We start from the raw sequence: 55,350 nt of genomic DNA, 5'->3' as shown, positions 1-55,350 counted from the left end.
CACCAGCAACTGGTCGCCGGCGCTATGCCCGGACAGGTCGTTGATCAGCTTGAACTGGTCCAGGTCGATGTACATCAGCGCGAACGCCCCCTCGCCGGCGGCGTCGCGGTCGAGCAGCGCCTGGCGCAGGCAGCGCTCGAACTCGCGGCGGTTGCACAGCCCGGTGAGCTCGTCATGCGCGGCCTGGTAGCGCAGGCGCTCGGTCATCTCGCGCTGCGCGCTGGTATCGCCGGCCACCATGAGCAGGTGCGGCACGTGGTCGATCTCCAGCATGGCGAGCGAGGCATTCACCCACAGCGCGGCATCGGCACCGCGCACCACGAATGCCTCCTGGCTGCTCCATGCGCCGTGCGCGCGGGTCGCGGCGACCGCCTCGCGACCGTGCACGGCATCGGCGAACAGGCCCTCCAGCGGCGTGCCGGCGACGGCGCCGAGCTGGGCCCTGGCCGCGCGGTTGGCGTAGGTGATGCGCCCGTCGCGCGCGTCGGCCACCAGCACCAGCGCCGGCAGCATCTCGTTGAGGGCCTGGAACCGCGCCTCGCTTTCGCCGAAGCGCGCGCTCATCCGCCGCGCCAGCTCGAGCGCGCGTCGGTGCACGCTTGCCTGCGACCACAGGAACAGGGCCAGCAGCAGGCTGATCGAACTGCCGCCGATCACGATCAACCGCAGCTGCGCCCACTCGCCCATCGGTACGCGCGGCCACAGCCGCAGTTCCCACGTACGCCCGCCGAATTCCATGCGCCGCACCTGCAGCGCCGCCGGGTCGGCCGGCAACGGCGCGCTGGCGAACACCCGGGCATGCGCCGGCAATGCGCCCAGGTCGCGGATCTCCACGTCCATGTGGTCGAGGATGCGGCCATACAGCGCCTGGCGGACCATCGGCTCCAGGCGCACGCTGACCGCCAGCGCGCCCAGCTCGCGCGCGCGCCGTTCCGCGACCGTGGCCGGCATCGCGCCCGGGGTGTACGCGGGCAGGCGCACGGTGATGCCCATGTCGCCCGCCGCCCGCTGGCCGCGGAACTGCAGCAGCGGGAACGGCGCGGACAGGGCGGCCGCATCGGCGTCGCGCGCGCGCCGCAGCGCCTCCATGTTCTCCGGTTGCCGGGCGACATCGAAACCGACCAGCACCTCGTTGCCTTCCAGCGGCGCGACGTACTGGTAGCGGTAGGTGGCCTGGCCAGCGGCGTCCACCTGGCGCTGCGCGAAGGCGATCAGCACATAGCCATGGATCCACTCCTGAGAACGCAGGTTGCGCTGGTAGCTGTCGAAGGTGCCCTGGTCCAGCTGCGCGGTGCCCGCCAGCAGCACGGTCTGCATCGCCCGCAACCCCAGCGCGGCGCCGGCCAGCGGTTCACGCAGGCGCGCGGGCGCGGCATCGGCCAGCGAGCGCTGCAGCGACTGCACCCGCTCGCGCTCGCCGCGCCATTCGCCAAGCGCCACCCGCGCCGTCAGCGTCAGGCCGATGACCAGCACCAGCAGTGCCCACAGCGGCGTGGCGAACAGGGAGCGCGGCATGCCGCCGTCAGCTGCGGGCAGCGGGGCGTCATCGTGCATGGGCGGCCCTTGCCGGCACCGCCAGTGCGCTGCACCGGCCGCCGCTGGCCAGCGTACCGCCGTGGACTGTCATCGCCCCGCCATCGTCCATACCACCGCCCCTGCCCGGCCCGAACCCCAGTTCGCCGGCGCCAGCAACCGGCCCCGGCAACGCACCACGAACGGCCTTCCCGCCGTACCGCCGAGCGTCAATGCCACCGGCAGGATCCTGTACCACCCGGGCGATTCTACGCGCCGTCCGGGCCATGCGGCCGTCAGCGCACCGCTCCGTGCCGGCCCCACCCACCTTGAACACCATGCCCGCTCCCGTTGCCGGCGCACCCGCCGTATCGTCCCTTTCTCTTAACGCCAGTCCGGGTATATCTCGACACCGGACAACGCCTCCCCGCACCCGGCGCCCTGCCGCACAGGCACGCGCCGGGCCCTGCATCTGCCGCCGGTTCCGGCCCCCGCCGTGCGCACTTCCGGCCATCCGCACATGCATGGCGCCGCACGGGGCGGGCCTCCAGACAGACCCGATGCAAACCCTGTTCCCGCCAGCGGGAGCCGGGACCGTCGTCGCGCGCCCGCGCGACGGCCCACCCACCCCGTTGCCGCCGGCCCTGCCCGGCCGCGGCGGGGCAACGCCACCATGAGCCGGGGCCCGTCGCCCCCGCAGGAGAGTGCCCTTGAAAGATGTGAACATGTTCCTGCAGGGACCCGGGGCGGAGCGCCGCGCGGTCACCGTGCTGGCGACCGAGCGCGTGCCCCTTGAGACACTGCTGTGCCACGCTCCCAACGCCGGCGCCGGCGTCCTTGTCGACCTGCATGTGCTGGTCGATGCGCAGGGCAACCTGGCCCGGCAGATCGACCATGAGGGCCTGCGCTACCGGTTCAGCGGTTCGAATGCGACCTGGGTGCTGGTGGTCAGCTGACCGCCGCGGCGTGAAATCGCCCGCGCGCGCATCGACGCGGGGATAACGGCGGCCCCCGCTACCCTGACGCCGCGGTACCGGCCGCCCCCGCGATGGCGCCGCGCGGCGTCCGGACGGCGGCAGGGTCGGCGGCAGCCGGTGCGCCCTTGGCAGGCGGCCGGCATTGCCCCCGGCCGGGGTACCGCGCAGCCACAGGAGGAACCCGCCATGGTCAAAGCCGTCCCGAGCCGCCTTCCCCCGCCGTTCCACTGGGTCGAGGAACCCGATCGCAAACGCCTGTGCCTGGGCGGGGTCAAGGTGCTGGAAATCTGCCGGCGCAACCTCGGCTGGATCGTGGAGGTCTACCTGCACGAGCCGTCGCGCCCGTTGCCGATCATCGCCGTGCGTTCGGCCAGCGCCGGCATGCGCTGGGGCGCGCGCTGGGCCAAGCAGCACATGCGCATGCTCACCCAGCTGGCACGCGATCCCGGCGCGCCGGGGCATCCGGCGCACTGAGCGGCGCGGCGCCGCCGCGCGACCGTCTCCGGGCCGCGCAGCGAGCGCATGGCCGCGGCAACCGCCCGGGCCGGCCCATGCCCGGTGCCGGCCTGGGTGCGCTACCGCGCGCTCAGCACCTGACGGCGTTGCGGCCCTGGCGCTTGGCGCGGTACATCGCCAGATCCGCGCGCCGCAGCAGTTCCGATGCGCTCTCGCCCGTGGCCATCTCGGCGACGCCGGCCGAGATCGACAGCGAGAACAGGTCCAGCTCATTGACCCGCGTCGTGTTGACCTGCTGGCGCAGGCGCCCGGCCAGCTCCATGGCCTGCGCCAGGGTGACGCCGGGCAGGATGACCAGGAACTCCTCGCCGCCCCAGCGGATGGCGCGGTCGTCGGCGCGCACGCAGGATTTCAGCACCCGGCCCACGCACACCAGCGCGTCGTCGCCGGCCTTGTGCCCGTGCACGTCGTTGATGGCCTTGAAGTGGTCGATGTCGGCCATGATCACGCTCAGCGGCCGGGCCGACGCCTGCGCCTGCGCGACCAGCCCGTAGAGCTGTTCGGCGCCGGCATGCCGGTTCAACAGCCCGGTCAGCGAGTCGATGGTCGCCATCTCCATCAGCCGGCACTCGCGCTCGACGCGTTCGCTGACGTCCTTGCCGGTGCTGATGTAATGCGATATCCGGCCACGGCCGTCGCCGACCGGGGCGATGCTCTGCTCGACGTGGATCTGGCGGCCGCTCTTGTGGCGGTAGGTGAAGGTGGCGCGGAACGGCTTTCCCTCGCGCAGGCAGACCCGCAGGTTGCGGTAGAACAGCGGGTCCTGGTGCGACGGGTACAGCATCCGCGCCGACTGCCCGAGGATCTCCTCCGGCGCATAGCCGGTGAGCCGGGCAAAGGCTTCGTTGACGAACACGACGCCGGTGTCGCGCCCGGTGATCAGGATCGGGTCGATCGCGGCATCCAGCGCCTGCAGCAGCAGCCGGCGTTCCTGCTCGGCGGCAATCCGCGCGCTGATGTCGTTCTGCACCGACACGAAATACGCGATCGCACCGCTGGCGTCGCGCACCGGGGAAATGCTCCACTCCACCGTGTAGGCACGGCCGTCGGCGGCATAGTTGACCGTGCTGCCGGCGAACGGCAGCCCCTGCTGCAGGTGCCGGCGCAGCGAGGCCATCAGCGCCCGGTCGGTGAGTGGACCCTGCAACAGGCGCGGGCTGCGGCCGAGCAGCTGCTCCGGCCGGTAGCCGCTCATGCGGCAGAACGCCGGGTTGGCGTAGACGATCAGCGGGCCGCCGCCCTCCAGCCCGGCATCGGTGATGAGCACCGCGCTGGTGCTCTGGTCGACGGCGTGGGCAAGCACCGCGGGACTGGCGGCGCCAAGCAGGTCCAGCGCCTGCCCGTCATCACTCAGGTGACCCACGGTATGTCCGCCTCATGCGCGATGCGCTCGAACTGCGGGCGCCCGAACCAGTAGCCCTGCATCAAGCCGATGCCGAGGTCGGCCAGGCAGCGCGCCTCGTCCGCGGTCTCGATGCCTTCGGCGATCACCTCGATGCCCAGCTCCCGGCACATCGCGACCACACCGGCGACGATCGCGCGCCGCGGCGGGCTCTGGTCGATCACGCGGATCAGGGCCATGTCCAGCTTCACGATGTCCGGCTGGAAATCGGCCAGCAGGGTGAGCCCGGCGAAACCGGCGCCGAAGTCGTCGATCGCGGTCTTGAAGCCGATCCGCTTGTACTCGCTCAGGATCTCGGCCAGCCAGCTGCCATCGCTGACCTGCTCGCCCTCCACGGTCTCGAAAATGATCTGCTCGACCGGGAAGCCGTAGCGCCGCGCCGCGTGCAGCGTGGAGCGGATGCACAGCTCGGGCCGGTAGATGGCGTTGGGCAGGAAGTTGATCGACAGGTACGAACCCATCTGCAGCCGCGACGCGGTCTGGATCACCTTGTCGCGGCAGGCCTGGTCGAACGCATAGCGGTTGGACGCGGTGATCCGCGACAACACCGAAGCGGCCGGCTCGCCGGCGGTGCCGCGCACCAGGCCTTCATGCGCGAATATGCGGCGCGCGCGCACATCGACGATCGGCTGGAACGCATAGCTGAACTCGAAATCCAGCGGCTGCGCGTCGACGCACAGGGCGCAGCCGGCGCGCGTGTCGGTGGAGTTCATGCGGTGGGTTCTTTGCGCCGTGGGTGGGCGAAGGATAGCGGCTGCCACGCAACCCGGGCCAGCCACCCGCGCTGGCGGTCAACCGGCATGGGCGGCGATATCGGCGTTCTCGACGACTGCCGGCCACGGCCCGGGGGCGATCACCAGCCGCAGCAGGCAGCGACCGATCGCCTCGGTGGTGGTGAATACCCGTGGGCAGGCGCCGGCCAGCAGCGCCAGCAGCGGGTCGCCCAGCGCGTACAGGCCGCGGCGCAGCCGGTGCGGCGACACCGTGCCGTGCACCGGGCGGACCACGCCGGGGCGCACGCTGGTGTGGGCCAGCCCGCTCCGCGCCAGCACCTGCTCGGCTTCACCCTTGACCCGCAGCGGCATCAGCGCGCTGCCGGCATCGGCCCCCATGCCGGAGATGTACGCCACGAAGCCACCGGGGTTGGCGCCGGCGTACGCCGCCAGCACCCGTTCCAGCGTCGCCACGGTCGCCTCGCGGTACGCCGCCTCCGACAGGCCCAGCGGCATCGGGCCGGCGCAGTACAGGCAGGCGTCGTGGTCGCGTAGGTCGATCGCGGCCAGCGCCACGGCGGAGAACTCCGGCGCCAGCAGCACCTGCACGCGCGGATCGGGCGAGGCCAGCGGGCGCCGGACCAGCACGCTCACCGCCTCCACCTGGTCCGAGCCCAGCAGCACGCGCAGCACCCCCTGGCCGACCAGGCCGGTGGCGCCCACCAGCAGAATGCGCTTGCCCATGACGTCGTTCCTCAGTTGCGCCCACGGCAACGCCGCGAACAGTAGCGCACGCTTTCCCAGTCGCGCGCCCACTTGCGGCGCCACGCGAACGCACGCCCGCAGGCCGCGCAGATGCGCTGCGGCAGCTCGGCCTTCGCGCGCATGCGCGGCATCAGTGCCCCCCCGTCCGCAGGGTCCGCGGAGCCGGCGATGCGGGGGCGGGCGCAGGGGCAATGACGGTGCGACGGGTGGACATGGCGATGGCCCGGAGCGGCTGTGCAGTCACCGGCTTGTACGCAGGCGATGGGCACTTGGATGCATCCATGGCGGCCGTTGCTGCGTAAACCCCGGCATCTCCCCGATCACGGATGCACGCCATGCGCCTTGCCCGGCCCTTCCTCGTGCCGCTGCTGATGGCCACCCTGCTCAGCGGCTGCGCCCAGGCCAAGCACCCTCCGATCACGCCGGTGAGCTCGGTGGACCTGCCACGCTTCATGGGCCGCTGGTACGTGATCGGGATCATTCCCACCCGCCTGGAGCGCGGCAACCACAACCCGGTGGAAACCTACCGCCTGGACAGCAAGGGCCAGGTGTGTACCTGGTACCGCTACCGCCCCGGCGGGTTCCAGGCGCCGGTGAAGCTGCTGGCATCCACCGGGCTGGTGCAGCCCGGCACCGGCAATGCCGAATGGAAGGTGCGCTTCTTCGGGCTGTTCAAGGCGCAGTACCTGATCGGCTGGCTGGCGCCGGACTACAGCCAGGTCATGGTGGTGCGCGATGCCCGCGACTACCTGTGGTACATGGCGCGCACCCCCAGCGTGCCCGACGCCGACTACCAGGCCATGCTGCAGCGCGCGGCGGCGCTGGGCTACGACACCACGCGGATCGAGCGGGTTCCCCAGCACTGGCCTGAAACCGGCCAGGACAAGGACACCTTCGATGGAGCATGCCGATGAGATGGGCGGTACTGCTGCTGGCGCTGTCGATGCCGCTGGTCGGGTGGCTGTCCAACAGCGGCCTGTTCGGCCCGACCAACGGCGAGATCTCCGCGCGCTACCCGACCCTGATCGTCGCCGCCGGCTACGCGTTCGCGATCTGGGGTCCGATCTTCGCGCTGGACGTGGTGTTCGGCATCGGCCAGCTGGTTACCGGCGAGGACAGCTGGCGGCTGCGCCGCATCCGCCGGTTCACCGCCGCCGGCTTCGCCCTGACCTCGCTGTGGATGGTGGTGTTCACGCGGCAGTGGTTCTGGCTGGCGCTGGCGGTGATCTGGCTGAGCCTGGGCTGCCTGTTGGCGGCCGCGTGGCTGGCCTCGCATACCCGCCGCCACGCGCGCCAGCCGTGGTGGCAATGGCTGCCGCTGTCGCTGCACGCCGGCTGGGTGTCGCTGGCGGTGTTCCTCAATGTCGCCCAGGTGGTGGTGGCGTTCAAACTGCTGCCGGTCGATCACATGCTGCCGTGGACGCTGCCCCTGTGCGGCCTGGCGGCGATGCTGCTGCTCGGCATGCTGGCCATCCTGCGCGGCAACCCGTGGTACGCGCTGCCGGCGGTGTGGGGGCTGCTGGGCGTCTATGTGCGCCAGATCCAGTCACCGCTTGCCGGCGCCACCGTGGCGGCGCTGGTCGCGCTGGCACTGGCGGTGCTGCTGGTCGCGGTGGCCTTGAAATACGCGCTGTCCCCGGCGCTGCCGACGGACCCGCCGTGACCTGCGTGCGGCTGCTGCTGGGCGACCAGCTCGATCCGCGGCACCCGTGGTTCGACCACACCGATGCGGACGTGCTGTACGTGATGATGGAAGTCCGCCAGGAAACCGACTACGTACTACACCACGCGCAGAAGATCCTGGCGATCTTCGCGGCGATGCGGCGCTTCGCCGCGCACCTGCGCGCGACCGGCCACCGGGTCGACTACCTGGCGATCGACGATGCCGGCAACCGCCCGTCACTGGTGGACAACCTGGACCGGCTGCTGGCGCAGCACGCCGCCACCGCGCTGGAATACCAGGCGCCCGACGAATGGCGGCTGGACGCGCAGTTGCGCCGGTATGCGGCGCGGCAGGCGATCCCGGTGCGCTGCGTGGACAGCCACCACTTCCTGGCCGGACGCGGGGAGGCGGCCCGCTTCTTCGGCAGCCGCGGGCGCTGGACCATGGAGCCGTTCTACCGCCACATGCGCCGCCGCCACCACGTCCTGCTCGAACCCGACGGCCGGCCCCTGGGCGGGCGCTGGAACTTTGATGCGGACAACCGCAAGCCGTGGCGCGGCGATCCCCCGGAGCCGCCGGATACCCGCCCGCGGCATGACCTGCGCGCGCTCTGGCAGTGCATCCAGTCCGCCGGCGTCGCCAGCTTCGGCGATCCGCAGGCGCATGCGCTGCGCTGGCCACTGGACCGCGCCGAAGCCCTGCAGCAGCTGCAGGCCTTCCTCGACCACGGGCTGGCGCATTTCGGCGACTACCAGGACGCGATCAGCACGCGGGCGCCGCGGCTGTTCCACTCGCTGCTGTCGTTCGCGCTGAACGTGAAGATGCTCGATCCGGCCGAGGTCATCGCCCGCGCCGAGGCCGCCGCCCACGATGGCCGCGCGCCGCTGGCCGCGGTGGAGGGTTTCATCCGCCAGATCCTGGGCTGGCGCGAGTACGTGCGCGGGGTGTACTGGGCGCGGATGCCTGGCTATGACCAGTGCAATGCCTTCGGCCATGACCTGCCCCTGCCGGCCTGGTTCTGGACCGGCGACACCCACATGGCCTGCGTGCGCGGGGCGATCGGGCAATCGCTGGCCCACGCCCATGCCCACCATATCCAGCGGCTGATGGTGATCGGCAACTTCGCGCTGCTCGCCGGGCTCGACCCGCAGGCCCTGCACCGCTGGTACCTGGGCATCTACATCGATGCCTTCGAGTGGGTCGAGCTGCCCAACACCCTGGGCATGAGCCAGTTCGCCGACGGCGGGCTGCTGGCCACCAAGCCGTATGTATCGGCGGCCGCCTACCTGCACCGGATGGGCGACCACTGCGGCCAGTGCCGCTACCGGCGCGACCTGCGCACCGGCGCCCGCGCCTGCCCGTTCAATGCGCTGTACTGGGACTTCCTCGATCGGCATGCGCCGCGGCTGGCGCACAACCCGCGCCTGGCCCTGCCCTACCGGCAGCTGGCGCGGATGCCGGCCGGCGAGCGCCAGGCCCTGGCCCAGCAGGCCGCGCAGCTGCGGGCGCGGCTGGACGCGCTGTGACCCTGCGCACATCCAACGCCCCGATGCCCGCGTAAGCACGACCATGCCCCGGCCCTGCGGCGTCCGCCGGACCGGGCCTCCCCCGCCCCGCTACCGAGCGCTCTCCCATGTCCCAGCCACCGAACGACCCCACCCTGCTCGACACCCTGCTGCCGCTGCCGGTGTCCGAGCGCGTCCGCCAGCGCCTGCTGCGCGCGGGCCAGCGCTTCCATGCCAACGACAACATCGCCGGGCACCTGCATGCCGGCGAGCTGGCCGCGATCGAGGACGAGGTTGCCGCCCGCGCGCAGGAGCTGCTGCGCGCGCTGGTGATCGATACCGACAACGACCACAACACCCGCGACACCGGCCGCCGGCTGGCGAAGATGTTCGTCCGCGAGCTGTTCGCCGGCCGCTACCAGCCAGCGCCGGCGGTGACCGAATTCCCCAATGCCGAGCGCCTGAACGAACTGATGATCGTCGGCCCGCTGCGGGTGCGCAGCGCCTGCTCGCACCACCTGTGCCCGATCATCGGCCAGGTCTGGATCGGAGTGCTGCCCGACGCCAACTCCAACCTGATCGGCCTGTCCAAGTATGCGCGGCTGGTCGAGTGGATCATGAGCCGGCCGCAGATCCAGGAGGAGGCGGTGAGCCAGATCGCGCAGCTGCTCGAACAGCGGCTACGGCCCGACGGCCTGGCCGTGGTGATGGAAGCCGACCACTACTGCATGCACTGGCGCGGGGTGAAGGACGACGGCTCGAAGATGACCAACAGCGTGATGCGCGGCAAGTTCCTTAGCGACCCGGCGCTGCGCCGCGAATTCCTGTCGTTGCGCCACCGCGGCTGAGCCGGCCACGGTGGCGCGCTGCCGGGCCGGCAATGGCCCGGCACCGGTGTCCGGGTGTGCCCGGCTACAGGCCGACCATCGGCTGCATCTTGCGCGCCAGCCAGCCACGGAACTGCAGCGGGCCGTCCAGCGCCGCCACGCAGACGCATGGCACCCCCGGCGAGGTGATCGGCCGGTGCTCGATGTCGCTGTCCAGGTCGGCCATGTCGCCCGGGCCGAAATGGCCCAGCTCGTCGTCGTACGCGCCCTGCAGGATCTGCGTCAGCTCGCTGCCGTGGTGGCTGTGCAGGGGGATGCTCTTGCCCGGCGCGATCTTGAGCATGACCAGGGTGTCGCCACTGCCCGCCGCGGCACGCACCAGGTGCACGCCGGGGGCGACCCAGCGCCAGCGCAGCGCCTTCCAGGTGCGCCCGAAGTAGGGATGCAGCGCCCGCGGCAGCAGCTCGGCCGGCCGGTGCATCGGCGCTGGGGCCGGTTCGGCCGCGGCCGCCGGCAGCGGCTGCTGCAACCGGGCCAGGATGTCGCCGCGCAGCTGCGCCTCGCGCGCCGAGGCCACGGCCGGCTGCTGCTGCAGCAGCAGCGCGCCGCCGACGTGCTCGGCCGCGGCCAGCTGCCGCCGGCAGTGCGCGCACCCCTCCAGGTGGGTCGCCGCCACCGCCGCCATGGCCGCGGACAGGGCGCCGGCGGCGTGGCTGACCAGGGTTGCCGGATCCAGGTGATGGCGCGGGCTCATGCGGCCCCCTTCACGCTGGACTGCAGCTGCTGGAAGGCGCGGCGGATGTACGACTTGACCGTTCCCAGCGGCATGCCCAGCTCGTCGGAAATCTGCTGGTGCGACTTGGCTTCGAAGTAGGACATGCGGATCAGGCGTGCTTGGATGGCGGACAGGCGTTCGATGCGCTCGTTGAGGTCGGCATGCGCCGCATAGCTTTCGGCCGAGGAAAAATCCGGATCCTCGGTCTCCTGGCAGAACTCCAGGCCGTCATCGTCCTGGATCTCCACCGCGGTCCAGTGGGTCTCGCGGCGCAGCCGGTCGATGTGCAGGTTGCGCGCGACCCGGAACAGCCAGGTCGACAGCGTACTGCGCGCCGGATCGTAGCTGTCGGCACGCTGCCACAGCCGCAGCAGGGCTTCCTGCGCCAGCTCCTCGGCCACCACCTCCGGCGCACCGAGCCCGCGCAGGTACAGCCGCACGCGCGGCGCGAAGTGATCGTAGATGCGCATGAAGCAGCGCTGGTCGCGCTGCAGGGCGACGGCCTGCATCTGCGCGGACCAGTACCCGGCACTGCCCAGGCTTGTTTCGGCGATCGACATGACTCTGGCCGCCTCGAAGGGCGACAGGTCTCCAGGGTGGGCGTCCGGGCACATGGTAGGGCAGTTGGCAGGCGGTGCGGGCATCTGCCTGCTTGTACGCGGACGGCCCCGGTTTGGATGCAGGCCGGTGGCCACGGCGCCTGCATCCAACGGCGCGGCAATACCGTATAGAAAGGCGTACCCCGCGGACCACCGGCAATGCCCCTGCACCCAGCTCCTCCCCCTGCCCCGCCCGCCTCCCCGGCGCCCGCCCGTGTCCTGCGCAGCCTGCGCCTGTGGTTCGACAGCGCCGCCGCGGCGCCGGCCAACGATGCCGATGCCGACCGCGTCGACTGGCTGCGGGTGCTGCCGTTCGTGCTGCTGCACCTGGGCTGCGCCGGGGTGATCTGGGTCGGGGTCTCGCCGGTGGCATTGCTGGTGGCCGGGGTGCTGTACGTGGTGCGGATGTTCGCGATCACCGGCTTCTACCACCGCTACTTCTCGCACCGCAGCTTCCGGACCTCGCGCGGGCTGCAGTTCGTCTTCGCGCTGATCGGCGCGGCCAGCGTGCAGCGCGGCCCGTTGTGGTGGGCCGCCCACCACCGCCACCACCACCGCCATGCCGACCAGGCGCAGGACCTGCACTCGCCGCGGCACGGCTTCTGGCGCAGCCACATGGGCTGGTTCATGACCCCGCGCGCGTTCGCCACCGACCTGAGCCGGGTGCCGGACCTGGCCCGCTACCCGGAACTGCGCTGGCTGGACCGCTACGACGTGGCGGTACCCGTGGCCATGGCCATCGCCCTGTACGCCACCGGCGCGTTGCTGCAGCACCTGTGGCCGGCGCTGGACACCAGCGGCGCGCAGTTGCTGGTGTGGGGGTTCTTCATCTCCACCGTCGTGCTGTTCCATGCCACGGTGACGATCAATTCGCTCTCGCACCGCTTCGGCAGCCGCCGCTTCGAGACCGCCGACGACAGCCGCAACAATTTCCTGCTGGCGCTGCTCACCTTCGGCGAGGGCTGGCACAACAACCATCATTTCTACTCCAGCAGCGCCCGCCAGGGCTTTCGCTGGTGGGAGGTGGACCTGACCTGGTACGGCCTGCGCCTGCTCGCCCTGCTGGGCCTGGTGCGCGACCTCAAGCCGGTGCCCGCCTGGGTGCTGGAACGGGGGGAGCGCTGAGATGCGCATCGCCGTCGTCGGTTCCGGCATCGCCGGCCTGGCCAGCGCCTGGCTGCTGTCGCAGGCGCACGAGGTGGTGCTGTTCGAGGCCGCCGACTACCTGGGCGGGCACACCCACACCCACGACGTCAGCGTGGGCGGCCGCCCGTACGCGGTGGACACCGGCTTCATCGTCCACAACCCGGACCACTACCCGCTGCTGACCCGGCTGTTCCAGGCGCTGGAGGTGCAGACCCAGCCCACCACCATGAGCTTTTCGGTGCACAACGGGCGCAGCGGGCTGGAGTACAACGCCACCTCGCTGGATGCGCTGTTCTGCCAGCGCCGCAACCTGCTCTCGCCGCGCTTCCTGGGCATGGTGCGCGACCTGTTCCGCTTCTACCGGCAGGCGCCGGCGCTGCTCGAGGGCGACGGCCCGGGCCCCGGGCTGGGCGAGTGGCTGCAGGCCAATGGCTACGGTGCGGCCTTCCGCGACGAACACCTGGTGCCGATGGCCTCGGCGCTGTGGTCTTCGCCGCCGCGGCAGATCCTGCAGTTCCCGGCACGCTACCTGGTCCAGTTCATGGCCAACCACCAGATGCTGCAGGTCAGCGGGCGCCCGCAGTGGCGGGTGGTGCGCGGCGGCTCGGCGCGGTATGTCGACGCGCTGCGCGCGCGCTGGACGGTGCAGGAGCGGCTGGCGTGCCCAGTGCGGGCCATACACCGCCATGGCGACCGGGTGAGCGTGGACAGCGCCGCCGGCAGCGAGGTGTTCGACCAGGTCGTGCTGGCGTGCCACAGCGACCAGGCGCTGGCGCTGCTGGCCGACGCCAGCGACAACGAACAGGCGATCCTCGGCGCGATCGGCTACCAGCCCAACGAAGTGGTGCTGCACACCGACGCGTCGCTGCTGCCGCGCCGGCGCAAGGCATGGGCGGCCTGGAACGCGTTCGTCCCGGGCGATGCCGACGCGCCGTGCACCGTCAGCTACTGCATGAACCTGCTGCAGGGCCTGGATGCCCCCGAGCCGCTGGTGGTCACCCTGAACCGCAGCGAGGCGGTCGACCCGGCGCGGGTACTGCGGCGCCTCGCCTACCAGCACCCGGTGTACACCCCGCAATCGGTCGCCGCGCAGCAGCGCCGCGCCGTCATCCAGGGGCAGAACCGGACCTGGTTCGCCGGCGCCTACTGGGGCTGGGGCTTCCACGAGGACGGCATGCGCAGCGCGGTGGATGTCGCCGCCGGCCTGGGCGTGCGCTGGCCCACCTCATGAAGCCGCTCCTGCACAGCGCGGTCTACGAGGGCGTGGTGCACCATCGCCGCCATCACCCGCGCGCGCACGCCTTCAGCTATCGCCTGGCGCAGCTGTACCTGGACCTGGACGAACTGGACCAGGTGTTCGCCGGGCGCTGGCTGTGGTCGGTGGGCCGCCGCAACCTGGCCGCGTTCCACCGCGACGACTTCCTCGGCCCGGCCACGCGGCCACTCAAGGAGGCGGTCAAGGATCGGGTGCAGGCGGCCACCGGGCAGCGCCCGGAAGGGCCGGTACGGCTGCTCACCCACCTGCGCTACGGCGGGCTGAGCTTCAACCCGGTCAGCTTCTACTACTGCTTCCAGGCCGACGGCCTGACCCTGCACAGCATCGTGGCCGAGATCACCAACACCCCTTGGCGCGAGCGCCATGCCTACGTGCTGCCGCTGGCGCAGGCGCGGCAGTCCGGTCGGCTGGCGGCATGGACGTTCGACAAGACCTTCCACGTGTCCCCGTTCATGGGCATGCAGCGCGGCTACGACTGGCGCTTCAGCCTGCCGGAGTCGCAGCTGCTGGTGCGCATGAACGTGTCCGACGGCGACCGCCGCGAATTCGACGCCCACCTGTCGCTGCGCCGGCTGCCGCTGGACGGGCGCTCGCTCGCGCGGGTGCTGTGGCGTTACCCGCTGATGACCGCGCAGGTACTTGCCGCGATCTACTGGCAGGCCCTGCGCCTGTGGCTCAGGCGCACCCCCTTCCATCCCCACCCCCGTGTTTCCGGAGACTCCCCTTGAACAGCATCGTGCAGCGCGGCACCGCACCGGGCTTCGGCACCCTCGACCGCTTCCTGCGCCGGCACCTGCTGCGGCGGCTGGCAGGCTTCGCCCACGGCCAACTGCGGATCGAGGACCCGCTGGGCACGCTGCAGGCCGGCCCGGCCGACGCGGGCCCCACGGTCACCCTGCGGATCCACGACCCGGGCTTCTACCGCGCACTGGCCACCCACGGCAGCGTCGGCGCCGGCCAGGCCTACATGGACGGACTGTGGCAGTGCAGCGACCTGGTCGCGCTGATCCGCCTGCTGGTGCGCAACCGCGACCTGCTCGACGGCATGGAGACCGGCAGCGCGCGCCTGGGCGGGCTGGCGATGAAAGCGCTGCACGCACTGCGCCGCAATACGCGCGAAGGCAGCCGCCGCAACATCGCCGCCCATTACGACCTGGGCAACGCGTTCTTCGGGCTGTTCCTGTCGCCGGACCTGATGTACTCGTCGGCCTGCTGGCACGGGGCCGACGACACCCTGGAAGCGGCGTCCACGCGCAAGCTGGACCTGATCTGCCGCAAGCTCGCGCTCGGGCCCGATGACCACGTGCTGGAGATCGGCACCGGCTGGGGCGGGTTCGCGCTGCACGCGGCGCGCCACTACGGCTGCCGCGTCACCACCACCACCATTTCGCGCGAGCAGCACGACCTGGCCGCCGCGCGTATCGCCGAGGCCGGGCTGGGCGGGCGCATCACCCTGTTGCAGTCGGACTATCGCGACCTGCGCGGGCAATACGACAAGCTGGTCTCGATCGAAATGATCGAAGCGGTCGGCGCCGAGTTCCAGGACAGCTACTTCGGCCAGATCGGACGCCTGCTCAAGCCCGACGGGCTGGCGCTGGTGCAGGCGATCACCATCGAGGACCACCGTTACGCGCAGGCGCTGGAGTCGGTGGATTTCATCAAGCGCCACGTGTTCCCCGGCTGCTTCATCCCCTCGATCAGCGCGATGCTCGCCTCCAAGACCCGCAGCAGCGACCTGGCGCTGATCGCGCTGGAGGACTTCGGCCTGTCCTACGCGCGCACCCTGCAGGCGTGGCGCGAGCGCTTCCTGGCGCAGTTGCCGGCGGTGCGCGCGCAGGGCTTCGACGAACGCTTCATCCGCCTGTGGGAGTTCTACCTGGCCTATTGCGAAGGTGGCTTCCGCGAGCGCTCGATCGGCGTGGCCCACCTGGTCCTGGCCAAGCCCAGCTGGCGCCCGGCGGACGCGGAGCCGGCATGAACACGCTGGCGATCCTGCTGGCCTACCAGGCGACCTGGTTCGTGGCGGTGATCGGCGCCGGCCGCGGATCGTGGTGGCCGGGCGTGCTGGCGGGCGCGCTGTTCGCGCTGTGGCGGCTGGCGGTCTCGCCGGCGCGTGCGCTGGAGCTGCGCCTGCTGCTGGCGGCGCTGGGCATCGGCCTGCTGCTCGAATCCGTGTGGGTAGGCAGCGGGCTGCTGGACTACGCCGCCTGGCCGTGGGCCGGTCCGCCGGCGTGGATCCTGGCGCTGTGGTGCGCGTTCGCGCTGGTGGTGGTGCCGCTGCTCGGCTACCTGCACCGGCGCCCGTGGCTGGCCGCCGCGCTCGGCGCCGTCGGCGGGCCGCTGGCGTACCTGGGCGCGGCCAGCGGCTGGGATGCGCTGCGCTTCTCCGAACCCCGCTGGCACGCGCTGCTGGCACTCGGCGCCGGCTGGGCGCTGGCGATGCCGGCGCTGGCCGCTTTGGCCGCGCGGGGCCTGCAACGTGACATACCGCGAGGACACACGTCATGAACCTGGGCAGTCAACTGGTGGGGATCGGCGCGTTCGCCGGCGTGCTGATGCTGTGCGGCTGGCACTGGCAGCGCCGCCACGACAATGCCGGCATCGTCGATGTGCTGTGGGCCCTGGGCCTGGCCGGGGCGGCGCCATGGCTGGCACTGACCGGCAGCGGCGCCCCGGCGGCACGCATGCTGGTCGGCGTGCTCGGCGCGGCCTGGGCCCTGCGCCTGGCCCTGCACCTGTGGCGGCGCGTGCGCAGCGAGGCCGAGGACGGCCGCTACCGTGCGCTGCGCCGGCACTGGGACGGCGACCAGCGCAAATTCCTGGGCTTCTTCCTGTTCCAGGCCCTGCTGGTGGTGCTGTTCTCGCTGCCGCTGGCGGCGGTGGTCGCACACCCGCAACCTTCGCCATTGCAACTGGGTGCCGCCGCGCTGCTGTGGGTGGTATCGGTGCTGGGTGAAGCGCTGGCCGACGCGCAGCTGGCGCGCTTCCGCGCCGATCCGGGCAACCGTGGCCGTACCTGCGACCGCGGCCTGTGGCGCTATTCGCGCCACCCCAACTACTTCTTCGAATGGCTGCACTGGTGCGCCTGGGCCATTGCCGCGGTGGGCGCCCCGCACGCGTGGCTGGGCCTGCTCGGACCGGTGCTGATGTACCTGTTCCTGCGTTTCATCAGCGGCATTCCGTTCACCGAACAACAGGCCCTGCGCACGCGGGGCGACGACTACCGCGCGTACCAGCGGCGCACGCCGATGTTCTTCCCCTGGTTTCCCAAATCCTGATCGCATTGCCGAGGATCGCGTCATGACCACCACCGCCCTGGATCGCAACGAGTTGCCGCACGACGTGCCCGCCCCCGGCCTGCTGGGCCTGGCCGAACGCGGCTGGGTACCGGACGCCGTACTGCGCGCCGGCATCCGCCGCCTGTGCACCCAGCGCCTGCACGACGAGCTGGCCGGCGGCGTGGAGGCGCAGTCGCTGCGCCAGCGCGAGCGGTTGGCACAGCTGCGCCACAGCCCGCTGGCGATCGAAACCGAAGCCGCCAACCGCCAGCACTACGAACTGCCGCCGGCCTTCTTCGGCCACTGCCTCGGGCCGCGGCTGAAGTATTCATCCTGCTATTACCCGACCGGCAACGAGACCCTGGAGCAGGCCGAGGAGGCGATGCTGGCGCTGTACGGCGAACGCGCCGGGCTGGCCGACGGCCAGGACATCCTGGAACTGGGCTGCGGCTGGGGCTCGCTGACCCTGTGGATGGCCGCGCGCTATCCAAACGCGCGGATCACCGCCGTATCCAACTCCAACGGCCAGCGCGCCTTCATCGAAGAACGCTGCCGCGAACGCGGCCTGCACAACGTGCGCGTGCTCACCCGCGACGTGAACACCCTGGCGCTGCCCGCCGCGGCCTATGACCGCTGCGTCTCGATCGAAATGTTCGAGCACATGCGCAACTACGACAGCCTGCTCGCCCGCATCGGCACCTGGCTGCGCCCGGGTGGCCGGCTGTTCGTGCACATCTTCGTGCACCGCACCCTGCTGTACCCGTTCGAGACCCAGGGTGCCGACAACTGGATGGGCCGGCACTTCTTCACCGGCGGGTTGATGCCGGCCGCCGACACGCTGCTGCACTTCCAGGGCCCGCTGTCGATCACCCAGCAGTGGCTGGTGGACGGCACCCACTACCAGCGCACCGCCAACCACTGGCTGCAGCGCCAGGACGAACAGCGCGATGCGGTGATGGCGATACTGCGCCAGGCCTACGGCGACGCCGCCGGGCTGTGGTTCCAGCGCTGGCGGATGTTCTGGATGGCCTGCGCCGAACTGTTCGGGTACGCCGGCGGGCAACAGTGGATGGTGTCGCACTACCTGTTCGAACGACGCTGAGCCTGCTGCAGGGGTGACGCCACCGGCGCGGGCGTCATCCACGCGCGCACGGCGTGCCCGCGACACCTGCCTCCGTACCCGCGTGCCACGCGAGGACTTGGCCCCTTGCCGCGTGTCACCGCGCCGCGCGGTGCCACGCACGGTTGCTCGGCGCGCAGCGTCGGACCGACAACGCGAATCCCTCTTGCATGGGTCGGCGCCGCGCGCAGGCGTGCGCCCGCGGCGGCCATCGTGCCGGCCGCTGCCACGTTCGCGGAACCCTCCTGCGTGTACGCCGCGTCAACGCCGCAACGTCGTTTTCATCGGTTTTTCCAGGCGGTATCGCGATCGGCATGCATCCAAGCGCGGGCGTGCTGCGTATTGGAAAACGCATGACCCCGTGCGTTTCCCATTCAGCCTGGAGAGCCCCAATGAAGTCTGCTGCCCTTGTCGTTCTCGCCGCCGGTCTGGCTGCATCCGCTACCGCACACGCATCCGGCGTCGAAGCCGGAAAGTGGAGTTTCTCCGCCTTCGGTGGCGTGGACATGCCGACCAGTGGCGATGTCCACGGCGGCGCCGTCGCGCCGGTGCCGGACCTCGGCCCGCTCAACCCCGCGCTGGCCGGCGTCAATGCCGAGCTGCGCATCCAGTCGCGCAGCCATGACCGCATCTACGGCCTGGCCGATACCTATGGCGTGGAAATGGGTTATGGCCTGAGCGACCGCGCCGAAGTGTTCGGCCAGGTGCGCTACAGCCACGCCTCGCCCGGCCGCGTGCAGGTGGGCGGCGCGTTCGTGCCGGCACTGGACACCGAGCTGCCGGTGTACGGCCGCTTCAGCGCCTACAAGAGCTACGGCGCGGAGTTCGGCTACCGCCGCTTCTTCATGGAGCCGGGCGCGGTGCGTCCGTTCGTCGCCGCGCGCATCGGCGCGACGCATACCGACGCGATCAAGGCCTCCTTCGACATTCCGGCCGCGGCCATCTCCATTCCGGATGCGCGCTTCACCAAGAAGACCTGGTCGGCCTCCGGTGGCGTCGACGTGGGCGTGATCATCCCGGTGGGCAAGACCTTCAGCGTCACCGCGCAGGCCGGCGTGCGCTACGTGGACAAGCTCAGTGGCGACGACGCCGACATCGGCGGGCTCGGCCTGGGCGGCATCAACAACGATGCCAAGCGCATCTCGGTGCCGATGAGCGTCGCCGCGCGCTGGGATTTCTGAGCGGCACCGTGTTCCGACCGCCGTGCCAGCCACGCCGCCACGGTGGCGTGGCTGGCACGGCACTGATCGATGAAAACCGCAGCCGACACTGCGTTCACCCCTGCCTCCACGCGGAGGCGATACCCATGAGGACATGACCATGCGTACCCAGATCCAGCGTCTTGCCATTGCCGCCGGCCTCGCGCTTGCCAGTGCCGCCGCCTCTTCCGCCTTCGCCGCGGGCAATCCCGCGGTGGGCGGCGCCGCCATGGATGCGAAGAAGACCATCGTCGAGAATGCGTCGGCCGCCACCGACCTCAGCACCCTGGTCACCGCGCTGAAGGCCGCGGGGCTGGTGGACACGCTCGCCGGCAAGGGCCCCTTCACCGTGTTCGCCCCCACCAACCAGGCGTTCGCCAAGCTGCCCAAGGGTACGGTGGAGACGCTGCTCAAGCCGGAGAACAAGGCCACCCTGACCGGCATCCTGACCTATCACGTGGTCCCCGGCGCCCACCCCTCCAGCCAGCTGGTCGCGGCCGCGCGCGGCCATGGCGGCCACAGCACCCTGAAGACGGTGCAGGGTGAGGAGCTGACCGTCGAACTGAAGGACGGCAAGGTGTGGGTGGTCGACGCCAAGGGCGGCAAGTCCGCGGTCACCACCGCCGACGTCATGCAGTCCAACGGCGTGGTGCACGTGATCGACAGCGTGCTGATGCCCAAGTAAGGCCATAGGCGGCCGGGCCTGCGGCATCCGCAGGCCCGTGCCGTGGACCGCCGCGCGCACCCTGGCATGCGCACGCGCTTCTCGTCGTACCCACGGTCACGGCGAGCCCACGCCGCGAGCGCCGCCCATCCCTTTCCGGGTGCGCTTGGTCACCGGCGGATTGCGCGCGTCCGGATGCGAGCCGCAGCATGCCGGCAACGCGGACACCACGGCCAGCCCGCCGCCCCTCAATGCCCTGCCACCCCACCGCCCCCCATTCCGCACCTGCCACCAGACGATGAGGATTCTGGTCGTCGGTGCCAGCGGTGCTACCGGGCGCCGCGTGGTGAAGCTCCTGCTCGAACGCGGACATCACGTCGTGGCGATAGTGAGGCCGGGCGCGCGCCTGCCGCTGGAACGGTCCCATCCCCGGCTCACCGTGGAGTACGCAGACCTGCTTGCGCTCAGTGGGCCACAGCTCATCGGCTGCGTGCAGAGCTGCGATGCGGTGGTTTCCTGCCTGGGCCATACCCCCAGCCTCAGGGGTGTCTTCGGTCAACCACGGCGGCTGGTAACGACCGCCACGACGCGGTTGTGCGAGGCGATCCGGCGGAGCGGAAGCCGCCGGCACATCCGCTTCATACTGATGAACTCGGCGGGGACGCTCGACACGGGCGCACGCGAGACGCATTCGTTCATGGAGCGCTGTCTGGCAGGTGCGCTGCGACTGCTGCTCCCCCCGTACCGAGACAACGTCATGGCAGCGGCCTGCCTGCGCAACGATGCATCGAAGACCGGCGCCCGTATCCAATGGGCTGTGGTCAGGCCCGACAACCTCACCGATGCGGAGACGGCTGGTGGATATACCGTTCATGCATCACCCGTCCGCAGTGCGTTCTTCGGCCCGGGAAGAGTGAGCCGCGCGAACGTCGCGGACTTCATCTGCACCCTGGTCTGCGATACGCAGACATGGCGCCAATGGCAGGGAAAAATGCCGGTTGTCTATGACCGGTGATGCCTGGCAAGGGTAACAGCGTGTCGCCGCCCCGCGGTAACCACCACACGCAAACGCTGCGGGGCCCCATCACCGCCTTCCGCGCCGCTGCCGCCCCATCGACTCACCTCGCAGGCCTGGATTCCTTCCCGCGGCGGACGCTTTGCACACACTGGTTACACCGGCGTTCCAACCGTGAGACGCCAGCGCGCTGCTACGGTGACGCCAGACCGCATCCCATGCCTGCATGTGCGGCATCGGGCACCTCCCACCATCCGCAGATGAAGTGCGCGGGCGGCGCCACCGCCATTCCGCCCGTGCGCGGCATTGTGCGCACGCCGCAAGCACCGGCGCCCGCCCTTCCCGCCTGCCCGATCGCCCAGTAGTGGCCAGTGCCGCCCGGCCCGCGGCGATGCCGCACCCGGGACCGGGACGCGGCACCGCTGTCCACCGGCTCCAGCCTCCGTGCGGTTGATCACCGCGTCGGTGCGGTCCATCCCCATCGTCTTGAGCGGCGGTGACGCACGAACCGAAGATCGGGCACGCCCTGTCGTTCTATCACCGTTCCTGCCCCGCACCGGGCGAACCCGGAAGTTCCCCGTCAACAAGGAGTCCCCATGAAGTTCAAGCCCGTCCTGCTGGCCGCGTTGCTGGTCGTCCCGTTCACGCTCGCGGGCTGTTCCGCCGTGGCCAGCAAGACCAACACCCTGTCCGACGAGCGCATCCTCTCCGAGACCAGCGGTGTGCTGGGAATGTCGCCGTCCGACCTGACGCTGCTTGAGCGCCGTACCGAAGGCGTGAACACCTACGTGACACTCAAGGCCAAGAGCGGCAAGACCTACGCCTGCACCGTCAATGGCGGCAACCTGCTCTCCTTCGGCATGACCAATCCGCCGGTCTGCAACGCGCGTTGACGCGCCCCGCGGCGTCCGCCGGTGGTCGATGACGGGCGCCGCGCCCCGGCGACGGGACCGCGGCAACGGCCCCGGCCGGCAGCCACGTGCACGCGCGTCCCCGGCACGCAACAATGCAGGCCCGAGCGGTGACCGCGGAGCCGATGTACCCGATGCCGTATCGCGCCAGCACGCACCGATCCCCGTCGCCGCGCACACCGTGGCGGCGGCACCGCCGCGCCGCGCTGCTGGTGGCCGCCATCAGCGCCTGGTGGCTGCTGTACGGGCTGATGCTGGCGAGCCAGCTGGTGGACATGACGTCGGTGACCGGCGACCTGTTCACCTGGCGCCGCGCCCTGATCCACGCCGCCGGCAGCACGGCCCCCTGGATACCACTGACGCTGCTCGCGTACCGGGTGGTGTCGCGCTTCCCGGTGGGGCGCGCGCACGCCTGGCGGCACGCCGCGATCAACCTGGCGCTGATCGCCGGTTTCATCGTCTTCAAGGCCGTCTACGCACGGGTGACCAATCCGGTCTTCGACTGGTATCCACTACTGCCGCCACTGCGCGAAATCCTGGTCACCAGCGTCGGCAACAATCTGATCCTGGGGATCACCGTCGTGGCGATGCTCCACGGCATCGTCTACTTCGAGCAGAACGAGCAGCGCCAGCAGCAGCTGGATGCACTGGAGAAGAACCTGGCGATGGCTCGGCTGGAGGCCGTCAAGGCGCGGCTGAACCCGCATTTCCTGTTCAACGCGCTCAACTCCGTGGCCGAACTCATGCAGGTGGACGTCGAACAGGCCGAGCGCATGCTGATCGCCATCAGCGACATGCTGCGTGACGGCCTGCGTGCCGACCAGCATCATGAACGTCCCCTGCGCGACGAGCTCCGGCAGGTCGCGGACTACCTGATGATCGAAGGCATCCGCCTGGGCCGGCGGCTGCGCTCCCGCGTCGACGTCGACGACGCCTGCATGGATATCCCCGTGCCTACCCTCTCGCTGCAGCCACTGGTCGAGAACGCGATCGTCCACGCCATCGCGCGATCACGGGCACCGGGCTGGGTGGCCATCGGCGGATGGATGGATGGCCAGCACCTGCACCTGTCGATCGAGAATTCGCGTGCCACCGAAGGCGCGCGCGAGGACGGCAATGGCATGGGGCAGCGCTCGGTGAAGGAGCGCCTGCACCTGCTGTACGGCGACCGCGCCCGACTGCAGGTGCACGACGCCGGGGCGGATGTGTATCGCGTGCATCTGCGGGTACCGCTGCCCGGCAGCCGGGTCCTGCCCGCTGCGAACGCGGAGGGCGTCGGCACATGCCCTTGAATGCGGCCATCCTCGACGACGAGCCGCTGGCGCGGCAGCGCCTGCGGCGGCTGCTGGGCAAGGTCGCGGGCGCCGCGGTGCAGGTCGTGGCCGAATGTACCGACGTCGACGAGCTGATCCGCTTCGCCCGGCACCGCCGGGTGGACGTCCTGTTCCTGGACATCGAACTGCCCGGAGGCGATGGCTTCAGCGCGCTGCGGCGCTGGAACGGGCCACCGCCGCGCGTGGTGTTCGTCAGTGCCTACGACCAGCACGGCGTGCGCGCGTTCGAAGACCGCGCGGTCGACTACCTGCTCAAGCCGGTGTCCGCCGAACGCCTGCGTGAAACGCTCTCGCGCCTGCTGCCGCATGCGCCGCCCGCGACCGCACAGGGGGCCACTACCGATGTCCGCAGGTTGCCCCTGCCGCTGGGCCGTCGCACGGTGATGGTGGACGAGGCCGACATCCAGCTCATCCGCGCACGCGGGAACTACCTGGACATCGAAACGAAGCGGGGAACGTTCACCTTCCGGCGCACGCTCGGCGACTTCATCGATGAGCTGGACGCGAACACCTTCCTCCGCGTGCATCGTTCGTGCGTGGTCCGCATCGCCGCCACCATCGAAGTCATCACCCTGGGTTCGGGCCGATACCGCCTCACCCTGGATTGCGGGCGACAGGTGGTGACCGGGCGCCAGTACCGGGTGCATGTCCAGCGCAGCCTGATCGGCAGGCCATTCGGCCCGGCGTGTCCATGACGCCTGCATGGCCAGGCACATTCGCGTGTAGATGGACATCCCTCCCCGGGTTTCTGTCAGTGTGACCAGGTGCACGGGCGAGGGGACGAGCGTCATTCCCGCGACCGTCGCTTTCACCCACCATCCGCATGGAAGGTGACTCCACCAGTGCCAGCATGCGTCGGGGGATCGCCAAGGCGGGGAGAATCCAGAGCAGTGTGCGGACATGCCCGACGCCGGGCCCGGGAGGGCCTGTGCAATGCAGTTCCCGACGGGCGCGTCCGGAGACACACGTCTCCGCCCGTACCGGTGGAGACCAGGGCCACGTCGCAGCGTGCGCTGGATCCTCTGGTTGTAGATGACCCTACCCGACAGCGCGAAGGAGCCTGCATGAGCATCGCCCGAACCCTCATTGGCGCAAGCCTGCTGACCCTCACCGCCTGCGCTGGAACCGCAGGCTCCGGCTCGCGCGATGTATCGGCAGCCGAATGCCGCGCGTACTACGTGCATATCTACGAGATCAACGGCGAGGACATCACGGCCATGATGGGCGAGGCGCAGCTGGACAAGGACGCGGCCACCTGCGCGGAACATGGCAGCGTGACCCGGCGCCACCTGGACTGCGCGATGAAGGCCAGTTCCATGCAGCAGCTGCAGGAATGCGGCCTGCCCAATACCTGAGGGGTTCGCGGCTGCCGGGCGTTCCGGTGCCCAGAAACATCGCATGAGCGCCAGTGCCGGAACAGCAACTCGGCAGGGGATGCCACGTACCGTGGCAGTGGGGCCATAGCCCGTGCAGATCGCTTACCCCCGCATGCGCGGCATGCGCCAGGGCTTCGCGGTGGTGGGCCCACCAGGATTCGAACCTGGAACCAAAGGATTATGAGTCCTCTGCTCTAACCGTTGAGCTATAGGCCCGCTGCCGGTGCGCAAGTGTAGTGGAGGCCGCGGCAGGCGGCCACCGCCGGGTCCGCCGGCATGCGCGGCTCAGTGCGTGGACTGCGAGTACGGGCGGGCGTCGGGCCGGGTGCCCCACTCGCGGTTGGGCTCGGCCTGCAGGGTGAAGCGCAGCTCGCCGCCGGCCATGATCTCGTCGTGGTGCAGGAACGCGCGGTCCAGCGGCTTGCCATCGAGGGTGACGCGGCCGACGTAGGGATGGGCCTCGTCCAGGCCTTCGGCCACGATGGTGAAATGCTTGCCGTTGGGCAGGTTCAGGCGCGCACGCGGCAGGAACGGGCGGCCGATGATGTACTCGTTGCTGCCCGGCGTGACCGGGTAGAAGCCCAGCGCGGTGAACACATACCACGCCGACATCTGCCCGAGGTCGTCGTTGCCGGCCAGGCCATCCGGGCGCGGCGCGTACTGGGTGTCCATGATCCGCTTCAACCGGGCCTGGGTGCGCCACGGCTGGCCGGCGTAGGCGTAGAGGTAGGCGACGTGGTGGCTGGGCTCGTTGCCGTGCGCGTACCAGCCGATCAGGCCGGTGATGTCTTCCATGTGCTCGAACACCGCCGGGTCCACCTTCGCATCGAACACCGCGTCGAGCCGTTGCAGCAGCCTGTCCGCGCCGCCATGCGCGGCGGCCAGCCCGGCCACGTCCTGCGGCACGTACCACGAGTACTGCCAGGCGTTGCCTTCGGTGTAGTCGCTGCCGTAGCCGCTGGCGGCCGGGTCGAAGGGTTCGCGGAAGCGGCCGTCGCGCCTGCGCGCGCGCATGAAGCCGGTGGACGGATCGAAGGCGTGTTTCCAGTTGCCGGCGCGCTTGGCGAATTCCGCGGCGATATCGTCCCGCCCCATGGCCTTGGCCATGCGCGCGATGCTCCAGTCGTCGTAGGCGTATTCCAGGGTCTTGCTCGCCGCCTCGCCTTCTTCGTCGATCGGCACCCAGCCCAGTTCGCGGTACTGGGCGATGCCGTCATAGGGCCCGTAGTTGGCACTGGCGACCATCGCCTGCAGCGCCTCGTCGGCGTCGAAGCCACGGATGCCCTTCAGGTAGGCATCGGCGATCACCGGCACCGCGTGGTAGCCGATCATGCACCACGTCTCCAGGCCGTGGAACGACCACACCGGCAGGATCCCGTAGGGGCTTTCGCGGCGCGCGGCCAACAGCGAGTTGACCATGTCGCTGCTGCGCTGCGGCGGCTGCAGCAGGGTCATCAGCGGGTGCAGCGCGCGATAGGTGTCCCACAGCGAGAAGGTCGAATAGTTTGTCCAGCCCTGCGCCTGGTGCACGGCGTTGTCGGGGCCGCGGTAGCGGCCATCGCTGTCCATGAACAGGGTCGGCCCGAGCATGCTGTGGTACAGCGCGGTGTAGAACGCGGTGCGCTGCGCCGGCGCTGCGTCCACTTCCACCGCCGCCAGCGCCTGCGCCCACTGCGCGCGGGCGGCGGCGCGCATGCCGTCGAAGTCCCAGCCGCGCGCTTCGGCGTCGAGGTTGGCGATGGCGTTGTCCTCGCTGACCGGCGAGATCGACACCTTGACCAGCAGCGGCTCGCGTCCACCCGGGCCGAAATCGAAGCTGCCCACCAGCTGCCGGCCCTCGATCTGCGCACGCGCGCCCGGGTCCTTCTCCGCCGGCGGCGGGAAGCCGCGGTAGACCACATCACTTTCGGTGTCGTGGAAGGCGTGGCCGCGCAGCGGCCGCGAAAAGCGCATGGCGAAGTACAGCTGCCGTCCCGGCGCCCAGCCGCGGGTCTGGCGGTAACCGGTCACGGTGCCGTCCGCGCGCAACCGCAGGCGCGACCACAGGATCTTGCCCGGGTAGTCGTACATGCTGGTGCGCAGGTCGACCAGCACATGCGCCGGCCGGTCCGCGGGGAACGCATAGCGGTGCATGCCCACGCGCGCGCTGGCGGTGAGCTCGGCGCGCACCCCGGAGTCGTCCAGGGTGACGGCGTAGTAGCCCGGCTCGGCGCGCTCGCTGCGGTGGTCGAAGCGCGAGGTGTAGCCGCTGCCCGGCCGGGTGACGTCGCCGCGCTCGTATTTCACTTCGCCGCTGAGTGGCATCAGCAGCACGTCGCCCAGGTCGGAGTGGCCGGTACCGGAGAAGTGCGTGTGCGAGAAGCCGACGATGGTGGTGTCGTCGTGCCGGTAGCCGGCCGCCCAGCCGTAGCCGTCCCTGCGCGACCGGATCTGGGTGTCGGGGCTGAGCTGGACCATGCCGTGCGGCACCGTCGCGCCCGGGTAGGTGTGGCCTTCGCCGCCGGTGCCGATGAACGGGTCCACCGCCGCCACCGCGTGCTCGCCGGCACGCTCGCCCGCCACCGCCGTGCCCGCCAACAGCACCAGCGCGATCATCCACTTCGCCTGCCCGACTGCCATTGCCCGCTCCTTGGATCGATCCAATCTCTATCGAAGATAACATCCGTCGCCATCGGGGTATTGGCGCGGCGCCACAAAACGAAAAGGCCCCGCGATGCGGGGCCTTCTCTTCGGTACCGCGGCGGGGCCGCAGGCCGGTCAGTCGATATCGAGGAAGCTGCGCAGCTGCTCGGAACGGCTGGGGTGGCGCAGCTTGCGCAGCGCCTTGGCCTCGATCTGGCGGATGCGCTCGCGGGTGACGTCGAACTGCTTGCCGACCTCTTCCAGGGTGTGGTCGGTGTTCATGTCGATGCCGAAGCGCATGCGCAGCACCTTGGCTTCCCTCGGGGTGAGGCCGGCCAGCACGTCGCGCACGGTCTCGGACAGGTTGATGTTGGTGGTGTTATCGATCGGGGACTCCACGTTGGTGTCCTCGATGAAGTCGCCCAGATGCGAATCCTCGTCGTCGCCGATCGGGGTTTCCATCGAGATCGGCTCCTTGGCGATCTTCATCACCTTGCGGATCTTGTCTTCCGGCATGTCCATTTCCTTGGCCAGCTCCTCCGGCGTGGCCTCGCGGCCGTACTGCTGGAGCATCTGGCGGGAAATGCGGTTGAGCTTGTTGATCGTCTCGATCATGTGCACCGGGATGCGGATGGTGCGCGCCTGGTCGGCGATCGAGCGGGTGATCGCCTGGCGGATCCACCAGGTGGCATAGGTCGAGAACTTGTAGCCGCGGCGGTATTCGAACTTGTCCACCGCCTTCATCAGGCCGATGTTGCCTTCCTGGATCAGGTCCAGGAACTGCAGGCCGCGGTTGGTGTACTTCTTGGCGATGGAGATCACCAGGCGCAGGTTGGCCTCGACCATTTCCTTCTTGGCCTTGCGCGCCTTGGCTTCGCCATAGGCCATGACCCGGCTGATCTCCTTCAGCTCGTCCAGGCTCAGGTGCGACTCCTTCTCCACGTCGAGCGTGGCCTGCTGCTCGGCGATGATCTGGTCCTTGACGTCGCGCAGCGCCGAGGACCACTTCTGCTTGCGCTTGATCGCGTCCTCGACCCATTCCAGGTTGGTCTGGTTGCCTTCCCAGGAACGGATGAAGTCCTTGCGCGGCATGCGCGCGGTGACCGTGGCCAGGTGCAGCACGCGGCGCTCCTGGGCCTTGATCCGGCCCATGGTGTCGCGCAGCAGGCGCACCAGCACGTCGGTCAGCGGCAGCGGCAGCTTCAGGGTCACGAAGGTCGCCGACAGCTCCTCGCGCAGCTTGGCCTGCGCCTTGAGGTCGCCCTTGGCATGGGCCTTCTTGAACTTGGCCATGTCGCTGGCCAGCTGCTCCATGCGGTTGGCCACTTCCACCGGATCCGGACCGGTCGGGCCGGCATCCTCGTCGCCGCCGACATCGTCCTCGTCCTCGTCGGCCTCGGCATCGCTGTCGTCGGACGCGTCGTCGCTGTCGGTGGCGGCCGGCGCCGGCTCTTCCTCGACCAGGTCGTTGAAGCCGACGATGATCTCGGCCAGGCGCTTCTTGCCTTCCTTGTGCAGCTCGTAATCGGCCAGCACCGACTCGACCGCCGGCGGGAAGGTGCCCAGTGCCGCCTGCACCTGGCCCAGGCCTTCCTCGATGCGCTTGGCGATGGCGATCTCGCCTTCGCGGGTCAGCAGCTCGACCGTGCCCATCTCGCGCATGTACATGCGCACCGGGTCGGTGGTGCGGCCACCTTCGGTGTCGAGCGCGGTCAGCGCTGCAGCGGCTTCCTCGGCGGCGGTATCATCCACCTCGCGGTTGCCGGTGTTGCCATCGCTGAGGATCAGCGTGTCGGCATCGGGCGCCACTTCATGGACGTCGATGCCCATGCCGGTGATCAGGCCGATGATGTCTTCGATCTGCTCCGGGTCGACCATGTCGTCCGGCAGGTGGTCGTTGACTTCGGCGTAGGTCAGGTAGCCCTGTTCCAGGCCCTTGCTGATCAGTTGTTTGATATCGGATTGCTGGGCAGGACGTTCGTTGGCCATGTAGTGCTCGCGCCACCGGCAGGGAAAGATAGAGAACCTACTATTATACCAGCGCAGCATAACGCTTGCCGGGCGGTGGTTTCACGGCGCGTCAGTGTCTGAGCAGGAAGGTCACCGGTCCATCGTTGACCAGGCTGACCACCATATGGGCCCCGAAGCGCCCGGTTTCCACCCCGCCGGCGTGTTTTTCACGGCAGATCGCCACCAATCGATTGAATAGCCGTTCAGCCTCGGCCGGCGCCGCGGCAGTGCTGAAGCCCGGGCGCATGCCCGAACGGGTGTCGGCGGCAAGGGTGAACTGGCTGACCAGCAGCAGGCCGCCCCCGGTATCGCGCAGCGAGCGGTTCATCCTGCCAGCATCGTCGGCGAAAACCCGGTATCCGAGCAGGCGCTCGGCCATCCGCGCCAGCGCCGCCTCGTCGTCGCCCGGCTCGACGCCGACCAGCACCAGCAACCCCGGGCCGATCTGCCCGACGACCTGGTCCCCGACGCTGACCGACGCCTGGGTGACGCGCTGGAGGAGGGAAAGCATGGCGGCTCCTGGAAAAGGGGAGCGCGCACCATATACCGCACCGGGCGGCGCGGCGACGGCCCTGCAGCCGCCCGGCGGCGCCGCTGCCGGGTCCGCCGCCGCGGCGGGCTAAACTTGCACGGATGAAACCGGAACGCGCCGCCAAGCTCTACCACCGCCTCGCCGCCGGGCTGACCGCCCTGCCCTGGTCCTGGCAGCGGACCCTGGCCGATGCCCTGGCCTGGCTGTGGCGCCGGCTGGACGCCCGCGAGAGCCGGGTGACGCGGCGCAACCTGGAACTGGCCTACCCGGCGCTGTCGGCGCCGCAGCGCGCGCGCCTGCACCGCGACATCCTCAGGACCACCGCCCGCCAGGCGCTGGAGACCCTGTACCTGTGGACCCACGACCCGGCCCGCAATCTGGCCACTCACCTGCGCGAGCGCCACGGCCAGGCGCTGTACGACGCCGCGCTGGCCGCCGGCAGGGGCGTGATCGTGGTGGCCCCGCACTACGGCAACTGGGAACTGCTGAACCAGTGGCTGGCCTCGCGCGGGCCGATCGCCATCGTCTACGCGCCCCCGGACAACCCGGTCGGCGACGCCTTCCTGCAGCGGGTCCGCGGTGGCGACAACATCCGCCAGGTGCGGGCCGAGGGCCCCGCGGTGCGGCAGCTGTTCAAGGTACTCAAGGACGGCGGCGCGGTCGGCATCCTGCCCGACCAGCAGCCGAAGAACGGCGACGGCGTGTTCGTGCCGTTCTTCGGGGTGCAGGCGCTGACCATGACCCTGGTCAACCGCCTGGCCGAGCGTACCGGCGCCACCGTGCTCTACGCCTGGTGCGAGCGGATCGGCCCGGACATCGAGTTCGCCCTGCACGTGGAACCGGCACCGGCGTCGATCGCCGACCCCGACCTGCAGGTCGCCACCAGCGCGTTGAGCGCGGGCATCGAGCGCATCGCCCGGCGCGACCCCGCGCAGTACCAATGGACCTACAAGCGCTACACGCTGCGCCCGCCCGGCAGCGGCGAGAGCGACCCGTACGCCACCGAGCGCCACCCGCACTGATGCACCCGCAGCATGCCCCTGCAACACTGCGTCACCCCGGTGATCGATTGAATCCACGGGTGCCGACCCCATTAGGTTGCCGATGAACGCCACCTCCCCCCTTCCCGCCGCCGCCCTCCCCTGCTTTGGCGAGACCGCGGCGATCCGCTGCGAGCGCGCCGCCGCCGAACTGCGCGCAGGGCGACCGGTGGTGATCACCGAGGGTGACCGCCGCCTCGCCACGATGGCGCTGGACAGCGCCTCGCCGGCCGGCTTCGCCGCGTTCGCGCAGGCCGCGGACGACCGCCATTACCTGTTCCTGACCACGCCGCGCGCGCGCACGCTGGGCATCGACAGCGCCCACGGCATCCGCATCGCGCTGGCCGGGCAAGGCTTCGAGGCCCTGGCGGCACTGGCCTACCTGCGCGACACGCCCTCGCCGGACGGCCTCCCCAGCGAGGGCGACGCCCTGGATGCGGCGGCCGTGGAAGTAGCGCGCCTGGGCCTGCTGCTGCCGGCGCTGGTATCGACCACCCTGCATGCCGGGGACACGGCATTCGACGCTTGCCTGCACCTGGCGCTGGACGACCTGCGCTGCGGCGCCGCCCAGGCCGGCCAGGACTACGAGCTGGTGACCCGCTCGCCGGTGCCGCTGCGCGATGTTGGCATGACCGAGTTCGCGGTGTTCCGCGGCGGGGTGGCGCAGCGCGACCAGGTCGCGGTGATCGTCGGCAGCCCCGACCTGCAGGGCGTGGTGCCGGTGCGCGTGCATTCCTCGTGCCTGACCGGCGACCTGTTCGGTTCGCTCAAGTGCGACTGCGGCGACCAGCTGCGGCGCGCCCTGCGCACGCTGAAGGAACTGGGCGGCGGCATCCTGCTGTACCTGGACCAGGAAGGCCGTGGCACCGGCATCGCCGCCAAGATGCGCGCGTATGGCTACCAGCACGAGGGGCTGGACACCATCGACGCCGACGCGCAGCTGGGCTTCGGCGCCGACGAGCGCCGCTACGGCAGCGCCATCGCCATGCTGCGCGGGCTGGGCGTGCAGCGCATCCAGCTGCTGACCAACAACCCCACCAAGGTGCAGCACCTGCGCAATGCCGGCATCGAGGTGCTGGGCAGCATCCCGGTGACCGGCGAGATCACCGCCGAGAACGAGCAGTACCTGCGCACCAAGGCCGCGCGCGCCGGCCACCACCTGGACGTCGACGCGCTGATCATGTCGGCGCAGTAGGCACGGCCGCGGCGTCCGGATGACGGACCTCCCGGGGTGCCTGTATGGTCGCGCCATGATCGAACCTCCCGAGCTCCCCACCCCGCCTTCCACCACCGCCGACTGGCAACCGCTGCCGGCGCGCGGCGCGCCGTTCGCCGCGATCGGCGCGGGGCTGGCATCGATGCTGGTGCTGCTGCTGGCCAGCGGCGTGCTGTCGCTGGTGCTGCGCAACCCCTGGTGGCTGCCGAGCGTGCTGGTCGCCGCCGTTGCCGGCTTGCTGGGCGGTGCCTGGATCGGCTGGCGCCGGCATCGCCGCACGTTCTGGCGGCTGGATCCGCAGGCGCTGGGCGTGCGCCGCGGCCACCTGTGGCAGAGCGAGAGCCATGTACCGGTGTCGCGCGTGCAGCACCTGGACCTGCGCCGCGGCCCCCTGCAGCGCGCCGCCAACCTGGCAACGCTGGTCGTGCATACCGCGGGCACGCGGATGAACACCGTCGCCATCGCCGGGCTGGCGCAGGAGGACGCCGAGCACCTGCGCGACCGGCTGGCCCGCCAACTCGACCACGACGACGCGCTGTGAACATGCCCGACAGCGCGGACGACGCACCGGACCAGCGCCTGCACCCCTGGTCGTGGCTGTTCGAACTGCAGCAGCACCTGCAGCAGTTCCTGCTGCCGCTGGTGGCCCTGCTGTTCTTCGGCAGCCGCCGCCAGGACGGCGAATGGCCGTTCCACCTGGTCACCCTCGCGGTACTGCTGGCCATGACCGGCAGCGCGCTGCTGCAGTACCTGACCTACCGCTACCGGATCGGCAGCGATGCGCTGACCGTGCGCAGTGGCATCCTCGAGCGCACCCGCCGCGAAATCCCGTTCGCGCGCATCCACAACGTGGTGGTCCACCAGAACCTGCTGCACCGCCTGTTCGGCGTGGCCGAGCTGCGCCTGGAGTCGGCCGCCGGCGACAAGCCCGAGGCGCAGATGCGGGTGCTGCGGCTGGCGCAGGCGCTGGAGCTGGAACGCCTCATCCGCCAGCGCGGCGAAAGCGCGCCGGCGGCCGCGGACAGCGAGCCCGCCGCTCCGGCCCCGCTGCTCGAACTGCCGCTGCCGGAACTGGTGCGGCTGGGACTGATCTCCAACCGCGCCCTGGTGGTGGCCGCGGCCGCCTGCGGCGCCATCTGGCAGATGTTCCCGCGCGATGTCGCGGAGGAATTCGTCCGCGACCAGGGCCGGCAGGCGGTCGGCTATGCCAGCCAGCTGCAGCTGGGCGCGGTGCCGCTGGCCGGCACCGTCGCGCTCGTCCTGGTGGCCGGGCTGCTGCTGATGGCGCTGATGTCCATTGCCCTGGCGATTGTGCAGCACCACGGCTTCCGCCTCAGCGAGGCCGAGCGCCGGCTGACCGTCGAACGCGGCCTGCTCAGCCGCTCGCGCAGCAGCGTCGCGCAGCGCCGGATCCAGGCCTGGACCCTGCGCGAAGGCATGCTGCATCGCCTGTTCGGGCGTCGCCAACTGCGCGTGGACATCGCCAGCGGCGGTGGCCAGGAGCAGCAGGGCCGGGCCCTGAAGGAGCTGGTACCGGTGGCCGCGCCCGCGGCCTGCGACGCATTGCTGCAGCACCTGTTGCCCGCGGTGCAGTGGCCGCCGGCACGATGGCAGGCGGTGTCGATGCGCGGCTGGTGGCGCCTGTGCCTGCCGGCGCTGGTGACCGTTGCCGCGGTGACCGCGCTGGGCTGCCGCCAGTTTGGTGCCTGGGGCCTGCTGCCGCTGCTGTGGCTGCCCTGGTCCGCGCTGCATGCGCATCGCCAGGTCGCGCGCATGGGCTACAGCATCGACTCGCGCCGGGTCGCGATACGCGGTGGCTGGTGGAGCCGCTGGTGGCGGGTGGCCGAGCTGGACAAGCTGCAGGCGCTGCGCCTGGACCGCTCGCCGCTGGACCACTGCTTCGGCACCGCCACCCTCACCCTGGATACCGCCGGCGCCTCCGGCTCGCCGCCGCTGCGGCTGCACTTCCTGGAAGCAGCGCGCGCCCGCGAACTGATGGAGCAGCTGGGGCAGGAGATGGCGCGGCGCCGGCTGCGCTGGTAAGGGCGCCGCGCGGCGGAGACCGGGGCGCTACGACCGCGACGGCCCCCAGTAGCCCAGCTCGCGGCGGATCTGCAGGCCGCGCCACAGCGCGCCCAGTGGCTTGCGCCCGGGCGTGCCGAGGCGGCCGGCGATGAAGTCCTCGGTGGCGGCGATCACCCGCTCCGCCGAGCGCCCGTCACGATACGGATGGATCGAATCGGCATAGCGGACGATCTCGGCCAGCAAGGCCGGCTCCGGCGACAGTGCACGCGCCAGCATGTCCGGCAGTTGCCGCGGATCGTCGAAGTCGAGCATGTGCGGCTGCGGCACGCGGTTGCGGAAGGTCACCACCGGCTTGTGCTGGACGACGAACTCCGAAACGATCGACGACGTATCCGAAACCAGCACGTCGGCGGCGCGCTGCGCGGCCATGACCTGTTCGGGCTCGATGAAACGGGCATTGTCGCCGGCCAGCGCGCGGTAACGCTCGAACAGTTCCGGCGCGCACTTGGGGTGCAGGGTCAGCAGCCAGTAGCGCCCGCCCGCGGCGATGTCGGCGGCGATGCTGTCGTACAGGTGCGGGGCGGCACTGAGGCGCTCGGTGAAGGTGGAGCCGAACAGCACCACCGCGCGGTCGGCGGCCGCTGCGCGCAGGGCGGCGGCCTGCCCGCCATCATCGCGGAACAGCGGGTCGAGTTTCGGCCAGCCGGTTTCCTGCACCACGAAGTGGCGCTCGCGCGTGGCCAGTTCCTGGAACGGCCGCGTCGTCGCCGGTCCCTGCGTGCAGTACAGGTCGAACAGGCCGCGCACGCGGAAATGGCCACGGGCATCCTCGCGTTTCTGCACGTTGAAACCATGGAACAGCTGCACCTTGGCCCCGGCCACGAACGGCGGCACCCAGTTGGCCGCGCTGAGCACCGCGCGCGGCCGCATCGCCAGCGCCTGCTGCAGCCCGATCGACGGCACCCCCTCCAGGGTCGCCCCGGCGGCACCGCCCTCGAACCAGGCCGCGACCGCATGGCCGCCCGCGTGCAACGCCTGCGCCAGAGGCGCGAGAATAGGCAGCGCGTAGCGCTCCGTCGCAAACAGCAGGTATCCGGCCATCACCATGTCCTCTTCGACCGCTCCCACCGAACGGCCTCGCATCACGGCCTGCATTATCGCGTTCAACGAAGCCGCACGCATCGGCGACTGCCTGGCCTCGCTGGCCTTCTGCGACGAGATCGTGGTGGTGGACTCGTACTCCAGCGACGCCACCGTGGCCATCGCCGAAGCGGCCGGCGCGCGGGTGCTGCAGCGCGCGTTCGACGGATTCCGCAGCCAGAAGGCGCACTGCGTGGAGCAGGCCCGCCACGACTGGGTGCTGTGCCTGGACGCCGACGAGCGGGTAAGCCCCGAACTGCGGCACGCCATCGAGCAGGCGCGCGACACCGGATTCAACGGCGCGGCCGGCTACCGGTTCGCCCGCCTGTCCGAATATTTCGGCCGGTTCCTGCGCCATGGCAACGCTTACCCCGACCGCGTGCTGCGCCTGTTCGACCGCCGCCGCGGCGGCTGGCGCGGCGCGCGCGAGATCCACGAGGCGGCCACTGTCGATGGCCCGGTGCGCACGCTGCGCGGCGACCTGGTCCACTACCCCTACCGCTCATTCGAGCAGCAGCTGGCCAAGACCCAGCGCTACGCACGGATGATGGCCGAGCACGAGTTCGCCCGCGGCAAGCGCGCTACCCTGGGCAAGCTGGTGCTGGCGCCGGCGTGGCGCTTCTGGCGCGGCTGGCTGCTGCGCGGCGGCTTCCGCGACGGCTGGCACGGCCTGGTGTACGCCTACGTGCGCGCCAACTACGTGCGGCAGAAGACCATCATGCTGTGGCTGCTGCAGAACGGCCGGAACGTGGCCGATCCGCCGCGCGATCAGCCCTGAACGGGCTGCCGGCGCCCACTCTGGCGCTGCCCGGCCTGGCGCTGCCCGTCCTGCGGGCGGTAGCGCGCGGAGGCCGTCACCAGCGACAGGCCGGCCAGTACCCCCACCAGGGTGGCGTAGGTACTCACGGTTATCTGGTGGGCGAACATCGACTGGGTGACCCCACATAGCAGGTAGGCGACCACCAGCATCACCCCGGCCGCGGCGGGGCCACGGAACCCACCGATGCCGCTGTGGCGGTGCAGGTGGATGAAGATCCACAGCGGCAGGCCATAGATGCACAGCAGCAACAGCAGGCCCGGGATGCCCTGGGTCGCGCCCCATTCGGCAACGTCGTTGTGCGCATGCCCCAGATGGCAGCGCGCCTCCACCGCCTGCGGCAGGCGGCACTCCGGCAGGCGCTGCATGGCGGTATCGAACCTGCCGATACCCACGCCCGTCCACGGGTGCTCGCGGAACGTGTCCCATGCCACCTGCAGCCGCTCCAGGCGTGCGCCGGCCGACGAATCCACATCCCCGGCCTCGATGCGCTGCACGTCGCTGTGCAGCTCGCTCAGGCGGGTCAGCTCGCGCAGCTGCGGGACCGCCAGCACCAGGGTTGCCGCGACCAGCAGCAGCCCGCCCAGCCAGGCCAGGCGCAGGCGCCCGCTGCCACGGCGGATCGACAGCGCCATCGCCACCAGCAGCGCAAGCAGCGCCGGCCATACGCCCCGGCTGCCACTGAGCAGGATCACCGTGCCGCCGGCCGCCATGCCCAGCGCGATCCAGCCCCAGCGCCCGGGCGGGCGGCAGAACACCAGTACGATCATCAGCACCAGGGTGACGTCGGCCAGCACGATGGCGTTGGTCCAGGCCTCGGCCCGCGCCCAGCCATGGGTCACCTGGTAAACGGCGATGGCCAGGGTCGCGAACAGGCCGAACAGCGCGCCCCGCCACAACATTTCCTGGCGGGGACGCAAGGCGTACACCCAGAGCAGCACCCAGGGCATGGCCAGGAAGCGGGTACGGTAGCCCTCGTCCCTGAACATCCCCACCGAATGCAACGACGACACCAGTGCGGAGACCAGCGCCGCCAGGGCCAGGGCCAGCAGCAGGCCGCCGACGACACCGGTGCGCACGCGCCACAGCCGCGAGAACCCCCACGCGCTGGTCGCCAGCAGCACCATGGCGAACGGCAGCACATTGACCGGCGTACTCACCAGCGCCGCCGGCAGCAGGAACAGCCCTGCCGAAGCCAGCATGCCCAATGCGTCCGGCCGCTCGAGCGCAGCGGTTTCGGTATACGTCAGATTGCGTGCCATCCCTGTCACTCTGGGGCCGAGGCCATGAATCATTCCCTACCAGAAACGCTGCCGAACCCTTCCACGGCCCCTGAATCCGTGCATGCGACCCGCGACTTCGGTAACCGGTGGACGATATCACGCCTGTATCATTCGCCTTAACAGGCCGTCCTTCCGGTGATACCTCCCCATGAAACGCATCCTGGTCACCGGCGGCGCCGGCTTCCTCGGTTCGCACCTGTGCGACCGGCTCGTCGGCAACGGCCACGACGTGCTGTGCGTCGACAACTTCTTCACCGGCAGCAAGCGCAACGTCGCGCACCTGCTGGGCAACCCCGGCTTCGAGCTGATGCGCCACGACGTGACGTTCCCGCTCTACGTCGAGGTCGACCGCATCTTCAACCTCGCCTGCCCGGCCTCGCCGGTTCATTACCAGCACGACCCGGTGCAGACCACCAAGACCAGCGTGCACGGGGCGATCAACATGCTGGGCCTGGCCAAGCGCCTGGACGCACGCATCCTGCAGGCGTCCACCAGCGAGGTCTACGGCGACCCGGAAGTACACCCGCAGCAGGAAGGTTATTGGGGCCGGGTCAATCCGATCGGCATGCGCAGCTGCTACGACGAGGGCAAGCGCTGCGCAGAGACGCTGTTCTTCGACTACTTCCGCCAGCACGGGCTGGACATCAAGGTGGTGCGCATCTTCAACACCTACGGCCCGCGCATGCATCCCAGCGACGGCCGGGTGGTCAGCAACTTCATCGTGCAGGCGCTCAAGGGCGAGGACATCACCATCTACGGCGACGGCAGCCAGACCCGCAGCTTCTGCTACGTGGACGACCTGATCGAGGCCATGCTGCGCATGATGGAAAGCGAGCGCGGCTTCACCGGGCCGGTCAACATCGGCAACCCCGGTGAGTTCACCATGCTGGAACTGGCCGAAAAGGTGATCTCGCTGGTCGGCGGCCGCTCCAGGCTGGTGTTCCAGCCGCTGCCGGAGGACGACCCCAGGCAGCGCCAGCCGGACATCGCCCTGGCCCGGTCCAGCCTGGACTGGGAACCGAAAGTGGCGCTGGACGACGGCCTCAGGGAAACCATCGCCTACTTCCGCCAGGTGCTGGCGGCATGAGTACCACGGCCACCACATTCTCGGTCGTCATCACCAGCTACAACTACCTCCCGTTCGTGGTGGAGGCGGTGGAGAGCGCGCTTGCGCAGACGCGGCCGGCCGCGCAGGTCATCGTCGTCGACGATGGTTCCAGCGACGGCTCGCCGGCGATGCTGCAGCAGCGCTACGGTGCCGATCCGCGGGTGACCCTGCTGTTCGGCGAGAACGCGGGGCAGCTGGCCGCGTTCCAGCGCGGCGTGGCCGCCGCCAGCGCCGACGTGGTCTGTTTCCTGGACGCCGACGACCGCTGGAAACCGCGGTACCTGGAGCAGATCGGCGCGGTCTACGATGCGCGGCGCGATGTCGATTTCGTGTTCAGCGACCTGCAGACCTTCGGCATCGACAACCAGGACATCCTGTACGAGGACAGCAAGAGCCCGATCGACCTGGGCTACACCGCGATCAGCACCTACTTCTTCGTCACCTGGTACGGCGCCCCGACCTCGGCGCTCTCGCTGCGCCGGCGCTGGGCGGACACCGTGCTGGACCTGCCACCCAGCTTCCGCAAACAGTGGAAGCTGTGCGCCGATGCCTGCCTGGTCCACGGCGCCAGCATCCTAGGCGCGCGCAAGTACTACCTGCCCACCGGCTGCGTCGAATACCGGACCCACGGCAGCAACGGCTGGTGGGCGACCCGCCAGCAGCCGGCATCGCTGCACCTCAACGGCCTGCGCAACTACGGGATCGTCCGCCACTACGCCTGGCGCAGCGGGCTGGACGACAACTGCTGCGTGCTGAGCAAGACCGAGTACCGCACCAAGCCCGCACCGACGCGCAAGGAACGCAAACGCTACGCATCGCTGGCGCTGCGCGGCGATGCGCCGTGGTGGAAGCGCTACGAGCGCGCGGCCAGCATCCTGTTCGGCCGCAGGCGCGGCCGCTGACGGCCGGCCGCCGGCAGGACAGCGCGCGGCGCGGCCGGGGTCAGGACGCCGCGCGGGGGCGGACGCGCCCGGGCAGGTTGTGCAGGAACCAGCGCACGTCGAGCTTCAGGCGGTAACCCTCCCGGGCCAGCCAGCGCCACGGCCCCACCGGTTCCTTCTCCCCGGTGCGGGCCTGGATGATCGACTCGAAGCTCTCGTCGCTGCTGACCAGCCCCGGCTTCAGGCCCAGGCATTCCACGCCGTGCAGCCAGGCCAGGTCCATGTAGTCGTCGACCGCGACGAACCACTCGTCCGCATGCTCCAGGAACCGCGCCGCCGCCGCCGGGGCCAGGTAGTAGCCGAAGGTGCACAGTGGGCTGCGCCAGTAACGGTGGAGGACGAAACCGCCGACGCGGCACCAGGGCTCGCTGGCCCGGTCGGCGGCATGCAGGCGGAAGTACCCGACATCCTGCGGCAGCTGATCCAGGTCGGCCAGCAGCGCGGGCAGGCGCGCGTCGATCGCGATGTCGTCTTCCAGCACCAGCATCGGCTGCCCGCTTTCCACGCAGCGTTGCCAGAGCAGGTAGTGGCTGGCCCAGCAGCCGATCTCCCCGGGGCGGAACGGCCTGCCCTTGCGCAGCAGCCGCTTCTTTTCGGCCACATGCGCGAACAGGGGATGCGGCTGGCGCCCGTTCACCGCCTCGAAAAAGCGGAACCGCAGCCCCAGCGCGGCCGCCTGGCGCTGCATCGATGCCCGCCGGTCGGCGGATGCGGGCAGGTTGATGACGTATATCGGCAGTTCGCTGGAGGGCCGAGACATGGGAGGCACTTCTGCATTCGGGGAAACGGACTGCGGCGCAGCAGGCAACGCCCGCCGGCCTGCGCGCGCGGACCAGGCAACCCCCGCCCCAGCGTCACGCAACTCTGGTTGCCTGGCTGGGCGGGGTTTCACAGGGCCCGCACACTTCTTCACAAGCATTGCACGGCGACTGGAAAGCGAATGTAAATGCGCGTTCCGTGATGATGAACACATTCAACAAGCCCGGGCCGGGCCCGGCTAGCCGCGCTTCAGCAGCCGCGCATGGAAGAAGCCATCGCCATCCTGTTCACCGGGCAGGCGCTGCCGCGTCCCGGCATCGCCATGGCCAAACGCGTCCGGCAGCGCGTCGATGCGCGCATCGGCCGTCCGCGCCAGGAAGGACGCGATCTGCTGCTGGTTCTCGCGACGCAGGATCGAGCAGGTGGCGTACACCAGCACGCCGCCGGGCGCCACCACCGGCCACAGCGCATCGAGCAGCCGCGCCTGCTGGGCGACCAGCGCGTCGATGTCGGCGGGGCGCCGGTGCAGCAGCACGTCGGGCTGGCGACGGACCACGCCGGTGGCCGAACACGGGGCATCCAGCAGCACCGCATCGAACGGCTCGCCGTCCCACCATGCGCCGCAATCGGCCGCGTCCGCCGCCCGCACCTGCGCCGACGCACCGACCCCGGTACGGTTGAAGGTCTCGCGGATGCGCTGCAGGCGCCGCGCGTCCACGTCCAGCGCCAGCAGCCGCAGGCCGGGATCACGTTCCAGCAGGTGCGCCGCCTTGCCACCCGGGGCGGCGCAGGCGTCCAGTACCCGCGCGCCGCGCGCGGGCGCCAGCGCGTCGGCCACCTGCTGCGCCGACAGGTCCTGCACCGACACCGCGCCCTCGCCGAAACCCGGCAGGCTGGCGACCGGCACCGCGACCGGCAGGCGGATCGCATCGGCGGCCAGGGCCGACCCTTCCGCTTCGATACCGGCCTCGTGCAGCAGGGCGAGATAGGCGTCGCGCGCATGGCGCTGGCGGTTGACCCGCAGCCACAGCGGCGCTGGCCGCAGGCTCGCGGCGAACACCGCCTCGGCCTGCGCCGGCCAGTCGCGGCGCACATGCTCCTGCAGCCAGACCGGCCATGCGTCCTCGGCACGGACCTCGGGGAAACCTTCACGTTGCGCCCGGCGCAGCACCGCGTTGACCAGCCCGGCCTGGCGCTCGCGTCCGAGCGCGCGCGCCGCGTCCACCGTGGCCGACAGCGCCGCATGGGCCGGCAGCTGCAACGCATCGAGCTGCGCGAAGCCGGCCAGCAGCAGCCCCTTCAGGTCGGCATCGCGCGCGCCCAGGGGCTTCTGCAGCCATTGCCGCAGCGCCTGTTCGTAGAGGGCGTGGCGACGCAGCGCGGCGAAACAGATCGCCTCCAGCAGGGCGCGGTCACGGCCATCGTCCAGCTGCGGCAGCATCGCCGCCAGCTCGGCCTTCAACGAACGGCCGCGGCCGGCCACCGCCGCCAGCACCTTGGCCGCCAGCACGCGCGTCTGCACGCCCGGTTGTTGCACGACGCCGCCCTTCCGCGGCCCGGATACCGAAACCACCATCCGCTCAGCCCTCCACCGGCAGGTCGCGGCGGGCATTGAGGTAGTCGGCGGCGGTGATCGCCTTGCCGCCCTCGCGCTGCACCACGCGCAGGCGCAGGGCACCCTGCCCGCAGGCAATGTCGATGCCCTCGCGGGAGGCGCCGATCACCGTGCCTGGCGCCTTGCCGCGGTTGTCGTCGATGGCCACCGCGCCGTGGATGCGCACGCGCTCGCCAGCCAGCATGGCCTCGGCCACCGGCCACGGGTTGAAGGCGCGCACCCGCCGCGCCAGCGCCGCGGCGTCCTGGCTCCAGTCCAGCCGCGCCTCGGCCTTGTCGAGCTTGTGCGCATAGGTGACCCCGGCCTCGGGCTGCGGCTGCGCCACCGGCTTGAGGCCCGCGCGCAGCAGCCCCAGGCCATCGGACAGCACCCGCGCGCCCATCTCGGCCAGGCGGTCGTGCAGCAGGCCGCCGGTATCGGTGTCGGCAATGGCGGTGTGCTGGCGCAACAGCACCGGCCCGGTATCCAGCCCGGCTTCCATCTGCATCAGGCAGACCCCGGTCTCGCTGTCGCCAGCCTCGATCGCCCGCTGGATCGGCGCCGCGCCACGCCAGCGCGGCAGCAGCGAGGCGTGCACGTTCCAGCAACCATGGGTGGGGATGGCGAGCACCGCCCTGGGCAGGATCAGGCCGTAGGCGACCACGACCATCAGGTCCGGCTGCAGGTCGCGCAGTTGCTGCTGGGCCTCGGGAGTCTTCAGGCTCTCCGGCTGGAACACCGGAATGCCGCGGGCGATGGCATCGAGCTTGACCGGCGACGGCATCAGCCCACGGCCGCGGCCGGCCGGGCGATCGGGCTGGGTGTAGACCGCGACCACCTCGTGGTGGCGCGCGGCCGCGCCGAGCGAGGCGACGGCGAACTCCGGCGTACCGGCAAAAACGATTCTCATGGCAATCCAACTCCCGGAAAGAACGACGGCGCCGGGGTCGGCGCCGTGCGCTGCGCTGGTGCGCGCCCGGCCAGGCCGGGGGCGCGGCTCAGGCGACGTGCTTGCGCTGTTTGGCCAGCTTCTTGCGCACCATCTCGCGCTTGAGCGGCGAGAGGTAATCGATGAACAGCTTGCCGTCCAGGTGATCCATCTCGTGCTGGATGCAGGTGGCCAGCAGGCCATCGGCCGCCAGTTCCTGCGCCTTGCCCTCGCGGTCGAGGAAACGCACCACGATGCTGTCGGCACGGGTCACGTCGGCATAGATGCCGGGCACCGACAGGCAGCCTTCCTGGTAGACCCGGCCGCCTTCGCTGGCGCTGGCGATCTGCGGGTTGATGAACACCTGCGGCGCGTCGTGCTCCTCGCTGACGTCGATCACCATGAAACGCTTGTGCACGTCCACCTGGCTGGCGGCCAGGCCGATGCCGGGGGCGTCGTACATGGTCTGGAACATGTCGTCGAGCAGCTGCTGGAACGCCGGGGTGGTCACTTCGGCAGGGTCGACCGGGACCGCCTTGGTGCGCAGCCGCGGGTCGGGGAATTCGAGAATGGGCAGGAGGGCCATGGGGTGCACCGGAATGGGGATGCCGCACAATTCGGCAGGACGTCCCAATTCTAGCGCCTGCGCTTGCCCCGCGCCCCGGGTTCTGCACTATAGTGCGCGAACCTGTTGGGGAATCAGGCAGATCGCAGCCATGCTGAAACAAATACGTACGGTCGCCGCCGTCGCGTTGCTGACCGTGACGACCTATGCCGTGGCGGTCGAGACGGGCGCCACCCATCCGGACACCTACGTGGTGCGCAAGGGCGACACGCTCTGGGATATCGCCGCCCGTTTCCTGAAGAAGCCGTGGCTTTGGCCGGAAATCTGGCAGGCCAACCCGCAGGTCAAGAATCCGCACCTGATCTACCCGGGCGACGTGCTGAGCCTGGCCTACCTGGACCGGGTGACGCCGCAGGGCAGCATCCAGCCGGGCAAGCGCGACGAAGCGCCGATCAACGCGATCCCGCTGGCGCAGGTTGAACCGTTCCTGAAGAACCTGACCGTCATGGACAGCTTCAAGCAGCTGCCCTACGTGGTCGGCCTGGAAGACAACCGCATGCGCGCCAGCGCCGGGCAGCAGGCCTATGTGCGCGGCCTGCAGGGCGCGCAGGCCGGCCAGCGCTACGCCGTGCTGCGGCCCACGGTGCGGTATGGCCAGCCCAAGCCCAGCGACGACCTGGACGAGCGCGGCAACGTGACCCCGTTCACCGGCGACCTGTGGCGGAGCTACGTGGCCAGCAGCGACCGCCACGAACTGCTGGGCTACGAGCTGGCCCAGGTCGCCACCGGCACGGTCACCCGCGTCGGCAACGGCGAGCACGAGACCAGCACCCTGCTGCTGCAGGCCAGCGGCCGCGAAGTGCGCGCCGGCGACCGCCTGGTCCCCGTGCAGGCCAGCCCCTACGACCTGCAGTTCGTGCCGCACGCCCCCAGTGCGACGATCGCGGACGGCCACCTGCGCGTCCTGGCCGTGGCCGACGCCCTCACCTCGGGCGGTCCGCGCGACGTCATCGCCATTTCCGGCGGCGCCCGCGACGGCATCGACAACGGCACCGTGTTCTCGGTCTGGCGCAGCGGCCGCCATGTCACCGACCGCGTGACCGGCATGGCCACGTCGCGCACCGACGACGGGCTCAAGCCCGGCGCTGGCCGCGTGTCGCTGCCGGCCGAGTATGCCGCGCACGCCATGGTGTTCCGCACCTTCGACCGGGTCAGCTATGCGCTGGTGATGGAAGGCACCAAGCCGGCGCGCGTGGGTTACGAGCTCAAGCATCCGGACGCGCAGTAGGCGCGGCGTAATCCTATGCAGCAGCACGACGGCGCCCGAGGGCGCCGTCGTCGTTTCCGGGCCAGCATCCGCGCATGCCCGCCTTTACCGACCCTGCCGGCGCGTGCGCAGACGAAGCCCAGGCGCTGCTGGCGCTGGTGCTGGCCGGCGGCAGCGCCCGGCCGCTGCGCGATCTGCTCGACTACTGCGGCAGCGCACGCCACGCGCTGGCTGCCGGGCGCCCCGCGTGGCAGGCCGTCGGCCTGGACCGGCAGCAGGCGCAGGCGCTGGTCGCGCCGGCACCGGCGCGCATGGCGCAGGCACGTCGCTGGCTGGAGCATCCGCGCCACCACCTGCTCGGCTGGGGCGATGAGGACTACCCGCCCCTGCTGCGGCGTTGCCCGAATCCCCCGCTGGCCCTGTTCGTCGATGGCGACCCGGTCTGCCTGTGGCAGCCGGCCATCGCCATCGTCGGCAGCCGCAATCCCAGCGCGGGGGGCCGCGACAACGCCTACGCGTTCGCGCGCGAGCTGTCGGCGGGCGGGCTGGCGATCGGCAGCGGCCTGGCCGCCGGCATCGACGCCGCCGCCCACCGCGCCGCGCTGGATGCCGGCGGTGCCACGTTCGCGGTGATCGGCACCGGCCCGGACCTGGCGTACCCACGCCGCCATGCCCCGCTCCAAGAGCAGGTCGCCGCGACCGGAGCGGTGGTCAGCGAGTACCCACCCGGCACGCCACCGCGCAACGGCCAGTTTCCCGCCCGCAACCGGCTGCTCGCCGCGCTGTGCCTGGGTACGGTGGTGGTCGAAGCCGCCGCGCGCTCCGGCGCGCTGATCACCGCGCGGCTGGCGGCCGAAGCCGGTCGTGAAGTGTTCGCGGTGCCCGGATCGATCGGCAACGCCATGGCGTGCGGCTGCCATCGCCTGATACGCGACGGTGCAATCCTGGTGACACAACCGGCGGACATTATGGAAGGCGTGGCCAATCTGGCCGGCGAACTGGCGGGCGCCTTGCAAAACCGGTTGCTGACCCCCATTCCTGAGGCCCCGGGCAGCCCTTGCCCGGCCCCCACCCCACCGGACCCGGACTACCAGCGCTTGTGGAATGCGCTGGGTTACGACCCAACCGGTATGGATTCGTTGATCAGGCGCACTGGATTGACGGCCAGCAGGCTGTCATCCATGCTGCTGGTCATGGAACTGGAAGGGAAGGTGTCGTCCGCATACGGCTGCTACACCCGCACCTGAGGTTCCTTCACCTCCACAGCGCCGCATGGCGCAGGCCGAGGCAATGAAAGAGAGCATCCTGGACGTCCTGCTGTATCTGTTCGAACACTATTTCAGCGAGGACGCCGATCTCATCCGAGACCGCGACTCCCTGCAGAACGGCCTGATCCAGGCCGGTTTCAGCCCCACCGAGATCAGCAAGGCCTTCGACTGGCTCGATGCCCTGGCCGAGCAGCGCCCGGCCGTGGGCCAGGCGCGGGTGGACGGGCCGGTACGCATCTTCCATGGCCCGGAGCTGGACAAGCTGGACGTGGAGAGCCGCGGGTTCCTGCTGTTCCTGGAACAGCACGGCATCCTCGATGCCGACCAGCGCGAACTGGTGCTGGACCGGGCGATGGCGCTGGACCAGGACGAACTGGACCTGGACGACCTCAAGTGGGTGGTGCTGATGGTGCTGTTCAACCAGCCAGGCGCGGAAGCCGCCTATGCGTGGATGGAAACGCAGATGTTCGTCGACGAGCCCGAGCCGCTGCACTGAGGATCGACGGCGTGGCGCATCGCGCGCCACCGTGAGCGCCCGCGCGGCGCTGACGACCCCGCCACCGGACTCCTGGCGGCATGGCGGGCGGCCAACCGGCACCGGCAGCGGAAAGGACATCCCCCGCGCGCCACGACGCGCCCCACCCTGGACAGCCACAAGGAGCCCCCCGTGAGCCAGTGGTTCTATGCCGAGGGCAACCGCGAACGCCGCGGCCCCCTGCCCGCAGCGAGCATCGTCGAGCTGTTCCGCTCCAACCGCATCGCCGGCGACACCCTGGTCTGGCGCGAGGGCGCCAGCGACTGGCGGCCACTGGCCGACTTCGCCGCCGAGCTCGGCCTGGACATGCCCGCGGGCCAATCCTCCGCGCCGCCGCTGCCACCGCCGGTGCAACAGGCACCTATCGTCGCTCCGGCGCCGCCACGGCCCGGACTGTCCGGGTGCGCCGTGGCCGGCATCGTCGCCGCGGTTGCGGGCGTCGCGCTGCTGGCGATCGGCGGCATTCTGGCCGCCATCGCCATACCCGCCTACAACAGCTACCTGACCCGCGCGAAGGCGACCGCGGCGTGGGCGCAGCTGCAGCCACTCACCCAGGACGTGGCGCGGTTCGCCAGCGCCAGCGGCCACTGCCCGGTCAACGGCGACAGCGGCTTCGACAGCCCGGAAAGCTACGCCGCCGGCGATGTCGCAAGCGCGCGCATCGGCCGTTTCGAGAACGGCCACTGCGGCGTGGAGGCGCGTTTCCAGGTGCCCGGCAGGCAGGCGCTTGACGGCAAGCACCTCTGGCTCGACTACGATACGCAGACCGCCACCTGGACATGCCGGTCCGACGTGGCGGACGAACATCTGCCAGCCCAGTGCCGCGGCTGAGCCGGGACGCACACACTTCACAGGGGAATATTGATGAGTCAGTGGTATTACGCCGATGCGCAGCGCGAGCGGCATGGGCCGGTCGAAGCCGACGTGCTGCGCGACAAGTTCCGCAGGAACGAGCTGGACCTGGGCAGCCTGGTCTGGCGCGAAGGCATGTCGCAGTGGCAGCCGCTCTCGGCGATGGCCGAGGAGCTGCAGCTGCTGGTGCCGGCGGCCGCCGGTACCGGCATCGACCTGCGCGCGGACTACCAGGCGATCGAGGACGGCAGCGCCGTCGCCAAGGCCAGTGCGGCGGCCCAGTCGCCCTATGCCGCGCCCACCAGCGCCGCCACCGGCGAAGCGGTGGTCGGCGGCGGCGAGATCGTCTACGCCGGCTTCTGGAAGCGCGTGGCGGCCTATTTCATCGACAGCCTGGTCGTGGGCATCGTCGGCGGCGTTATCGCGATGGTCATCGGCATGGTGCTGGGCATCGGTATGGCCGGCATCGGCGGCGGCAGCGACGCCATGGGCGCGGGCTTCATCGCGATCCAGCTGCTGACCAACCTGGTCTCCATCGGCCTGGCCGCCGCCTACTACGCGGTCTTCCATGCCTCGTCCGGCAAGGCCACCCTGGGCAAGATGGCGGTGGGCATCAAGGTGGTGCGCAGCAACGGCGAGCGGATCACCATCGCCCGCGGCATCGGCCGCTACTTCGCGGCCATGCTCAGCGGCCTGATCCTGTGCATCGGCTACCTGATGGCCGCCTTCACCGAGCGCAAGCAGAGCCTGCACGACATGATCTGCGACACCCTGGTGGTGGACAAATGGGCCTTCACCGACCACCCGGAGTGGCAGCAGCGCGGGCTGGGCACGGTGACCATCGTGATCCTGTCGCTGTTCGGCGTGATGGTGCTGGTTGGCATCGTCGCGCTGCTGGCGATCATCGGCATCGCCGCCTCCAACTTCAGCTGAGTCACATGCCGCCGCTTGACAACGGCGGCCTCTCCGTGATTTCTCTGGACAAGGAAAGCTGAACGCCCGGGCCCTGCCCGGGCGTTGCGCATCTCCGCATCGGCCCCGCGGCTTCACTATCGGGCGCGTTTGCGCCACCCTAGCGCCCCCCACCGGGCCCCGCCCTCCCCGCAAGAACCCACTGACATGCCCAAGCACCTGCTCATCGTCGAATCGCCCGCCAAGGCCAAGACGATCAACAAATACCTCGGCAAGGACTTCACCGTCCTGGCCTCGTATGGGCACGTGCGCGACCTGGTCCCGAAGGAAGGCGCGGTCGATCCGGACCACGGCTTCGCGATGCGCTACGACCTGATCGAGAAGAACGAGAAGCACGTCGAGGCCATCGCCAAGGCCGCCAAGGGCGCCGACGACATCTTCCTGGCGACCGACCCGGACCGCGAGGGCGAGGCCATCAGCTGGCACATCGCCGAGATCCTGAAGGAACGCGGGCTGCTGAAGGACAAGTCGATGCAGCGCGTGGTCTTCACCGAGATCACCCCGCGCGCGATCAAGGAGGCGATGGCGCAGCCGCGCGCCATCGCCGACAACCTGGTCGACGCCCAGCAGGCGCGGCGCGCGCTGGATTACCTGGTCGGCTTCAACCTCTCCCCGGTGCTGTGGCGCAAGGTGCAGCGCGGCCTGTCCGCCGGCCGCGTGCAGAGCCCGGCGCTGCGCATGATCGTCGAGCGCGAAGAGGAGATCGAGGCGTTCAAGGCCCGCGAGTACTGGTCGATCCAGGCCGACTGCGCGCATCCGACCCAGCATTTCTCGGCCAAGCTGATCAAGCTGGACGGGCAGAAGTTCGAGCAGTTCACCATCACCGACGGCGACACCGCCGAGGCCGCGCGCCTGCGCATCCAGCAGGCCGCGCAGGGCCGCCTGCACGTCACCGACGTCGCCAGCAAGGAGCGCAAGCGCCGCCCGGCGCCGCCGTTCACCACCTCCACCCTGCAGCAGGAAGCCTCGCGCAAGCTCGGCTTCACCACGCGCAAGACCATGCAGGTGGCGCAGAAGCTGTACGAAGGCGTGGCGATCGGCGAGGAAGGCACCGTCGGCCTGATCTCCTACATGCGTACCGACTCGGTGAACCTGTCGCAGGACGCGCTGGTCGAGATCCGCGACGTGATCGCCCGCGACTACGGCACCGCCTCGCTGCCGGACAAGCCCAACACCTACACCACCAAGAGCAAGAACGCCCAGGAAGCGCACGAAGCGGTGCGCCCGACCTCGGCGCTGCGCACACCGGCGCAGGTGGCCAGGTTCCTGACCGACGACGAGCGCCGGCTGTACGAGCTGATCTGGAAGCGCGCCGTGGCCTGCCAGATGATCCCGGCCACGCTCAACACGGTCAGCGTCGACCTGTCCGCCGGCAGCGAACACGTGTTCCGCGCCAGCGGCACCACCGTGGTGGTGCCCGGCTTCCTGGCCGTCTACGAGGAAGGCAAGGACAGCAGGAATGCCGAGGACGAGGACGAAGGCCGCAAGCTGCCGGCGATGAAACCCGGCGACAACGTGCCGCTGGAACGCATCGGGGCCGAACAGCATTTCACCCAGCCGCCGCCGCGCTTCACCGAAGCGGCGCTGGTCAAGGCACTGGAGGAATACGGCATCGGCCGCCCCTCGACCTACGCCTCGATCATCCAGACCCTGCTGTTCCGCAAGTACGCCGAGATGGAAGGCCGCAGCTTCAAGCCCACCGACGTCGGCCGCGCGGTCAGCAAGTTCCTGTCCAGCCACTTCACCCGCTACGTCGACTACGACTTCACCGCCCGGCTCGAGGACGAGCTGGACGCGGTGTCGCGCGGCGAAGAGGAATGGGTGCCGCTGATGGAGCGCTTCTGGGGCCCGTTCAAGGAGCTGGTCAGCGACAAGAGCGAATCGCTGGACCGCACCGACGCGGGCAGCGCGCGCGTGCTCGGCACCGACCCGGGCAGCGGCAAGGAAGTGAGCGCGCGCATCGGCCGCTTCGGGCCGATGGTGCAGATCGGCACCGTGGATGACGAGGAGAAGCCGAAGTTCGCCTCGCTTCAGCCCGGCCAGAGCATCTACTCCATCTCGCTGGAGGACGCGCTGAAGCTGTTCGACATGCCGCGCAGGCTCGGCGCCGACGCCAATGGCGAGGAAGTGAGCGTGGGCATCGGCCGCTTCGGCCCGTTCGCCAAGCGCGGCAGCACCTATGCCTCGCTGAAGAAGGAGGACGATCCGTACAAGATCGACCTGGCGCGCGCGCTGTTCCTGATCGAGGAAAAGGAAGAGATCGCCCGCAACCGCATCATCAAGGAGTTCGAGGGTTCGGACATCCAGGTGCTCAACGGCCGTTTCGGGCCCTACATCAGCGACGGCACCCTCAATGGCAAGATCCCCAAGGACCGCGAGCCGGCCTCGCTGACCCTGGCCGAGGTCCAGCAGCTGATGGCCGAGACCGGCAAGCCGGCACGCAAGGGCTTCGGCGCGAAGAAGGCCGCGGCCAAGAAGGCTGCCGTCAAGAAGACCACGGTGAAGAAGGACGCCGCGCCGAAGAAGCCGGCCGCCAAGAAGGCACCGGCCAGGAAGGCGGCGGCCAAGAAGGCCACGGCCACCAAGACCACGGCGAAGAAGGCCGTCAAGAAAGCCGTGGTGAAGGCCGCGGGCAAACCGGCGGCCGACGACGCGCCGCCGTTCTGAGCGCCGTCTCGCCCTGCCGCCCCGGCAGGGGGATAATCGCGTACCTGTACCAGGCCGCCCACGGGCGGTCTGGCGCGTCTGGCCTCCCTGCGTTCCCGCGGCCACCGCCGCGGTAGCCAACGGTACCCCCGATGATTGAATTCGATCTGCAGAACGTGGTCCCGGCGCTGCGCGCCGGAAGCGTCATCGCCTATCCGACCGAAGCGGTCTGGGGCCTGGGCTGCGACCCGGCCAACGAAACGGCGGTGATGAAACTGCTGGCGCTCAAGCAGCGGCCGGTCGAGAAGGGCATGATCCTGGTCGCCGCCGACGTGACGCAGCTGCAAGGCTGGGTGCGGCTGGACGCGCTGGCCGACGACCGCCGCCAGGCGGTGCTGGACAGCTGGCCCGGGGCCCATACCTGGATCGTGCCGGCCGGGCCGCTCGCCCCGCGCTGGATCACCGGCGAACACAGCGGCATCGCGGTGCGGGTCAGCGCGCATCCGCAGGTACACGCCCTGTGCCAGGCCTGGGGCGGCCCGCTGGTCTCGACCAGCGCCAACCTCGCCGGGCAGCCTCCGGCACGCGCCCGCGACCAGCTCGACCCGGCCCTGCTGGCGCAGCTCGACGGGCTGCTCAATGGCGCCACCGGCGGGCTGGCGCAACCCACCCGCATCCGCGTCGCCGCCACCGGCCAGGTGCTGCGCGAGTAAGCCACCCGGCGCGGGGTCCCGGGGGCGGCAGGCGCCCACCACCACGACCGGAAACGCCCGCCTACCCGCGGTCCGCCAGATGCGGCACCATGGCCGCATGCGCGTCCGCCTGCTCCTGCCCGGGTTCCTGGGCCTGCTGCCCGCCATGGCGATGGCCACCGAGCCGCCGCCGGCCGACAGCGTGCGCATTTACCGCTGCGTGGCTGCCAATGGCGCGGTCACGCTGCAGGACGCCCCGTGTGCCGGTACGCATCGGCAGCAGGTGCTGGACATGCAGCGCCCCCGGGATCCACCGCCGCGGCCGGCGCTGGCGCCCGCCACTGCGCCCGCGCCACCGCCACCGGAACGCGAAGTGCGCATCGTCACCGTGCAGCCGCCGCAGCCCCTGTACGAGTGCATCGCGCCGGATGGCGGGCGCTACACCAGCGAAGACGGTCTCGGCACGCCGCGCTGGGTGCCGCTGTGGGTCGGCGGCTACCCCCCGCCCGGGCGCATCGGCACCGCGCCACCGGCTTCCGGTGGCGGCATGGTCGCGGGCGGACGGCCCGGCCACGGCCACCCGCACCCCGGCGGCGCCGTCATCGCCAGCGGCACCTGGGTCCGCGATGTCTGTCACCCGCTGCCACAACAGGAAGTGTGCGCGCGCCTGCGCGACCGTCGCTGGGAACTGGTGCGCCGCTACAACAGCGCGCTGCAGAGCGAACGCCAGGCCCTCACCCGGGAACAGCGCGGCATCGAGGCACGGCTGGACCGCGATTGCGGCGGCCATTGACGCCGCCGGCGCGGCTCAGAACCCGTAGCGCAGGAAGCCGCCGTCCACCGCGATGCACTCGCCGGTGACATAGCTCGACGCCGGCAGGCACAGGAAGCCGACCGCCGCGGCCACTTCCTCCGGCTCGCCGATGCGGCGCATCGGCGTGCGCGCGATCACTTCGTCGTAGTAGTCGGCGTCGGACAGCGGCCCGGAGGTGCGCCGGGTGCGGATATACCACGGCGCCACCGAGTTCACCCGGATGCCGTCCTCGGCCCATTCGCAGGCAAGGTTGCGGGTCATCTGCTGCAGCGCCGCCTTGGTCATGCCGTAGACCACGCCACTGCGCACGTGGGTGATGCCGGACACGCTGCCGACGTTGACGATGGCCGACGCGGCGTGGCGGGTGAGCAGCGGGTAGGCATAGCGCGACAGCTCGAACGCCGAGAACAGGTTGGTCTCGAAAATCCCGCGCCACTCGTCCTCGCTGTAGTCGTTGGCCGGCTTGGTGATGTTGCCGCCGGCGTTGTTGACCAGCAGGTTCAACCCGCCATGGTCTTCGACCCAGTCCAGGATCGCCTGGCGGTCCTCGTCGTCGGCGACGTCGGCCGACAGGCCGTGGATGGCGCGGCCGGGGAATTCGTCGGCCAGGTCGTCGCGCGCCTGCGCCAGCGCGTCGGCATCGCGCGCCACCAGCAACAGGTCGGCCCCGAATCCAAGCAGTTCGCGCGCGATGGCCAGGCCGATGCCGGCGCTGGCGCCGGTGATCAGTGCGGTCTGTCCGTCCAGCCGCCAGCGGTTCGTGTTCATGGGTGAAGGATACCGCCGCGCCGGCCGCGGGTCAGGTTGCGGCCGTGGCGGTGTGTCACGATGGACGCCTGCCCGCACAGGAGCACGCCGATGGACATCCGTCATTGCCTGCTGCCGATGGCCCTGGCCCTGCTGGCCGGTTGCGGCAGGCCGCAGCCGCCGGAGACCGAGCGCCGGCCCGATCCCCAGGCCGCGGTGCCGCACCGCGCTGGCCTGCCCGCGCGGACGCCGGCCGGCGGCACCGCTGCCGATACGGTCGCGGCTGCCGGGGCACGGATGCATGCACGGCCGGTCGGCCGCGCACCGTAGCCACGCGCGCACCACACGGTTGAAACGACAACGCCGCCCGGGGGCGGCGTTGCCAGGTCACGCGGTGGCGGCGCTTACAGACCGCAGAAGCAGTAGGCCAGCGCCTTGACCGGCGCGCCGTTGCGGTCCTTCACCGCATCCTCGACGAAGCGCAGCTGCGCGTCCATTTCCGGCAGGGTGCGCGCCAGCATCAACCGCGCCAGGCTGGAATCGGACAGCATCCAGGCGCCGGCGCGGCTGCCGGCGAAGCCGGTCATGAACTGCGCGAACGGCGTGGCTGCCTTCTCGATGTAGTTCACCCGGTACTTGTCCGGCTCGCCGAGCTTGGCGCGCCCGGCGGCATCGGCGATCGCGGCCTTGAGGCCACCGAACGCGTCCACCAGCCCGCGTTCCTTGGCCTGCGCACCGCTCCACACGCGGCCACGCGCGACCTCGTCGATGGCATCCACGTCGCGGTCGCGCGCCTGCGCCACCTTGCCGGTGAAGTCGGCGTAGCCCTTGTCGATGACCGACTGCACCACGCGGCCCACCGCCGGATCCATCGGCCGGGTGACGTCGAACGCGCCGGCGAAACGGGTGGTACCCACGCCATCGGTATGCACGCCGATCTTGTCCAGGCTGCGCGCGAAGTTGGGAATCATGCCGAAGATGCCGATCGAACCGGTGATGGTCGATTCGTCGGCGTAGATGCGGTCGGCGTTCATGCTGATCCAGTAGCCGCCGGACGCGGCCAGGTCGCCCATCGACACCACCACCGGCTTGCCGGCGGCCTTGAGCGCCTCGACCTCGCGGCGGATCTGCTCGGAGGCGAAGACTTCGCCGCCCGGGGAATCCACGCGCAGCACCACCGCCTTGACGTCGTCGTCGTCGCGCGCGGCGCGCAGCAGCGCCGAGGTGGAGACGCCGCCAACGCGGCCGGCCGGCAGGTCGCCGCCGGCGATCTCGCCCTCGGCCACCACCACCGCCACCTGCGGACGGTGATCGATAGGCGAGCGGCGCGCATCGACCTGGGTCAGGTAGTCGCCCAGCGCGATCTGGCGGAAGCCGCCCTCGGCGTCGCTGTCGGCCACGCCACGCTGGGTGAGCAGCGTTTCCACTTCCTCGCGGGTCTTGAGCCCGTCCACCAGCTTCTGCTGCAGGGCGAAGCGCGCCAGGTCGCCACCGGCGGCGGCGATGCCCTCGGGCAGGGTGTCGATGCCGGCGGCCAGCTGCGCGGCGTCGAGCTTGCGCGCCTTGGCGATGTCGCCCAGGTAGCGCTGCCACACGTCGTTCATCCAGAACAGGTCGGCTTCCTTGGCCTGCGGCGAGGCGGCATCGAGCACGTAGGGCTCGGCGGCCGACTTGTACTCACCCACCTTGAACAGGTGCACGTCCACGCCCAGCTTGTCCTGCAGGCCGCTGCGGAAGTACTGGCGGTAGCGGCCCAGCCCCTCGAGCAGCAGGCTGCCCATCGGGTCCAGGTAGACCTCGTCGGCCTGCGCGGCCAACAGGTACTGCGACTGGTTCATGTTCTCGCTGAAGGCCACCAGCTGCTTGCCGGAGGCGCGCAGTTCCTGCAGCGCGGCGGCCACTTCGCGCATCGAGGCGAAGCCGGAGGGCTGCAGCTTGTCCAGCTCCAGCACCACGCGTTCGATCTTCTTGTCGTCGCGCGCGGCCTCGATGGCGCGGATCAGGTCGCGCAGCTGGATCTCCTCGGCGTTGTTGTCGCCCACCGCCTTGGCCAGCGCGCGGCTCACCGGATCGGTGCTGTACTGCTCGACCAGCCGGCCTTCCGGGGCGATCACCAGGGTGGTGCGGTCCTGCAGGATCTTGGCCGACGATGCGCCCTTGCCCATCGCCACCATCATCACGATCAGCACCAGGAACAGCAGGCCGAAGAACACGAGGTTGAGGATCAGCCGCCGGGTGAAGTTCATCACGTCCCACAGCCCGACGAAAAAGCGGGCGATGGGGTTGCGGCGAGGCAGCGGTGGGGGATTCATGGACGCTCCGGAAGGGGCTTGTTGCAAAGCAGGATACCCATAACCGGCGGACCCGGCATGGGCTTCAAGTCAGGGGGCCGGCTGGAGGAACA

The 55,350-nt window shown here is 70.4% G+C and carries 55 protein-coding genes and 1 tRNA gene (2 of these 56 only partly in view); 36 read left to right on the top strand and 20 right to left on the bottom strand.

From position 1 onward, the window contains the following. Nucleotides 1-1,515: the 5' portion of an EAL domain-containing protein gene (locus ACJ7VY_RS01775; RefSeq protein ID WP_409476249.1), read on the bottom strand. Its footprint begins 1,119 nt before the window's first position; only the first 1,515 of its 2,634 coding nucleotides appear in the window; its start codon is at nt 1,513-1,515; its stop codon lies beyond the left edge, outside the window. Between the two features lie 707 nt (nt 1,516-2,222). Between ACJ7VY_RS01775 and ACJ7VY_RS01770 the strand changes: the two genes are divergently transcribed. Beyond that, nucleotides 2,223-2,468: a hypothetical protein gene (locus tag ACJ7VY_RS01770; RefSeq protein WP_293760476.1), complete on the top strand. Its 246-nt coding sequence runs from the start codon at nt 2,223-2,225 to the stop codon at nt 2,466-2,468. A 207-nt stretch (nt 2,469-2,675) separates the two neighbouring features. Beyond that, the gene (locus tag ACJ7VY_RS01765) at nt 2,676-2,963 is read left to right on the top strand and encodes a hypothetical protein (RefSeq protein WP_104937878.1); all 288 of its coding nucleotides are present in this window, start codon (nt 2,676-2,678) and stop codon (nt 2,961-2,963) included. Nucleotides 2,964-3,075: 112 nt separating this feature from the next. On the opposite strand, the gene ACJ7VY_RS01760 is transcribed toward ACJ7VY_RS01765, so the two are convergent. From ACJ7VY_RS01760 to ACJ7VY_RS01745, 4 genes are all read right to left on the bottom strand, one after another. Continuing rightward, on the bottom strand, nt 3,076-4,368 hold the full coding sequence (locus tag ACJ7VY_RS01760) for a diguanylate cyclase (RefSeq protein ID WP_409476248.1): 1,293 nt from the start codon (nt 4,366-4,368) through the stop codon (nt 3,076-3,078). Further along, nucleotides 4,356-5,120 carry an EAL domain-containing protein gene (locus tag ACJ7VY_RS01755; protein WP_409476247.1) on the bottom strand — a complete coding sequence of 255 codons (765 nt, stop codon included), beginning with the start codon at nt 5,118-5,120 and terminating at the stop codon, nt 4,356-4,358. Before ACJ7VY_RS01755 ends, ACJ7VY_RS01760 begins: the two co-directional genes overlap by 13 nt. 78 nt (nt 5,121-5,198) lie before the next feature. Beyond that, the gene (locus tag ACJ7VY_RS01750; RefSeq protein ID WP_409476246.1) at nt 5,199-5,864 is read right to left on the bottom strand and encodes an oxidoreductase; all 666 of its coding nucleotides are present in this window, start codon (nt 5,862-5,864) and stop codon (nt 5,199-5,201) included. Nucleotides 5,865-5,875: 11 nt separating this feature from the next. After that, nucleotides 5,876-6,007 carry a DUF2256 domain-containing protein gene (locus ACJ7VY_RS01745; protein WP_293760436.1) on the bottom strand — a complete coding sequence of 44 codons (132 nt, stop codon included), beginning with the start codon at nt 6,005-6,007 and terminating at the stop codon, nt 5,876-5,878. Between the two features lie 213 nt (nt 6,008-6,220). Between ACJ7VY_RS01745 and ACJ7VY_RS01740 the strand changes: the two genes are divergently transcribed. The 4 genes from ACJ7VY_RS01740 (at nt 6,221) to folE (ending at nt 9,901) form a co-directional block, all read left to right on the top strand. After that, entirely contained in the window at nt 6,221-6,799 is a 579-nt protein-coding gene (locus tag ACJ7VY_RS01740) for a lipocalin family protein (RefSeq protein WP_409476245.1), read from the top strand. Further along, nucleotides 6,796-7,548 carry a hypothetical protein gene (locus ACJ7VY_RS01735; protein ID WP_409476244.1) on the top strand — a complete coding sequence of 251 codons (753 nt, stop codon included), beginning with the start codon at nt 6,796-6,798 and terminating at the stop codon, nt 7,546-7,548. Before ACJ7VY_RS01740 ends, ACJ7VY_RS01735 begins: the two co-directional genes overlap by 4 nt. Beyond that, entirely contained in the window at nt 7,545-9,074 is a 1,530-nt protein-coding gene (locus ACJ7VY_RS01730; RefSeq protein ID WP_409476243.1) for a cryptochrome/photolyase family protein, read from the top strand. Before ACJ7VY_RS01735 ends, ACJ7VY_RS01730 begins: the two co-directional genes overlap by 4 nt. Before the next feature lie 107 nt (nt 9,075-9,181). Continuing rightward, a complete protein-coding gene (folE, locus tag ACJ7VY_RS01725; RefSeq protein ID WP_104937873.1) occupies nt 9,182-9,901 on the top strand; it encodes a GTP cyclohydrolase I in 720 nt (239 codons plus the stop codon). 64 nt (nt 9,902-9,965) lie between these two features. Here the strand turns inward: folE and ACJ7VY_RS01720 are convergent, their stop codons facing one another. Then, nucleotides 9,966-10,634: a ChrR family anti-sigma-E factor gene (locus tag ACJ7VY_RS01720; protein WP_104937872.1), complete on the bottom strand. Its 669-nt coding sequence runs from the start codon at nt 10,632-10,634 to the stop codon at nt 9,966-9,968. After that, nucleotides 10,631-11,269 carry a sigma-70 family RNA polymerase sigma factor gene (locus ACJ7VY_RS01715; protein ID WP_104937871.1) on the bottom strand — a complete coding sequence of 213 codons (639 nt, stop codon included), beginning with the start codon at nt 11,267-11,269 and terminating at the stop codon, nt 10,631-10,633. The genes ACJ7VY_RS01720 and ACJ7VY_RS01715 overlap by 4 nt, the downstream gene beginning before the upstream one ends. A 144-nt stretch (nt 11,270-11,413) precedes the next feature. On the opposite strand from ACJ7VY_RS01715, the gene ACJ7VY_RS01710 reads away from it, so the two are divergent. The 14 genes from ACJ7VY_RS01710 to ACJ7VY_RS01645 all read left to right on the top strand — a co-directional run bounded on the left by ACJ7VY_RS01710 (nt 11,414) and on the right by ACJ7VY_RS01645 (nt 24,552). Next, nucleotides 11,414-12,379 (top strand): acyl-CoA desaturase, encoded by a 966-nt coding sequence (locus ACJ7VY_RS01710; protein WP_409476242.1) that lies wholly within the window; start codon nt 11,414-11,416, stop codon nt 12,377-12,379. Between the two features lies 1 nt (nt 12,380). Beyond that, nucleotides 12,381-13,631, top strand: coding sequence for an NAD(P)/FAD-dependent oxidoreductase (locus ACJ7VY_RS01705; RefSeq protein ID WP_104937870.1), 1,251 nt, complete (start codon nt 12,381-12,383; stop codon nt 13,629-13,631). Beyond that, nucleotides 13,628-14,404: a DUF1365 domain-containing protein gene (locus tag ACJ7VY_RS01700; protein WP_321989847.1), complete on the top strand. Its 777-nt coding sequence runs from the start codon at nt 13,628-13,630 to the stop codon at nt 14,402-14,404. Before ACJ7VY_RS01705 ends, ACJ7VY_RS01700 begins: the two co-directional genes overlap by 4 nt. Further along, nucleotides 14,401-15,654 carry a class I SAM-dependent methyltransferase gene (locus tag ACJ7VY_RS01695; protein WP_409476241.1) on the top strand — a complete coding sequence of 418 codons (1,254 nt, stop codon included), beginning with the start codon at nt 14,401-14,403 and terminating at the stop codon, nt 15,652-15,654. Before ACJ7VY_RS01700 ends, ACJ7VY_RS01695 begins: the two co-directional genes overlap by 4 nt. Continuing rightward, nucleotides 15,651-16,184 carry a DUF2878 domain-containing protein gene (locus ACJ7VY_RS01690; protein WP_409476240.1) on the top strand — a complete coding sequence of 178 codons (534 nt, stop codon included), beginning with the start codon at nt 15,651-15,653 and terminating at the stop codon, nt 16,182-16,184. The genes ACJ7VY_RS01695 and ACJ7VY_RS01690 overlap by 4 nt, the downstream gene beginning before the upstream one ends. Then, nucleotides 16,181-16,954 (top strand): DUF1295 domain-containing protein, encoded by a 774-nt coding sequence (locus ACJ7VY_RS01685; protein WP_321989845.1) that lies wholly within the window; start codon nt 16,181-16,183, stop codon nt 16,952-16,954. Before ACJ7VY_RS01690 ends, ACJ7VY_RS01685 begins: the two co-directional genes overlap by 4 nt. Nucleotides 16,955-16,976: 22 nt before the next feature. After that, on the top strand, nt 16,977-18,056 hold the full coding sequence (locus ACJ7VY_RS01680) for an SAM-dependent methyltransferase (protein ID WP_104937865.1): 1,080 nt from the start codon (nt 16,977-16,979) through the stop codon (nt 18,054-18,056). Between the two features lie 524 nt (nt 18,057-18,580). After that, a complete protein-coding gene (locus ACJ7VY_RS01675; protein ID WP_313232282.1) occupies nt 18,581-19,255 on the top strand; it encodes a hypothetical protein in 675 nt (224 codons plus the stop codon). A 139-nt stretch (nt 19,256-19,394) separates the two neighbouring features. Next, nucleotides 19,395-19,958: a fasciclin domain-containing protein gene (locus tag ACJ7VY_RS01670; protein ID WP_313249851.1), complete on the top strand. Its 564-nt coding sequence runs from the start codon at nt 19,395-19,397 to the stop codon at nt 19,956-19,958. A gap of 277 nt (nt 19,959-20,235) precedes the next feature. Further along, entirely contained in the window at nt 20,236-20,952 is a 717-nt protein-coding gene (locus ACJ7VY_RS01665; RefSeq protein ID WP_409476239.1) for an NAD(P)-dependent oxidoreductase, read from the top strand. 596 nt (nt 20,953-21,548) lie between these two features. Beyond that, nucleotides 21,549-21,845: a hypothetical protein gene (locus tag ACJ7VY_RS01660; RefSeq protein ID WP_293760399.1), complete on the top strand. Its 297-nt coding sequence runs from the start codon at nt 21,549-21,551 to the stop codon at nt 21,843-21,845. A gap of 86 nt (nt 21,846-21,931) precedes the next feature. Then, on the top strand, nt 21,932-23,155 hold the full coding sequence (locus tag ACJ7VY_RS01655) for a sensor histidine kinase (protein ID WP_409476238.1): 1,224 nt from the start codon (nt 21,932-21,934) through the stop codon (nt 23,153-23,155). Beyond that, entirely contained in the window at nt 23,146-23,892 is a 747-nt protein-coding gene (locus tag ACJ7VY_RS01650) for a LytR/AlgR family response regulator transcription factor (RefSeq protein ID WP_409476237.1), read from the top strand. Before ACJ7VY_RS01655 ends, ACJ7VY_RS01650 begins: the two co-directional genes overlap by 10 nt. A gap of 369 nt (nt 23,893-24,261) precedes the next feature. Next, nucleotides 24,262-24,552 carry a hypothetical protein gene (locus ACJ7VY_RS01645; protein ID WP_409476236.1) on the top strand — a complete coding sequence of 97 codons (291 nt, stop codon included), beginning with the start codon at nt 24,262-24,264 and terminating at the stop codon, nt 24,550-24,552. Between the two features lie 161 nt (nt 24,553-24,713). Here the strand turns inward: ACJ7VY_RS01645 and ACJ7VY_RS01640 are convergent. From ACJ7VY_RS01640 to dtd, 4 genes are all read right to left on the bottom strand, one after another. Then, nucleotides 24,714-24,789 (bottom strand) — tRNA-Ile (locus ACJ7VY_RS01640). Between the two features lie 69 nt (nt 24,790-24,858). Next, entirely contained in the window at nt 24,859-27,192 is a 2,334-nt protein-coding gene (locus ACJ7VY_RS01635; protein WP_409476235.1) for a GH92 family glycosyl hydrolase, read from the bottom strand. 138 nt (nt 27,193-27,330) lie between these two features. Then, nucleotides 27,331-29,184, bottom strand: coding sequence for an RNA polymerase sigma factor RpoD (gene rpoD / locus ACJ7VY_RS01630; RefSeq protein WP_104937856.1), 1,854 nt, complete (start codon nt 29,182-29,184; stop codon nt 27,331-27,333). Nucleotides 29,185-29,275: 91 nt separating this feature from the next. Beyond that, complete coding sequence (gene dtd, locus ACJ7VY_RS01625; protein ID WP_240212875.1) at nt 29,276-29,716, bottom strand: D-aminoacyl-tRNA deacylase; 441 nt, start codon at nt 29,714-29,716, stop codon at nt 29,276-29,278. A gap of 122 nt (nt 29,717-29,838) precedes the next feature. Here dtd and ACJ7VY_RS01620 point away from each other — a divergent pair, with 122 nt between their 5' ends. The 4 genes from ACJ7VY_RS01620 (at nt 29,839) to ACJ7VY_RS01605 (ending at nt 34,036) form a co-directional block, all read left to right on the top strand. Then, nucleotides 29,839-30,759 (top strand): lauroyl acyltransferase, encoded by a 921-nt coding sequence (locus ACJ7VY_RS01620; RefSeq protein WP_293763541.1) that lies wholly within the window; start codon nt 29,839-29,841, stop codon nt 30,757-30,759. Nucleotides 30,760-30,841: 82 nt separating this feature from the next. Then, nucleotides 30,842-31,972, top strand: a complete 1,131-nt coding sequence (gene ribA, locus ACJ7VY_RS01615) for a GTP cyclohydrolase II RibA (RefSeq protein WP_313250016.1) — start codon at nt 30,842-30,844, stop codon at nt 31,970-31,972. A 55-nt stretch (nt 31,973-32,027) separates the two neighbouring features. Continuing rightward, nucleotides 32,028-32,534, top strand: coding sequence for a PH domain-containing protein (locus tag ACJ7VY_RS01610; RefSeq protein WP_312347781.1), 507 nt, complete (start codon nt 32,028-32,030; stop codon nt 32,532-32,534). Nucleotides 32,535-32,536: 2 nt separating this feature from the next. Further along, nucleotides 32,537-34,036, top strand: a complete 1,500-nt coding sequence (locus tag ACJ7VY_RS01605) for a PH domain-containing protein (RefSeq protein WP_409476234.1) — start codon at nt 32,537-32,539, stop codon at nt 34,034-34,036. A gap of 27 nt (nt 34,037-34,063) precedes the next feature. On the opposite strand, the gene ACJ7VY_RS01600 is transcribed toward ACJ7VY_RS01605, so the two are convergent. Continuing rightward, nucleotides 34,064-35,122, bottom strand: a complete 1,059-nt coding sequence (locus ACJ7VY_RS01600; RefSeq protein ID WP_313250026.1) for a CDP-glycerol glycerophosphotransferase family protein — start codon at nt 35,120-35,122, stop codon at nt 34,064-34,066. Between the two features lies 1 nt (nt 35,123). Here ACJ7VY_RS01600 and ACJ7VY_RS01595 point away from each other — a divergent pair, with 1 nt between their 5' ends. Further along, nucleotides 35,124-35,936: a glycosyltransferase family 2 protein gene (locus ACJ7VY_RS01595; RefSeq protein ID WP_313250012.1), complete on the top strand. Its 813-nt coding sequence runs from the start codon at nt 35,124-35,126 to the stop codon at nt 35,934-35,936. On the opposite strand, the gene ACJ7VY_RS01590 is transcribed toward ACJ7VY_RS01595, so the two are convergent. Beyond that, nucleotides 35,927-37,177, bottom strand: a complete 1,251-nt coding sequence (locus ACJ7VY_RS01590; RefSeq protein ID WP_409476233.1) for an O-antigen ligase family protein — start codon at nt 37,175-37,177, stop codon at nt 35,927-35,929. The genes ACJ7VY_RS01595 and ACJ7VY_RS01590 overlap by 10 nt on opposite strands. 229 nt (nt 37,178-37,406) lie before the next feature. Between ACJ7VY_RS01590 and ACJ7VY_RS01585 the strand changes: the two genes are divergently transcribed. Both ACJ7VY_RS01585 and ACJ7VY_RS01580 read left to right on the top strand, forming a co-directional pair. Continuing rightward, the gene (locus ACJ7VY_RS01585) at nt 37,407-38,345 is read left to right on the top strand and encodes a UDP-glucuronic acid decarboxylase family protein (RefSeq protein WP_161614173.1); all 939 of its coding nucleotides are present in this window, start codon (nt 37,407-37,409) and stop codon (nt 38,343-38,345) included. Then, nucleotides 38,342-39,268 carry a glycosyltransferase family 2 protein gene (locus tag ACJ7VY_RS01580; protein ID WP_409476232.1) on the top strand — a complete coding sequence of 309 codons (927 nt, stop codon included), beginning with the start codon at nt 38,342-38,344 and terminating at the stop codon, nt 39,266-39,268. Before ACJ7VY_RS01585 ends, ACJ7VY_RS01580 begins: the two co-directional genes overlap by 4 nt. 40 nt (nt 39,269-39,308) lie before the next feature. Here ACJ7VY_RS01580 and ACJ7VY_RS01575 read toward each other — a convergent pair whose 3' ends face one another. The 4 genes from ACJ7VY_RS01575 to def all read right to left on the bottom strand — a co-directional run bounded on the left by ACJ7VY_RS01575 (nt 39,309) and on the right by def (nt 43,174). Continuing rightward, nucleotides 39,309-40,067 carry a glycosyltransferase family 25 protein gene (locus ACJ7VY_RS01575; protein WP_409476231.1) on the bottom strand — a complete coding sequence of 253 codons (759 nt, stop codon included), beginning with the start codon at nt 40,065-40,067 and terminating at the stop codon, nt 39,309-39,311. 237 nt (nt 40,068-40,304) lie between these two features. Next, on the bottom strand, nt 40,305-41,603 hold the full coding sequence (rsmB, locus tag ACJ7VY_RS01570; protein ID WP_409476230.1) for a 16S rRNA (cytosine(967)-C(5))-methyltransferase RsmB: 1,299 nt from the start codon (nt 41,601-41,603) through the stop codon (nt 40,305-40,307). Between the two features lie 43 nt (nt 41,604-41,646). Then, entirely contained in the window at nt 41,647-42,570 is a 924-nt protein-coding gene (fmt, locus tag ACJ7VY_RS01565; RefSeq protein ID WP_104937845.1) for a methionyl-tRNA formyltransferase, read from the bottom strand. Nucleotides 42,571-42,658: 88 nt separating this feature from the next. Continuing rightward, nucleotides 42,659-43,174 (bottom strand): peptide deformylase, encoded by a 516-nt coding sequence (def, locus tag ACJ7VY_RS01560; protein ID WP_104937844.1) that lies wholly within the window; start codon nt 43,172-43,174, stop codon nt 42,659-42,661. Between the two features lie 130 nt (nt 43,175-43,304). Between def and ACJ7VY_RS01555 the strand changes: the two genes are divergently transcribed. From ACJ7VY_RS01555 to ACJ7VY_RS01520, 8 genes are all read left to right on the top strand, one after another. Further along, nucleotides 43,305-44,441 (top strand): LysM peptidoglycan-binding domain-containing protein, encoded by a 1,137-nt coding sequence (locus tag ACJ7VY_RS01555; protein ID WP_313256469.1) that lies wholly within the window; start codon nt 43,305-43,307, stop codon nt 44,439-44,441. A 74-nt stretch (nt 44,442-44,515) separates the two neighbouring features. After that, nucleotides 44,516-45,667, top strand: a complete 1,152-nt coding sequence (gene dprA, locus ACJ7VY_RS01550) for a DNA-processing protein DprA (RefSeq protein ID WP_409476229.1) — start codon at nt 44,516-44,518, stop codon at nt 45,665-45,667. Nucleotides 45,668-45,710: 43 nt separating this feature from the next. Beyond that, entirely contained in the window at nt 45,711-46,184 is a 474-nt protein-coding gene (locus ACJ7VY_RS01545) for a DUF494 family protein (protein ID WP_054668528.1), read from the top strand. A 171-nt stretch (nt 46,185-46,355) separates the two neighbouring features. Beyond that, a complete protein-coding gene (locus ACJ7VY_RS01540; RefSeq protein ID WP_409476228.1) occupies nt 46,356-47,054 on the top strand; it encodes a pilin in 699 nt (232 codons plus the stop codon). A 33-nt stretch (nt 47,055-47,087) separates the two neighbouring features. After that, nucleotides 47,088-48,008 carry an RDD family protein gene (locus ACJ7VY_RS01535; RefSeq protein WP_409476227.1) on the top strand — a complete coding sequence of 307 codons (921 nt, stop codon included), beginning with the start codon at nt 47,088-47,090 and terminating at the stop codon, nt 48,006-48,008. 186 nt (nt 48,009-48,194) lie between these two features. Beyond that, nucleotides 48,195-50,714, top strand: a complete 2,520-nt coding sequence (locus ACJ7VY_RS01530) for a DNA topoisomerase I (RefSeq protein WP_240212861.1) — start codon at nt 48,195-48,197, stop codon at nt 50,712-50,714. 131 nt (nt 50,715-50,845) lie between these two features. Continuing rightward, entirely contained in the window at nt 50,846-51,406 is a 561-nt protein-coding gene (locus tag ACJ7VY_RS01525) for a Sua5/YciO/YrdC/YwlC family protein (protein WP_409476226.1), read from the top strand. A 97-nt stretch (nt 51,407-51,503) separates the two neighbouring features. Beyond that, nucleotides 51,504-52,178 (top strand): DUF4124 domain-containing protein, encoded by a 675-nt coding sequence (locus ACJ7VY_RS01520; protein ID WP_409476225.1) that lies wholly within the window; start codon nt 51,504-51,506, stop codon nt 52,176-52,178. 15 nt (nt 52,179-52,193) lie between these two features. On the opposite strand, the gene ACJ7VY_RS01515 is transcribed toward ACJ7VY_RS01520, so the two are convergent. After that, nucleotides 52,194-52,967, bottom strand: coding sequence for an SDR family oxidoreductase (locus ACJ7VY_RS01515; RefSeq protein WP_104937836.1), 774 nt, complete (start codon nt 52,965-52,967; stop codon nt 52,194-52,196). 90 nt (nt 52,968-53,057) lie between these two features. Here ACJ7VY_RS01515 and ACJ7VY_RS01510 point away from each other — a divergent pair, with 90 nt between their 5' ends. After that, complete coding sequence (locus tag ACJ7VY_RS01510) at nt 53,058-53,276, top strand: hypothetical protein (RefSeq protein ID WP_409476224.1); 219 nt, start codon at nt 53,058-53,060, stop codon at nt 53,274-53,276. A 74-nt stretch (nt 53,277-53,350) separates the two neighbouring features. On the opposite strand, the gene sppA is transcribed toward ACJ7VY_RS01510, so the two are convergent. After that, nucleotides 53,351-55,258, bottom strand: a complete 1,908-nt coding sequence (gene sppA / locus ACJ7VY_RS01505; RefSeq protein WP_240212859.1) for a signal peptide peptidase SppA — start codon at nt 55,256-55,258, stop codon at nt 53,351-53,353. Nucleotides 55,259-55,327: 69 nt separating this feature from the next. Next, on the bottom strand, nt 55,328-55,350 hold the 3' portion of the coding sequence (locus ACJ7VY_RS01500) for an MATE family efflux transporter (RefSeq protein WP_312347751.1). It continues 1,339 nt past the right edge of the window; 23 of the gene's 1,362 nt are visible here — the last part of the coding sequence; its start codon lies off the right edge, out of view — the gene reads right to left on this strand; it ends in the stop codon at nt 55,328-55,330.

The organism is Stenotrophomonas sp. Y-13, assembly GCF_046267925.1.
Lineage (GTDB): Bacteria > Pseudomonadota > Gammaproteobacteria > Xanthomonadales > Xanthomonadaceae > Stenotrophomonas > Stenotrophomonas acidaminiphila_A.
This window is presented reverse-complemented; position numbering and strand designations above follow the sequence as displayed.

Bases quoted from the DNA above. Each gene is read 5' to 3' on its own strand.
- ACJ7VY_RS01530 (WP_240212861.1), top strand. From the start codon at position 48,195: ATGCCCAAGCACCTGCTCATCGTCGAATCGCCCGCCAAGGCCAAGACG.
- ACJ7VY_RS01590 (WP_409476233.1), bottom strand. From the start codon at position 37,177: ATGCTGGCTTCGGCAGGGCTGTTCCTGCTGCCGGCGGCGCTGGTGAGT.
- rpoD (WP_104937856.1), bottom strand. From the start codon at position 29,184: ATGGCCAACGAACGTCCTGCCCAGCAATCCGATATCAAACAACTGATC.
- ACJ7VY_RS01605 (WP_409476234.1), top strand. From the start codon at position 32,537: ATGCCCGACAGCGCGGACGACGCACCGGACCAGCGCCTGCACCCCTGG.
- ACJ7VY_RS01650 (WP_409476237.1), top strand. From the start codon at position 23,146: ATGCCCTTGAATGCGGCCATCCTCGACGACGAGCCGCTGGCGCGGCAG.
- ACJ7VY_RS01745 (WP_293760436.1), bottom strand. From the start codon at position 6,007: ATGCGCGCGAAGGCCGAGCTGCCGCAGCGCATCTGCGCGGCCTGCGGG.
- sppA (WP_240212859.1), bottom strand. From the start codon at position 55,258: ATGAATCCCCCACCGCTGCCTCGCCGCAACCCCATCGCCCGCTTTTTC.
- ACJ7VY_RS01545 (WP_054668528.1), top strand. From the start codon at position 45,711: ATGAAAGAGAGCATCCTGGACGTCCTGCTGTATCTGTTCGAACACTAT.
- ACJ7VY_RS01750 (WP_409476246.1), bottom strand. From the start codon at position 5,864: ATGGGCAAGCGCATTCTGCTGGTGGGCGCCACCGGCCTGGTCGGCCAG.
- ACJ7VY_RS01705 (WP_104937870.1), top strand. From the start codon at position 12,381: ATGCGCATCGCCGTCGTCGGTTCCGGCATCGCCGGCCTGGCCAGCGCC.
- ACJ7VY_RS01595 (WP_313250012.1), top strand. From the start codon at position 35,124: ATGTCCTCTTCGACCGCTCCCACCGAACGGCCTCGCATCACGGCCTGC.
- ACJ7VY_RS01665 (WP_409476239.1), top strand. From the start codon at position 20,236: ATGAGGATTCTGGTCGTCGGTGCCAGCGGTGCTACCGGGCGCCGCGTG.
- ACJ7VY_RS01710 (WP_409476242.1), top strand. From the start codon at position 11,414: ATGCCCCTGCACCCAGCTCCTCCCCCTGCCCCGCCCGCCTCCCCGGCG.
- ACJ7VY_RS01675 (WP_313232282.1), top strand. From the start codon at position 18,581: ATGCCGACCAGTGGCGATGTCCACGGCGGCGCCGTCGCGCCGGTGCCG.
- ACJ7VY_RS01520 (WP_409476225.1), top strand. From the start codon at position 51,504: ATGCGCGTCCGCCTGCTCCTGCCCGGGTTCCTGGGCCTGCTGCCCGCC.
- ACJ7VY_RS01580 (WP_409476232.1), top strand. From the start codon at position 38,342: ATGAGTACCACGGCCACCACATTCTCGGTCGTCATCACCAGCTACAAC.
- ACJ7VY_RS01575 (WP_409476231.1), bottom strand. From the start codon at position 40,067: ATGTCTCGGCCCTCCAGCGAACTGCCGATATACGTCATCAACCTGCCC.
- ACJ7VY_RS01715 (WP_104937871.1), bottom strand. From the start codon at position 11,269: ATGTGCCCGGACGCCCACCCTGGAGACCTGTCGCCCTTCGAGGCGGCC.
- ACJ7VY_RS01525 (WP_409476226.1), top strand. From the start codon at position 50,846: ATGATTGAATTCGATCTGCAGAACGTGGTCCCGGCGCTGCGCGCCGGA.
- ACJ7VY_RS01680 (WP_104937865.1), top strand. From the start codon at position 16,977: ATGACCACCACCGCCCTGGATCGCAACGAGTTGCCGCACGACGTGCCC.
- dprA (WP_409476229.1), top strand. From the start codon at position 44,516: ATGCCCGCCTTTACCGACCCTGCCGGCGCGTGCGCAGACGAAGCCCAG.
- def (WP_104937844.1), bottom strand. From the start codon at position 43,174: ATGGCCCTCCTGCCCATTCTCGAATTCCCCGACCCGCGGCTGCGCACC.
- ACJ7VY_RS01645 (WP_409476236.1), top strand. From the start codon at position 24,262: ATGAGCATCGCCCGAACCCTCATTGGCGCAAGCCTGCTGACCCTCACC.
- ACJ7VY_RS01555 (WP_313256469.1), top strand. From the start codon at position 43,305: ATGCTGAAACAAATACGTACGGTCGCCGCCGTCGCGTTGCTGACCGTG.
- fmt (WP_104937845.1), bottom strand. From the start codon at position 42,570: ATGAGAATCGTTTTTGCCGGTACGCCGGAGTTCGCCGTCGCCTCGCTC.
- ACJ7VY_RS01765 (WP_104937878.1), top strand. From the start codon at position 2,676: ATGGTCAAAGCCGTCCCGAGCCGCCTTCCCCCGCCGTTCCACTGGGTC.
- ACJ7VY_RS01610 (WP_312347781.1), top strand. From the start codon at position 32,028: ATGATCGAACCTCCCGAGCTCCCCACCCCGCCTTCCACCACCGCCGAC.
- dtd (WP_240212875.1), bottom strand. From the start codon at position 29,716: ATGCTTTCCCTCCTCCAGCGCGTCACCCAGGCGTCGGTCAGCGTCGGG.
- ACJ7VY_RS01620 (WP_293763541.1), top strand. From the start codon at position 29,839: ATGAAACCGGAACGCGCCGCCAAGCTCTACCACCGCCTCGCCGCCGGG.
- ACJ7VY_RS01740 (WP_409476245.1), top strand. From the start codon at position 6,221: ATGCGCCTTGCCCGGCCCTTCCTCGTGCCGCTGCTGATGGCCACCCTG.
- ACJ7VY_RS01535 (WP_409476227.1), top strand. From the start codon at position 47,088: ATGAGTCAGTGGTATTACGCCGATGCGCAGCGCGAGCGGCATGGGCCG.
- ACJ7VY_RS01670 (WP_313249851.1), top strand. From the start codon at position 19,395: ATGCGTACCCAGATCCAGCGTCTTGCCATTGCCGCCGGCCTCGCGCTT.
- ACJ7VY_RS01735 (WP_409476244.1), top strand. From the start codon at position 6,796: ATGAGATGGGCGGTACTGCTGCTGGCGCTGTCGATGCCGCTGGTCGGG.
- ACJ7VY_RS01700 (WP_321989847.1), top strand. From the start codon at position 13,628: ATGAAGCCGCTCCTGCACAGCGCGGTCTACGAGGGCGTGGTGCACCAT.
- folE (WP_104937873.1), top strand. From the start codon at position 9,182: ATGTCCCAGCCACCGAACGACCCCACCCTGCTCGACACCCTGCTGCCG.
- ACJ7VY_RS01690 (WP_409476240.1), top strand. From the start codon at position 15,651: ATGAACACGCTGGCGATCCTGCTGGCCTACCAGGCGACCTGGTTCGTG.
- ACJ7VY_RS01515 (WP_104937836.1), bottom strand. From the start codon at position 52,967: ATGAACACGAACCGCTGGCGGCTGGACGGACAGACCGCACTGATCACC.
- ACJ7VY_RS01755 (WP_409476247.1), bottom strand. From the start codon at position 5,120: ATGAACTCCACCGACACGCGCGCCGGCTGCGCCCTGTGCGTCGACGCG.
- ACJ7VY_RS01510 (WP_409476224.1), top strand. From the start codon at position 53,058: ATGGACATCCGTCATTGCCTGCTGCCGATGGCCCTGGCCCTGCTGGCC.
- ACJ7VY_RS01635 (WP_409476235.1), bottom strand. From the start codon at position 27,192: ATGGCAGTCGGGCAGGCGAAGTGGATGATCGCGCTGGTGCTGTTGGCG.
- ACJ7VY_RS01685 (WP_321989845.1), top strand. From the start codon at position 16,181: ATGAACCTGGGCAGTCAACTGGTGGGGATCGGCGCGTTCGCCGGCGTG.
- ACJ7VY_RS01585 (WP_161614173.1), top strand. From the start codon at position 37,407: ATGAAACGCATCCTGGTCACCGGCGGCGCCGGCTTCCTCGGTTCGCAC.
- ACJ7VY_RS01660 (WP_293760399.1), top strand. From the start codon at position 21,549: ATGAAGTTCAAGCCCGTCCTGCTGGCCGCGTTGCTGGTCGTCCCGTTC.
- ribA (WP_313250016.1), top strand. From the start codon at position 30,842: ATGAACGCCACCTCCCCCCTTCCCGCCGCCGCCCTCCCCTGCTTTGGC.
- ACJ7VY_RS01720 (WP_104937872.1), bottom strand. From the start codon at position 10,634: ATGAGCCCGCGCCATCACCTGGATCCGGCAACCCTGGTCAGCCACGCC.